Annotated in this window: 57 protein-coding genes and 1 tRNA gene (2 of these 58 only partly in view); 27 read left to right on the forward strand and 31 right to left on the reverse strand. The window is 68.4% G+C overall.

Translation table 11 applies throughout. The annotated features are described in order from the left end of the window. Window positions 1–119, reverse strand: partial view of a molybdenum cofactor guanylyltransferase gene (locus tag ACZ5RK_RS10280; RefSeq protein ID WP_464909086.1) — the 5' portion only. Its footprint begins 439 nt before the window's first position; 119 of the gene's 558 nt are visible here — the first part of the coding sequence; it begins with the start codon at window positions 117–119; its stop codon lies beyond the left edge, outside the window. Window positions 120–256: 137 nt separating this feature from the next. On the opposite strand from ACZ5RK_RS10280, the gene ACZ5RK_RS10285 reads away from it, so the two are divergent. Next, window positions 257–982: a sulfite exporter TauE/SafE family protein gene (locus ACZ5RK_RS10285; protein ID WP_464909087.1), complete on the forward strand. Its 726-nt coding sequence runs from the start codon at window positions 257–259 to the stop codon at window positions 980–982. On the opposite strand, the gene ACZ5RK_RS10290 is transcribed toward ACZ5RK_RS10285, so the two are convergent. The 6 genes from ACZ5RK_RS10290 to ACZ5RK_RS10315 all read right to left on the reverse strand — a co-directional run bounded on the left by ACZ5RK_RS10290 (window position 979) and on the right by ACZ5RK_RS10315 (window position 5506). Then, window positions 979–1893 carry an FAD-dependent oxidoreductase gene (locus ACZ5RK_RS10290; RefSeq protein WP_464909088.1) on the reverse strand — a complete coding sequence of 305 codons (915 nt, stop codon included), beginning with the start codon at window positions 1891–1893 and terminating at the stop codon, window positions 979–981. The two genes, ACZ5RK_RS10285 and ACZ5RK_RS10290, sit on opposite strands and share 4 nt — an antisense overlap. 4 nt (window positions 1894–1897) lie before the next feature. Beyond that, a complete protein-coding gene (locus ACZ5RK_RS10295; protein ID WP_464909089.1) occupies window positions 1898–2230 on the reverse strand; it encodes a hypothetical protein in 333 nt (110 codons plus the stop codon). A 9-nt stretch (window positions 2231–2239) separates the two neighbouring features. After that, window positions 2240–3562, reverse strand: coding sequence for a tRNA (N6-isopentenyl adenosine(37)-C2)-methylthiotransferase MiaB (gene miaB, locus ACZ5RK_RS10300; protein WP_464909090.1), 1323 nt, complete (start codon window positions 3560–3562; stop codon window positions 2240–2242). An 83-nt stretch (window positions 3563–3645) separates the two neighbouring features. After that, window positions 3646–3722, reverse strand: a tRNA-Met gene (locus tag ACZ5RK_RS10305). A 43-nt stretch (window positions 3723–3765) separates the two neighbouring features. Next, complete coding sequence (locus ACZ5RK_RS10310; RefSeq protein WP_054647327.1) at window positions 3766–4215, reverse strand: YbjN domain-containing protein; 450 nt, start codon at window positions 4213–4215, stop codon at window positions 3766–3768. A 178-nt stretch (window positions 4216–4393) separates the two neighbouring features. Then, window positions 4394–5506, reverse strand: a complete 1113-nt coding sequence (locus ACZ5RK_RS10315; RefSeq protein WP_464909091.1) for an NAD(P)/FAD-dependent oxidoreductase — start codon at window positions 5504–5506, stop codon at window positions 4394–4396. 74 nt (window positions 5507–5580) lie between these two features. Between ACZ5RK_RS10315 and ACZ5RK_RS10320 the strand changes: the two genes are divergently transcribed. Further along, window positions 5581–7071 (forward strand): NADP-dependent isocitrate dehydrogenase, encoded by a 1491-nt coding sequence (locus ACZ5RK_RS10320; RefSeq protein ID WP_464909092.1) that lies wholly within the window; start codon window positions 5581–5583, stop codon window positions 7069–7071. Between the two features lie 63 nt (window positions 7072–7134). On the opposite strand, the gene ACZ5RK_RS10325 is transcribed toward ACZ5RK_RS10320, so the two are convergent. Further along, window positions 7135–8922 carry a ribonuclease catalytic domain-containing protein gene (locus ACZ5RK_RS10325; RefSeq protein WP_464909093.1) on the reverse strand — a complete coding sequence of 596 codons (1788 nt, stop codon included), beginning with the start codon at window positions 8920–8922 and terminating at the stop codon, window positions 7135–7137. 35 nt (window positions 8923–8957) lie between these two features. Here ACZ5RK_RS10325 and ACZ5RK_RS10330 point away from each other — a divergent pair, with 35 nt between their 5' ends. Both ACZ5RK_RS10330 and truD read left to right on the forward strand, forming a co-directional pair. Then, complete coding sequence (locus ACZ5RK_RS10330) at window positions 8958–10670, forward strand: M3 family oligoendopeptidase (protein WP_464909094.1); 1713 nt, start codon at window positions 8958–8960, stop codon at window positions 10668–10670. 14 nt (window positions 10671–10684) lie between these two features. Next, window positions 10685–11743: a tRNA pseudouridine(13) synthase TruD gene (gene truD, locus ACZ5RK_RS10335; protein ID WP_464909095.1), complete on the forward strand. Its 1059-nt coding sequence runs from the start codon at window positions 10685–10687 to the stop codon at window positions 11741–11743. Here truD and ACZ5RK_RS10340 read toward each other — a convergent pair. From ACZ5RK_RS10340 to ACZ5RK_RS10350, 3 genes are read right to left on the reverse strand one after another with little or no spacing between them, the layout of a single operon-like run. Further along, window positions 11740–12180 carry a hypothetical protein gene (locus ACZ5RK_RS10340; protein WP_464909096.1) on the reverse strand — a complete coding sequence of 147 codons (441 nt, stop codon included), beginning with the start codon at window positions 12178–12180 and terminating at the stop codon, window positions 11740–11742. The two genes, truD and ACZ5RK_RS10340, sit on opposite strands and share 4 nt — an antisense overlap. 25 nt (window positions 12181–12205) lie before the next feature. Then, window positions 12206–12568: an alpha/beta fold hydrolase gene (locus tag ACZ5RK_RS10345; protein WP_464909097.1), complete on the reverse strand. Its 363-nt coding sequence runs from the start codon at window positions 12566–12568 to the stop codon at window positions 12206–12208. Next, a complete protein-coding gene (locus tag ACZ5RK_RS10350; protein WP_464909098.1) occupies window positions 12565–13197 on the reverse strand; it encodes an alpha/beta hydrolase in 633 nt (210 codons plus the stop codon). Before ACZ5RK_RS10350 ends, ACZ5RK_RS10345 begins: the two co-directional genes overlap by 4 nt. Window positions 13198–13218: 21 nt before the next feature. Here ACZ5RK_RS10350 and ACZ5RK_RS10355 point away from each other — a divergent pair, with 21 nt between their 5' ends. Further along, window positions 13219–13632 (forward strand): PaaI family thioesterase, encoded by a 414-nt coding sequence (locus tag ACZ5RK_RS10355; protein ID WP_464909099.1) that lies wholly within the window; start codon window positions 13219–13221, stop codon window positions 13630–13632. Here the strand turns inward: ACZ5RK_RS10355 and ACZ5RK_RS10360 are convergent. Next, window positions 13606–14568 carry a dipeptidase gene (locus tag ACZ5RK_RS10360; RefSeq protein ID WP_464909100.1) on the reverse strand — a complete coding sequence of 321 codons (963 nt, stop codon included), beginning with the start codon at window positions 14566–14568 and terminating at the stop codon, window positions 13606–13608. The two genes, ACZ5RK_RS10355 and ACZ5RK_RS10360, sit on opposite strands and share 27 nt — an antisense overlap. Window positions 14569–14582: 14 nt before the next feature. On the opposite strand from ACZ5RK_RS10360, the gene uvrC reads away from it, so the two are divergent. After that, window positions 14583–16370 carry an excinuclease ABC subunit UvrC gene (gene uvrC / locus ACZ5RK_RS10365; protein WP_464909101.1) on the forward strand — a complete coding sequence of 596 codons (1788 nt, stop codon included), beginning with the start codon at window positions 14583–14585 and terminating at the stop codon, window positions 16368–16370. Here the strand turns inward: uvrC and ACZ5RK_RS10370 are convergent. Continuing rightward, window positions 16342–16536 (reverse strand): RCC1-like domain-containing protein, encoded by a 195-nt coding sequence (locus tag ACZ5RK_RS10370; RefSeq protein ID WP_464909102.1) that lies wholly within the window; start codon window positions 16534–16536, stop codon window positions 16342–16344. The genes uvrC and ACZ5RK_RS10370 overlap by 29 nt on opposite strands. Window positions 16537–16592: 56 nt before the next feature. Here ACZ5RK_RS10370 and ACZ5RK_RS10375 point away from each other — a divergent pair, with 56 nt between their 5' ends. Then, window positions 16593–18371 carry an arginine--tRNA ligase gene (locus ACZ5RK_RS10375; protein WP_464909103.1) on the forward strand — a complete coding sequence of 593 codons (1779 nt, stop codon included), beginning with the start codon at window positions 16593–16595 and terminating at the stop codon, window positions 18369–18371. 9 nt (window positions 18372–18380) lie between these two features. Here ACZ5RK_RS10375 and ACZ5RK_RS10380 read toward each other — a convergent pair whose 3' ends face one another. Beyond that, window positions 18381–19217 carry an IS982 family transposase gene (locus ACZ5RK_RS10380; RefSeq protein ID WP_464909104.1) on the reverse strand — a complete coding sequence of 279 codons (837 nt, stop codon included), beginning with the start codon at window positions 19215–19217 and terminating at the stop codon, window positions 18381–18383. Between the two features lie 58 nt (window positions 19218–19275). Between ACZ5RK_RS10380 and ACZ5RK_RS10385 the strand changes: the two genes are divergently transcribed. From ACZ5RK_RS10385 to ACZ5RK_RS10400, 4 genes are read left to right on the forward strand one after another with little or no spacing between them, the layout of a single operon-like run. Then, the gene (locus ACZ5RK_RS10385) at window positions 19276–20322 is read left to right on the forward strand and encodes a S1C family serine protease (protein ID WP_464909105.1); all 1047 of its coding nucleotides are present in this window, start codon (window positions 19276–19278) and stop codon (window positions 20320–20322) included. A gap of 2 nt (window positions 20323–20324) precedes the next feature. Further along, on the forward strand, window positions 20325–20930 hold the full coding sequence (locus tag ACZ5RK_RS10390) for a deoxynucleoside kinase (protein ID WP_054647467.1): 606 nt from the start codon (window positions 20325–20327) through the stop codon (window positions 20928–20930). A gap of 1 nt (window position 20931) precedes the next feature. Beyond that, complete coding sequence (locus ACZ5RK_RS10395; RefSeq protein ID WP_464909106.1) at window positions 20932–21540, forward strand: deoxynucleoside kinase; 609 nt, start codon at window positions 20932–20934, stop codon at window positions 21538–21540. Beyond that, a complete protein-coding gene (locus ACZ5RK_RS10400) occupies window positions 21537–22994 on the forward strand; it encodes a Mur ligase family protein (RefSeq protein WP_464909107.1) in 1458 nt (485 codons plus the stop codon). The genes ACZ5RK_RS10395 and ACZ5RK_RS10400 overlap by 4 nt, the downstream gene beginning before the upstream one ends. Here the strand turns inward: ACZ5RK_RS10400 and trmFO are convergent. After that, entirely contained in the window at window positions 22948–24285 is a 1338-nt protein-coding gene (gene trmFO / locus ACZ5RK_RS10405; RefSeq protein ID WP_054647466.1) for a methylenetetrahydrofolate--tRNA-(uracil(54)-C(5))-methyltransferase (FADH(2)-oxidizing) TrmFO, read from the reverse strand. The two genes, ACZ5RK_RS10400 and trmFO, sit on opposite strands and share 47 nt — an antisense overlap. 55 nt (window positions 24286–24340) lie before the next feature. Between trmFO and ACZ5RK_RS10410 the strand changes: the two genes are divergently transcribed. The 3 genes from ACZ5RK_RS10410 to hisIE are packed head-to-tail and all read left to right on the forward strand — an operon-like array spanning window position 24341 to window position 26107. Further along, window positions 24341–24691, forward strand: a complete 351-nt coding sequence (locus ACZ5RK_RS10410) for a Uma2 family endonuclease (protein WP_464909108.1) — start codon at window positions 24341–24343, stop codon at window positions 24689–24691. Then, window positions 24688–25446 carry an imidazole glycerol phosphate synthase subunit HisF gene (hisF, locus tag ACZ5RK_RS10415; RefSeq protein WP_464909109.1) on the forward strand — a complete coding sequence of 253 codons (759 nt, stop codon included), beginning with the start codon at window positions 24688–24690 and terminating at the stop codon, window positions 25444–25446. The genes ACZ5RK_RS10410 and hisF overlap by 4 nt, the downstream gene beginning before the upstream one ends. 4 nt (window positions 25447–25450) lie before the next feature. Next, the gene (hisIE, locus tag ACZ5RK_RS10420) at window positions 25451–26107 is read left to right on the forward strand and encodes a bifunctional phosphoribosyl-AMP cyclohydrolase/phosphoribosyl-ATP diphosphatase HisIE (RefSeq protein ID WP_464909110.1); all 657 of its coding nucleotides are present in this window, start codon (window positions 25451–25453) and stop codon (window positions 26105–26107) included. On the opposite strand, the gene ACZ5RK_RS10425 is transcribed toward hisIE, so the two are convergent. Further along, window positions 26072–26233, reverse strand: coding sequence for a hypothetical protein (locus ACZ5RK_RS10425; protein ID WP_464909111.1), 162 nt, complete (start codon window positions 26231–26233; stop codon window positions 26072–26074). The two genes, hisIE and ACZ5RK_RS10425, sit on opposite strands and share 36 nt — an antisense overlap. Window positions 26234–26272: 39 nt before the next feature. Between ACZ5RK_RS10425 and glpX the strand changes: the two genes are divergently transcribed. From glpX to ACZ5RK_RS10440, 3 genes are read left to right on the forward strand one after another with little or no spacing between them, the layout of a single operon-like run. Beyond that, window positions 26273–27241, forward strand: a complete 969-nt coding sequence (gene glpX, locus ACZ5RK_RS10430) for a class II fructose-bisphosphatase (protein WP_464909112.1) — start codon at window positions 26273–26275, stop codon at window positions 27239–27241. 10 nt (window positions 27242–27251) lie between these two features. Further along, on the forward strand, window positions 27252–27731 hold the full coding sequence (locus ACZ5RK_RS10435) for a hypothetical protein (RefSeq protein ID WP_464909113.1): 480 nt from the start codon (window positions 27252–27254) through the stop codon (window positions 27729–27731). Beyond that, window positions 27728–28402 carry a DUF58 domain-containing protein gene (locus tag ACZ5RK_RS10440; RefSeq protein WP_054647011.1) on the forward strand — a complete coding sequence of 225 codons (675 nt, stop codon included), beginning with the start codon at window positions 27728–27730 and terminating at the stop codon, window positions 28400–28402. The genes ACZ5RK_RS10435 and ACZ5RK_RS10440 overlap by 4 nt, the downstream gene beginning before the upstream one ends. Here the strand turns inward: ACZ5RK_RS10440 and ACZ5RK_RS10445 are convergent. The 4 genes from ACZ5RK_RS10445 to ACZ5RK_RS10460 are packed head-to-tail and all read right to left on the reverse strand — an operon-like array spanning window position 28373 to window position 33974. Further along, entirely contained in the window at window positions 28373–30235 is a 1863-nt protein-coding gene (locus ACZ5RK_RS10445) for an aldehyde ferredoxin oxidoreductase family protein (RefSeq protein ID WP_464909114.1), read from the reverse strand. The two genes, ACZ5RK_RS10440 and ACZ5RK_RS10445, sit on opposite strands and share 30 nt — an antisense overlap. A 54-nt stretch (window positions 30236–30289) precedes the next feature. Next, window positions 30290–31543, reverse strand: coding sequence for an ABC transporter substrate-binding protein (locus ACZ5RK_RS10450; RefSeq protein WP_464909115.1), 1254 nt, complete (start codon window positions 31541–31543; stop codon window positions 30290–30292). A 54-nt stretch (window positions 31544–31597) separates the two neighbouring features. After that, complete coding sequence (locus ACZ5RK_RS10455) at window positions 31598–32731, reverse strand: carbohydrate ABC transporter permease (RefSeq protein WP_464910085.1); 1134 nt, start codon at window positions 32729–32731, stop codon at window positions 31598–31600. A 49-nt stretch (window positions 32732–32780) separates the two neighbouring features. Beyond that, entirely contained in the window at window positions 32781–33974 is a 1194-nt protein-coding gene (locus ACZ5RK_RS10460) for a carbohydrate ABC transporter permease (RefSeq protein WP_464909116.1), read from the reverse strand. A 27-nt stretch (window positions 33975–34001) separates the two neighbouring features. Here ACZ5RK_RS10460 and tsaB point away from each other — a divergent pair, with 27 nt between their 5' ends. Beyond that, entirely contained in the window at window positions 34002–34538 is a 537-nt protein-coding gene (gene tsaB, locus ACZ5RK_RS10465) for a tRNA (adenosine(37)-N6)-threonylcarbamoyltransferase complex dimerization subunit type 1 TsaB (RefSeq protein ID WP_464909117.1), read from the forward strand. Between the two features lie 89 nt (window positions 34539–34627). Here tsaB and ACZ5RK_RS10470 read toward each other — a convergent pair whose 3' ends face one another. Both ACZ5RK_RS10470 and ACZ5RK_RS10475 read right to left on the reverse strand, forming a co-directional pair. Further along, window positions 34628–35278: a flavodoxin family protein gene (locus ACZ5RK_RS10470; RefSeq protein ID WP_464909118.1), complete on the reverse strand. Its 651-nt coding sequence runs from the start codon at window positions 35276–35278 to the stop codon at window positions 34628–34630. 46 nt (window positions 35279–35324) lie between these two features. Further along, window positions 35325–36311: a lipocalin family protein gene (locus ACZ5RK_RS10475; protein WP_464909119.1), complete on the reverse strand. Its 987-nt coding sequence runs from the start codon at window positions 36309–36311 to the stop codon at window positions 35325–35327. Window positions 36312–36359: 48 nt separating this feature from the next. On the opposite strand from ACZ5RK_RS10475, the gene ACZ5RK_RS10480 reads away from it, so the two are divergent. The 4 genes from ACZ5RK_RS10480 (at window position 36360) to aspS (ending at window position 40070) form a co-directional block, all read left to right on the forward strand. Next, window positions 36360–37115, forward strand: coding sequence for a TatD family hydrolase (locus ACZ5RK_RS10480; protein ID WP_464909120.1), 756 nt, complete (start codon window positions 36360–36362; stop codon window positions 37113–37115). After that, window positions 37097–38410 (forward strand): phospholipase D-like domain-containing protein, encoded by a 1314-nt coding sequence (locus tag ACZ5RK_RS10485; RefSeq protein ID WP_464909121.1) that lies wholly within the window; start codon window positions 37097–37099, stop codon window positions 38408–38410. The genes ACZ5RK_RS10480 and ACZ5RK_RS10485 overlap by 19 nt, the downstream gene beginning before the upstream one ends. Next, on the forward strand, window positions 38397–38696 hold the full coding sequence (locus ACZ5RK_RS10490; protein WP_464909122.1) for a hypothetical protein: 300 nt from the start codon (window positions 38397–38399) through the stop codon (window positions 38694–38696). Before ACZ5RK_RS10485 ends, ACZ5RK_RS10490 begins: the two co-directional genes overlap by 14 nt. A 105-nt stretch (window positions 38697–38801) precedes the next feature. Then, on the forward strand, window positions 38802–40070 hold the full coding sequence (gene aspS, locus ACZ5RK_RS10495; protein ID WP_464909123.1) for an aspartate--tRNA(Asn) ligase: 1269 nt from the start codon (window positions 38802–38804) through the stop codon (window positions 40068–40070). A 43-nt stretch (window positions 40071–40113) separates the two neighbouring features. Here aspS and ACZ5RK_RS10500 read toward each other — a convergent pair whose 3' ends face one another. Genes ACZ5RK_RS10500 through sdhC form a run of 4 tightly spaced genes read right to left on the reverse strand, consistent with a single transcriptional unit; the run spans window position 40114 to window position 43306 of the window. Then, window positions 40114–40812 carry a succinate dehydrogenase iron-sulfur subunit gene (locus ACZ5RK_RS10500; protein ID WP_464909124.1) on the reverse strand — a complete coding sequence of 233 codons (699 nt, stop codon included), beginning with the start codon at window positions 40810–40812 and terminating at the stop codon, window positions 40114–40116. Window positions 40813–40820: 8 nt separating this feature from the next. Further along, complete coding sequence (gene sdhA, locus ACZ5RK_RS10505; protein WP_464909125.1) at window positions 40821–42554, reverse strand: succinate dehydrogenase flavoprotein subunit; 1734 nt, start codon at window positions 42552–42554, stop codon at window positions 40821–40823. A gap of 1 nt (window position 42555) precedes the next feature. Continuing rightward, on the reverse strand, window positions 42556–42951 hold the full coding sequence (locus tag ACZ5RK_RS10510; protein ID WP_054647013.1) for a succinate dehydrogenase hydrophobic membrane anchor subunit: 396 nt from the start codon (window positions 42949–42951) through the stop codon (window positions 42556–42558). Further along, entirely contained in the window at window positions 42941–43306 is a 366-nt protein-coding gene (sdhC, locus tag ACZ5RK_RS10515) for a succinate dehydrogenase, cytochrome b556 subunit (protein WP_448566269.1), read from the reverse strand. Before sdhC ends, ACZ5RK_RS10510 begins: the two co-directional genes overlap by 11 nt. Window positions 43307–43594: 288 nt before the next feature. Between sdhC and speD the strand changes: the two genes are divergently transcribed. The 4 genes from speD (at window position 43595) to ACZ5RK_RS10535 (ending at window position 47167) form a co-directional block, all read left to right on the forward strand. Then, window positions 43595–44032, forward strand: a complete 438-nt coding sequence (gene speD, locus ACZ5RK_RS10520; RefSeq protein WP_464909126.1) for an adenosylmethionine decarboxylase — start codon at window positions 43595–43597, stop codon at window positions 44030–44032. 118 nt (window positions 44033–44150) lie between these two features. Next, the gene (locus tag ACZ5RK_RS10525) at window positions 44151–45296 is read left to right on the forward strand and encodes an NEW3 domain-containing protein (RefSeq protein ID WP_464909127.1); all 1146 of its coding nucleotides are present in this window, start codon (window positions 44151–44153) and stop codon (window positions 45294–45296) included. 1 nt (window position 45297) lies between these two features. Beyond that, a complete protein-coding gene (locus ACZ5RK_RS10530) occupies window positions 45298–46221 on the forward strand; it encodes an ABC transporter ATP-binding protein (RefSeq protein ID WP_464909128.1) in 924 nt (307 codons plus the stop codon). Further along, window positions 46211–47167 carry an ABC transporter permease gene (locus ACZ5RK_RS10535; protein WP_464909129.1) on the forward strand — a complete coding sequence of 319 codons (957 nt, stop codon included), beginning with the start codon at window positions 46211–46213 and terminating at the stop codon, window positions 47165–47167. The genes ACZ5RK_RS10530 and ACZ5RK_RS10535 overlap by 11 nt, the downstream gene beginning before the upstream one ends. 118 nt (window positions 47168–47285) lie before the next feature. Here the strand turns inward: ACZ5RK_RS10535 and ACZ5RK_RS10540 are convergent, their stop codons facing one another. Then, window positions 47286–47663 (reverse strand): cupin domain-containing protein, encoded by a 378-nt coding sequence (locus ACZ5RK_RS10540; protein WP_054647465.1) that lies wholly within the window; start codon window positions 47661–47663, stop codon window positions 47286–47288. Further along, window positions 47651–48277, reverse strand: coding sequence for a phosphoribosyltransferase (locus ACZ5RK_RS10545; protein ID WP_464909130.1), 627 nt, complete (start codon window positions 48275–48277; stop codon window positions 47651–47653). The genes ACZ5RK_RS10540 and ACZ5RK_RS10545 overlap by 13 nt, the downstream gene beginning before the upstream one ends. Window positions 48278–48365: 88 nt before the next feature. Between ACZ5RK_RS10545 and ACZ5RK_RS10550 the strand changes: the two genes are divergently transcribed. Further along, window positions 48366–50045, forward strand: a complete 1680-nt coding sequence (locus ACZ5RK_RS10550; protein ID WP_464909131.1) for a long-chain-fatty-acid--CoA ligase — start codon at window positions 48366–48368, stop codon at window positions 50043–50045. Here the strand turns inward: ACZ5RK_RS10550 and ACZ5RK_RS10555 are convergent. The 3 genes in view from ACZ5RK_RS10555 to ACZ5RK_RS10565 are tightly spaced (at most 56 nt apart) and all read right to left on the reverse strand, a layout consistent with a single transcriptional unit that may run on beyond the window. Then, window positions 50042–51100: a cysteine desulfurase family protein gene (locus tag ACZ5RK_RS10555; RefSeq protein ID WP_464910086.1), complete on the reverse strand. Its 1059-nt coding sequence runs from the start codon at window positions 51098–51100 to the stop codon at window positions 50042–50044. The two genes, ACZ5RK_RS10550 and ACZ5RK_RS10555, sit on opposite strands and share 4 nt — an antisense overlap. A gap of 56 nt (window positions 51101–51156) precedes the next feature. Next, entirely contained in the window at window positions 51157–51600 is a 444-nt protein-coding gene (locus ACZ5RK_RS10560) for an RrF2 family transcriptional regulator (RefSeq protein WP_464909132.1), read from the reverse strand. A 15-nt stretch (window positions 51601–51615) separates the two neighbouring features. Next, a protein-coding gene (locus ACZ5RK_RS10565; protein WP_464909133.1) for a metal ABC transporter permease crosses the window boundary here: on the reverse strand, window positions 51616–51990 show its end. 432 nt of this gene lie beyond the right edge of the window; 375 of the gene's 807 nt are visible here — the last part of the coding sequence; the start codon falls outside the window, past its right edge; it ends in the stop codon at window positions 51616–51618.

The raw sequence follows: 51990 nt of genomic DNA on the forward strand, positions 1-51990 counted from the left end.
GCCCCGGAGAGGCTTTCCAAGACCCTCGCCAAAAGGGGCTTTCCCTCGTAGACGAAAAGGGCCTTGTCCTCCCCGAAGCGCCTCGAGGCCCCTCCTGCCAGCACCGCCCCCGCGTACACCCCTTAGCTTATCCCCTTCCCCAGAAAGAGCGGTGGTAGAGTTTCGGAGGGGTGAGAAGCATGACCAAAGGGGCCATTCACATCCTTCGCGGCCACGAGGCCAGTCTGAACACCGAGGGCCACCTGGAGGACAGGTCATGAACCCCGTGGTGGTGGGAGGGCTCTTTCTGTTGGCGGTGGTTTCGGGGATGCTGGGCTTGGGCGTGGCCTTCGCCGCCGTGCCCTTCCTCGGCCTCTTTCTCCCCGACCTGGTGCACCAGGTGCAGCCCTTGTCCCTCCTTCTCAACGGCATCACGGCCTTTTTCTCCGTGGTGGGCTTCGCCCAAAGCGGCCTGGTGGACTGGCGCAAGGCCCTGCTCCTGGCCTTGGCCACCACCTTGCCCGCCCCCCTGGGTTCCTGGCTGGCCCAGGAGGTGGAAGCCCGCTTCATCTGGTGGATCTACCTGGCCGCCGTAGCCTACCTGGCCTACAACCTCTTCCGCCCAGTGCGAGGCGGAACCCCCAAGGAGCGCTTCGGCCTGGCCCTGGCCCTGGCCGTGCCCATCTCGGTGCTGGCGGGCTTCCTGGGGGTGGGCCCCGGCTTTCTCCTCATGCCCACCCTGATCCTCACCGGCCAAGACCCCAAGAGAGCCGCGGCCATCAACGCCGTGGCGGTGACGCCCCCTTCCTTCTCCGCCCTCTTCCCCCACCTGTCCACCGCCCGCCTGGACCCGGGCCTCACCCTAGCCCTGGTGCTGGCGGGGGCCCTGGGGAGCTACCTGGGCTCCCGCATCACCAGCCTCTTCGTCCCCCCGGGCCGCCTCAAGCAGCTCTTCGGCCTCCTCATCGTTCTGGTCACCCTCTACAAGGTAGCCCAGCTCTAAAGCCCTAGGGCGATCCTCTCCGCAAGAAGAGGGGCGTAGAGGAAACCCGTGGAGCCAAGCCCCGTGAGGGCGAACCCGCCCTCCACCGGGAAGAGGTAGCCCAGGCCAGGGCCCCCATCCTGGCCCCGCCAGGACGGGGTGGGATGGGGTCCCAGGCGAAAGCGCACCCCACGCCAAGCGGAGGCCACCCGGGGACGGTAACCCACCAGGGCTTCGGCCCCTCGGAGAAGCCATTCCACCTCCCCCTCGGTGGGAGGAGGCAGGCGGGGGTTTTCCTCGTGGGGCAGGTAGCTTCCTCCAAGGGCGGCCCCCGCCAGGTAGACCCGGTAGCTTAAGGCCCGGGGAAAGTAGTCCAAAAGGGTGAGGACCAGGCCGGGGGTGTGCCTCCCCTGAAGGCCGAGAAGGTGGGCCCCCCGGCCTCCCCCGGCGTAGACCAACACCTCCCCCCGCACCCTTTCCCCACCTGCGAGGCGAAGGTAAGGGGGCTCCCACCCCAACACCCGCCCCCAGAGGAGAGGAAGCCCGTGGGCGAGGCGCGCCAAAAGGGGTCTGGGCTCCAGCCAAAAGGCTTCCTCCAAAAGCACCCCCTCCCCCTCAAAGCGGTGCCTGAGGCCGGAAAGCCTCCCCGCCACCTTGGGGCGCTCGGCCTCGGGCACCGGGCGGAAGACCCCGAGGTGCAGCTCGGCGAAGCGGCCGTAGAAGGCGAGGGCCCGCTCCAGGGCCTCCTCCCCTTTCTCCGCCAGGGTGAAGCGCCTGCCCCTCAAGGGGTTCACCAGGGCCACGGGGGGACGGCTCGCCTCCCCCAGGGCCTCGGCCACCACCAGGACCTTGCGCCCCTTCTCATAAAGGAGGCGGGCCAGGGTGAGCCCCGCCACCCCGGCCCCCAGAACCACCACCTCCGCCTCCCGCATGGGTCTAAAAGCGGTACCCCTCCCCCTCCTTCCGGCAAAGGCCTCGCTCCCGGAGGCCCTCCAAGAGCTCCCGGGCCTTTTCCTCCGGCAGGAAAGGGGCAAGGTCCCGGGGAAGCAGGTACCCTCCCCGCCGCCAAGCTTCCTTCATGGCCAGGCGCTCCAGGGCGGGCCTCGAGGGTCCCCGCCGGAGCACCCCTTCCTGCCAGCGGGCCACCCCGCCGTAGAGGAGGCCTGCGAGGCCCAGGGCCAAAACCAGGCCCACCCCGGTGAAGCGGAATCCGGCGAAGACCAGGAGGAAAAGGGCCAAGGCCACCAGGAGGGGGAGAAGGGGGCGCACCCTCACCCCCTAGGCCAGGGGAAGGGGAATGGGAAGAGGCGCCTCAGCCCCCACCACCTCCCCGAAAAGCAGGTGGGGCGTGGCCTGCTTGACCTCCACCCGGTAGAGGCCGGGCACGGGGGCCTGGGAAGCGGGGAGGAGCACGGGGTGGTTCCCCCGGTCGTGCCCCTGTACATACCCCTCCTCCTTGGCCGCCCCCCGCACCAGGACCTCCACGGTCTTCCCCACCCACTCCAGGTTCCTGCGGTAGCTCCACTCCTTCTGCTTCTCAATGAGGCGCTTCAGCCTTTCCACCTTCACCTCCCGGGGCAGGTCCTGGAAGTGCCTGTAAGCGGGGGTGCCGGGGCGGGGGGAGTAGATGAACATGTAGGCCTGGTCATACCCCACCTCGTCGTAAAGGGAGAGGGTCTCCTGGAAGTCCTCCTCCGTCTCTCCGGGAAAGCCCACGATGATGTCGGTGGAAAGCACGGCATCGGGGAGCACCTCCCGTATCCTCCGGATCCTTTCCAGATAGTGGGCCCGGCGGTACTCCCGGGCCATGCGCCTCAGGACCCGGTCCGAGCCGGACTGGACGGGCAGGTGGATGTAGCGGGTGATGGCCGGGGTCTCGGCGATGGCCTCTATGATGTCGTCGGTGAAGTTCACCGGGTGGCTGGTGAGGAAGCGCACCCTGGGAATGCCCATCCGGCCCACCATGCGGAGGAGCTCGGCGAAGCTGGGAAAGCCCGGCTGGTCCTTGCCGTAGGAGTTCACGTTCTGGCCTAAGAGGGTGACCTCCACCACCCCCGCCTGCTTGAGAAGCTCCATCTCCTTGAGGATGAGGTCGGGGTGGCGGGAGACCTCGGGGCCGCGGGTGGTGGGGACGATGCAGTAGGTGCAGTGGTGGTTGCACCCCCGGATGATGGTCACATGGGCGGAGAGCGCCCCCTTGGGGGGCGGGGGGATGTAGTCCAGGACGTCCTCCCGGAAGGTGAGGTCAAAGAACCTCTCGTTGGCCTTCAAGGCCTCAGGCAAGGAGGTGAGGGCCCCGGGGCCCAGGAGGATGTCCACCCCGAACTTCTTGGCCATCTGCTGCCCCTCGTCCAGCTGGGCCAGGCAGCCCATCATGCCGATGAGGAGGCCCCGCCTCTCCTTCTCCTTCCGGAGCTGGCCCAGAAGGGAGCGCACCTTCTCCACGGGCTTGCCCCGCACGGCGCAGGTGTTCACCAGGACGAAGTCCGCCTCCTCCACCGAGTCCACCAGCTCCCACCCAAGGCTCACCAGCTCACTTTGCACCAGGTGGGAGTCGTACTCGTTCATCTGGCACCCGTAGGTGATGATGTGCGCGCGCATACGCCTCCAGAGGCCACCGGGGGGATCCCGGGCCCGTTTCCTTAGTGTAGCAAGAAAAACCCCGCCTCGAGGGCGGGGTTTCCTGGTGGCGGCGGTGGGACTCGAACCCACGACACCACGATTATGAGTCGTGTGCTCTGACCACCTGAGCTACGCCGCCCGGCGCCAGGCAACCCCCATCATAGGGGAGGGAAGGCCCAGGGTCAAGGCTCAAAGCCGATGAAGTCCATGAACTCGGGAAGGATCTCCTCGGCGAAAAGGGCCAGAAAGGCCTCCACCGCCCCCAGGCTCACCCCGCCCGTGAGGTCCAGGTCGGACTCCACCCAGGCCGTACCCTCCTCGTCCAGGAAAACCCGGCTGAAACGGTGGTCCCGGTTCCACTGGTTGAGGAGGGAAAGGGCCGGGGGTTCCTCCAAGGTGAAGCCTGCGCTTAGGGTGAGCACCCCGCAACGCTCCTCCCGGCAGAAATCCAGGCTGAGCCAGACCTTCTTCAGCTTTGCCATCTCCAGGCGGTACACTCCGGTGTCCGTGCGCTCGTAGGCCACCTTGGCCCCTCGGAGCACCCCTTCCAGCACCCCCGGGGTCAGGTCCTTCACCACCCCCTGAGCCAAGGCCAGACCCAGCACCACCCCCACCACAAGGAATACCCGCACGGCGATCTCCTTCCCGTCCCGAGGGACCGACCTGAGTATACCCCTGCGGGGAGGGGGGCCCCCAGCCCTTCCCCAAATGCCCTTTCTCCCTGTTCCCTTCGCTCTAAGGCTCCAGGAAGCCTGCCTAGGAACCTTTTGCCGGGGCCCCCAGGCTGGCTTGCGCCAGCATGGGGTGGTATCAGACGATGCCCCGCTCCTTGAGAAGCCTCCCCCCCTGGAAGCGCCGGAGGCGGAAGGGCGTGAGGTCCAGGCTCTGGGCCCTCCCGTGGACCACCTCCTCCGCCATGAGGCGGCCCACCATGGCCGCCTGCTGCACCCCGTGCCCCGAGAAACCCGCCGCCACCAGAAGCCCCTCCTCCACGAAGCCCAGGATGGGGTTGTGGTCGGGGGTCATCTCGTAGTAGCCCCACCAGCTCGCCCTTGGGTCCAGGGAAAGCCCCTCCAGGAAGGGGAAGCGGGCGAGGCCCGCCTCGAGGGTGGGAGAGAGCCACCCCCAGTCCACCCCCTCCCGGAAGCCCGGGGGCTCTTTGGGGTTGGAGCGGCCGAGGAGGAGGCGGGGGCCTTCGGAGCGCAGGTAGAAGCCCGTGGCGAGGTCTATGGTGAGGGGGAAGGCGTGGGGAAAGGGCGCGGGGGCGGTGGCGAAGACCATGCGGCGCACCGGGTAGATGGGGATCTCCAAACCCAGGGCCCGGGCCACCTCCCCCGTCCAGGCCCCGGTAGAGAGGAGGAGGTAGGGGGCCTCGTACCGCCCCTTAGCCGTCTCCACACGCCAAAGCCCCCCCTCCCGCCGGGCGGAGAGGAAGGCTTCCGAAAAGCGCACCTCCGTCCCCAGGCGCCTCGCCTCCCTGAGGTAATAGGCCGTGGCCCCGTGGGGGTCTATGACGCCGTCCATGGGGCCAAAGGTGGCGTAGGCCAGGCCCTCTTCCCTGAAGGGCACCTTCTTCTGGGCTTCCCCCAGAGAAAGCTTTTCCACGGGGACCCCCAAGGCCTTCTGCACCTTAAGGGCCTCTTCTTGAGCCTCGGCTAGGCCCTCGGGCACCAGGAAGAGGTAGCCCGTGGGGCGGTAGGCGGCCTCGGGGATCTCCCGGTACTCCAGGATGGAGTGGTAGGAGAGGAGGACGTTCAAGGGCTCGGAGAACTGCACCCGCACCCCCGCGGCGCTTTTCCCGGTGGAGCCTTGGGCGAAGGTGGCCTCCTTCTCCAGGAGGAGGACCTCAAGCCCCCTCTCCGCCAGGCGGTAGGCCGAGGCCGCCCCCACGATCCCCGCCCCCACCACGACCACCCGGGCCACGCCCCGAGTCTACAGGGCCTCAAGCCCCGTGGTGTAGTGTAAGGGGGGGCGATTCCGCCCCCGGAGGTGAACCCATGCCCCTGATCACCACGGAAACCGGCAAGAAGGTGCACGTCCTCGAGGACGGGCGCAAGCTCATCACCGTCATCCCCGGGGACGGCATCGGACCCGAGTGCGTGGAGGCCACCCTCAAGGTCCTCGAGGCGGCCAAGGCCCCCCTGGCCTACGAGGTGCGAGAGGCGGGGGCGAGCGTCTTCCGGCGGGGCATCGCCTCGGGCGTTCCCCAGGAGACCATTGAGTCCATCCGCAAGACCCGGGTGGCCCTGAAGGGTCCCCTGGAAACCCCGGTGGGCTACGGGGAGAAGAGCGCCAACGTTACCCTAAGGAAGCTCTTTGAGACCTACGCCAACGTCCGCCCCGTGCGGGAGTTCCCCAACGTCCCCACCCCCTATGCGGGCCGGGGCATTGACCTCGTGGTGGTGCGGGAGAACGTGGAGGACCTCTACGCCGGGATTGAGCATATGCAGACCCCGAGCGTGGCCCAGACCCTCAAACTCATCTCCTGGAAGGGCTCGGAGAAAATCGCCCGCTTCGCCTTTGAGCTGGCCCGGGCCGAGGGGCGGAAGAAGGTCCACTGCGCCACCAAGTCCAACATCATGAAGCTCGCCGAGGGGACCCTGAAGCGGGCCTTTGAGAAGGTGGCCCAGGAGTACCCCGAGATAGAGGCGGCCCACATCATCGTGGATAACGCCGCCCACCAGCTAGTGAAAAGGCCCGAGCAGTTTGAGGTGATCGTCACCACCAACATGAACGGGGACATCCTCTCCGACCTCACCTCGGGGCTCATCGGGGGCCTGGGCTTCGCCCCCTCGGCCAACATCGGCAACGAGGTGGCCATCTTTGAGGCCGTCCACGGTTCCGCCCCCAAGTACGCCGGGAAGAACGTCATCAACCCCACCGCGGTCCTCCTCTCGGCGGTGATGATGCTCCGCTACCTGGAGGAGTTCGCCACGGCGGACCTCATAGAGAACGCCCTCCTCTACACCCTCGAGGAGGGCCGGGTCCTCACAGGGGACGTGGTGGGCTACGACCGAGGGGCCAAGACCACGGAGTACACCGAGGCCATCATCCAGAACCTGGGCAATACCCCAAGGAAGACCCAGGTGCGGAGCTACAAGCCATTCCGCCTGCCCCAGGTGGACGGGGCCATCGCCCCCATCGTCCCCCGGAGCCGCCGGGTCGTGGGGGTGGACGTCTTCGTGGAAAGCGACCTCCTGCCCGAGGCCCTGGGAAAGGCCCTGGAGGCCCTCGCCGCGGGTACCCCCTTCCGGCTCAAGATGATCTCCAACCGGGGCACCCAGGTCTACCCCCCCACCGGCGGGCTCACGGACCTGGTGGACCACTACCGCTGCCGCTTCCTCTACACGGGGGAGGGGGAAGCCAGGGACCCGGAGATTCTGGACCTCGTAAGCCGGGTGGCGAGCCGCTTCCGCTGGATGCACCTGGAAAAGCTCCAGGAGTTTGACGGCGAACCCGGCTTCACCAAGGCCCAAGGGGAAGACTAAGGCCACCCCGTGCCGGCCTGGGCCGGCACGGGGCCCGGCATGACCCCCACCCCGATGCGGCGCCTAGACCAGGGCGAAGCGGGCCTCGAGGGCAGGCAGGTTCGCCTCCAGGAAGCGGAGGCGGGCCTCGGCGTTCAGGGGGAGGGCCTTGGGCAGGGCCACCTGGGCAGTGAGGCCGAGTTCGGGGAGGAGGAAGACCCCCTGCCCGCCCCGCCTTTCCACCAGGACGCCAGGCCCCTCATATCCCTCCTCCATCAGGTAGAGGAGGGTCCAGTGGAGCTTGCTCTTCCTCTCCGCCTCCCGCACCAGGTCGGCCACCGCCTCCGCCGCCCCCACCCTTTCTAGGACCTCGGCCTGGGAAAGGGGCCTTTCCCCCTTAAGCCAGGCCCGGAGCTGCTGGTGGGCCACCAGGTCCAGGTACCGCCTTAGGGGGCTCGTCACCTGGGCGTAGAGGGGGAGGCCGAGGCCCTTGTGGGGGGCGGGGACCGCCTTGAGCTGGGCCCGCCTCAGGGCCTTCCTCTGCTCCCACATGGCGGCGAGGCCCTCCCCCTCCACCCGCCTCGTGGGGGCTTCCTGGGTGGCGAAGGGGAAGGGGAGGCCTTCCCTAAGGGCCAGGTGGGCGGCGGCGTAGCCCGCAAGGAGCATGGCCTCCCGCACCCAGACCCGGCTTTCGTAAGGGGGCAAGGGGGTGATCCGGATCGCTTCCCCCTCCACCCGCACCTTCACCTCGGGGAGGCCGATCTCCAGGGCGCCCTGGGCGAGGCGCCGCGCCCGGAAGGCCTCCGCCAGTTCCCTAAGGGGCCTTAGGGCCTCCACCCCCAGGGCCTCCCGGTAGGTGAGGCGCCTTACCCGCACCCAGGAGGGGTAAAGCCTCTCCTCCAGAAGCTCCCCCTCCTCCGCAACCCAAAGCTCAAAGGTGAGGGCCGGGGAGACCTCTCCTAGGCCCAGGCCCAGAACCTCGGTGACGGCCGAAGGAAGCATGGGCACCGTCCCCTCGGGGAGGTAGAGGTTCGCCCCACGGCGCAGGGCCTCCTGGTCCAAGGGGCTTTCCGGGGGCACCAGGGCCGCCACGTTGGCCACGTGGACGAAAAGCCGGAAACCCCCCTCCACCCGCTCGGCGTAGAGGGCGTCGTCCGGGTCCTGGCTCCCCTCGTCGTCTATGGCGAAGGCAGGGAGGTGGGTGAGGTCGGTCCGCTCCTCCTCGGGCAGGGGGGGGACGGGGAGGTCTGGGGGAAGCAGGGGGAGGCCAAGCCGCCTCGGATGGGGGTTTTGCCTCTTCCAAAGGCCGAGCCTGAGGAGGAAGGCGTGGGCGGCCTCGGGGGTTTCGGGATGGCCCAGGGCTTTGAGCACCGGGCTCTCCCTCCTCTCCCCGTAGGCCAGGGCCTCCACCTCGGCGAGGAGGGGGCGGTCCTCCAGGGTGGGGCTTCCCTTCCTTAAGCGCTCCAGGGCTTCCTGGAAGGCCCTTTCCCGCTCCGCCCGCCGCCTCTTCTCCTCCTCCAGGGCCACAAGCTCCGCCCGGGTGCGGGCCCGCACCCTCTCCCCTTCCAGGAGGAAGCGCTCCCCCTTCTGGGCCAGAAGGTAGGCCCCGTAGGCGGCCTCGGGGGTGTAGGCCCCGTAGACCAGCTCGGCAAGCTCCCTGAGGCTCACCGTCTGCCCCTCCAGAAGCTCCCAGGCGGCCTCCTCCTCCCCTTCGGGCACCTTTAGCTCCAAGGAGGCGGGCCCTGGGTGGAGGAGGAGGACGTCCTTGGGACGCACCCTCTGCCTCTCGCCCCCGGGAAGCTCCAGCTCCAGGCGGCCCCCCTTCTCCTCGGCCAAGGCGGGCTTGCCTTTGTAGATGACGAGCGCGGCCACGCCCCTCAGAATACCGCCCGGGTATAGTGGAGCCCGTGGAGTGGGACCTTTCGGACCTCTACGCCTCGCCGGAGGACCCCAGGCTTTGGGAGGACCTCGAGGCCGCCCTGGCCCTCGCCCAAGGGCTTGACCCCAAGGACCTCCAGGACCCTGGGAAGGCACCCTCCCTCCTGGAGGCCTACGAGCAGGCCTTGGAGAGGGCCTACAAGCCCCTGAACTACGCCAGCCTCTACTTCGCCACCCGCACCCAGGACCCCGGGGCCAAGGCTCTCCTGGACCGGGTGCGGAGCCGATTCACCGAGGTGAAAAACCGCCTGGTGCCCCTGGAGGTGGCCCTGCGGAGGCTTCCCGAGGAGGCCTTCTTGCGCCTCCTCGCCCACCCAGGCCTCGCCGACCTCCGCCACTTCCTCAAAAGGCAAAGGGCCTACGCCCTCCACACCCTCTCGGAGAAGGAGGAGGAGCTTCTTAACCTCAAGGCCCTGGTGGGCAGGAGCGCCTGGAGCCAGTTCTACACGGAGTACACGGGCCGCTTCCGCTTCCGGGTGGGGGAAAGGGAACTCACGGAGATGGAGGTCCGGGCCCTCCGCCGCGACCCCAGCCCAGAGGTGCGCCGGGAGGCCCACCGGGCGCTTTACGGAAAGCTCCTGGAGGAGGCCCCCACCCTGAGCGCCGTCTTCAACGCCGTTTACCTGGACTACATCCAGGATCTCCGGCTTCGGGGCTTCTCCCACCCCCTGGAGCCCGTGGCCCTCCGGGACGAGGTGGAGGTGCGGGACATAGAAGCCCTCCTCGCGGCCACGGAGGGCTTCTACCCCCTGGTGGAACGCTACTACCTCTGGAAGGCCAGGAGGCTCGGCCAGGAGAAGACCCCAAGCGAAGACCTCCTCGCTCCCCTCGGGGAGAAACCCAAGGTGCCCTTTGAGGAGGCGAAGGCCCTGGTCCTGGAAGCCTTCCGCCGCTTCTCCCCCGAGGTGGAGAGGATCGCGCGGAAGTTCTTTGAAGGGCGCTGGATGGACGTCTACCCGAGGCCCGGGAAACGGGGCGGGGCCTTCTGTGCAGGGGGGCTTCCCTCCACCCACCCCTACGTCCTCCTCAACCACACCGACGACCTGGACAGCGCCCACACCCTGGCCCACGAGCTCGGCCACGGGGTCCACTTCTACCTGGCCCGCCGCCAGCGCCTTCTCAACTTCGGGGCCTCCACCCCCCTGGCCGAGACAGCCAGCGTCTTCGCCGAGATCCTCCTGGACGACCTCCTCCTTGAGAAGCTTTCCGGGGAGGAGAAGACCCTCCTCTTGGCCGAGCGGCTGGAAGACGCCATAAGCACCCTCTTCCGCCAGGTGATGTACGCCTTCTTTGAAAGGAGGAGCCTCGAGGCCCGAAAAGAAGCCGCCCTCCCTCCCGAGGCCTTCCACACCCTCTGGCAGGAGGAGCAAAGGAGGCTCTACGGGGAGGCGGTGGCCTGGACGGAGCTGGACCGGGCGGCCTGGGCGGGCATCCCCCACTTCGTCCACTACCGCTTCTACACCTATAGCTACGCCCTGGGCTACCTGGTGGTCCTGGCCCTCTACGGCCGCTACCGGGAGGAGGGGAAGGCCTTCGTGCCCCGGTACCTCCGGGTCCTGGAGGCCGGGGAGAGCCGAAGCCCCAAGGAGATCCTGTCCGAGGCCGGGGTGGAGCTTGGCTCCGAGGCCTTCTTCCGCTATGGCTTCGGGGTCTTGGAGTCTTGGCTTAAGGCCCTTCCCTAGGCCAAAATAGGGGGATGGACCTCGTTTACCGGCCCCAGCGCTACCCCTTCCTCACGGAGGACCTCCCCGGCGTGGGCGGGGAGATTCGGGCGGAGCCTAAGGACTTCCAGGTGGAGGAAGTCCCCGCCTACCTCCCCAAGGGGGAGGGGGAGCACCTCTACCTCCTCTTGGAGAAGGAGGGCCTCACCACCCGGGAGGTCTTTGAGTTTCTGCGGGACGAGGTGGGGGTGCCCGAGAAGGAGATCGGGGTGGCGGGCCTAAAGGACAAAAAGGCCCGCGCCCGGCAGTGGTTCTCCATCCCCAGGCGGCACGAGGACGCCCTCTGCCTCTTGGAGAACCTCCGGGGGGTGAGGCTTCTTGCGGCCGACCTCCACACCAACAAGCTCAGGACCGGCCACCTCAAGGGCAACCGCTTCCGCATCCTGATCCGCAACCCCAAGGGGGGCCCTGCCGAGGCCGAGGCCATTCTGGAGCGCCTCGCAGAAAAGGGCATCCCCAACTACTACGGCCCCCAGCGCTTCGGCCTGGGCGGCCTCAACCCGGTCCGGGGCTACGAGCTGGTCAAGAGGGGCAAAGGCCGGGGAAGCCCCTGGCTCAAGCGCTTCCTCATCGGGAGCCTTCAGAGCCTCCTCTTCAACGACTGGGTGGCCCTGAGGCTGGAGAGGAACCTCTACGACCGGGTCATCCCCGGGGACTGGGCCAAGAAGCACGCCACCGGGGGGGAGTTCCTGGTGGAGGACCCCAAGGAGGCGGAAAGGGCCCTCCGCCTGGAGATCAGCGCCACCGGGCCCCTCTTCGGCAAGAAGTACCCCGAGGCCCAAGGGGAAGCCCGGGCCCTGGAGGACCAGGTCCTCGCCCGCTACGGCCTCAAGCGGGAAGACTTCCGGGCCAGGCGGGGCGCCCGCAGGCCCATCCGGGTCCCCCTCCAGGAGTGGAGGCTCGAGGAAAGCCCGGAGGGGCTTTGGCTGAGCTTCTTCCTCCCCAAGGGGAGCTACGCCACAAGCCTCCTCCGGGAGGTGATGAAAAAGGAAGTGGATGCCCCGGAGGGCGAGGAAGGGGAGGACGGTCCCTAGAAGCGGAACCCGACCTTGAGCTGGGCCGCAAGCTTGCCCGCCGCAAGGCCCAGGTCCCCGCCCGCGAAAACCGGGGCGTTCAAGGACGGGGCCAGATCGTATTCGGCGTCCGCCCGGAAGTAGAGGGCCAGGTTGCTGAAGCCAAACCCGGGGATGACCACCCCCAGCCCGGCCCCCGCCTTAAGCCCCTCGGCCACGGGGTAGAGGTAGCGGAAGAGGAAGGCGCCGTTGGCGTCGCCGTTCACATCGTAGGCCACGCCCAGGGCCGGGCGCACCTCCCCCACCGGGGGCTGGAAGAGGAGGCAGTGCCAGGAAGCCTCCAGACCAAAGCCCTGGGTGCCGCCCACCAGCGCCAGGGAGGGCTTCAGGTTATCCAGGGAAACCTGCGCCGAAGCCAAGCCTAGGGCCGCTACCAGCGAGACGAGAACCTTTCTCATAGCCTAACCTCCCAGGTGCAGGGTATCACGAGCCAAAGGCCTTTCGCAATCCCATGGGCAAGTCCTCCGCTAAAAAGACCCCATACCCCCTCTCCGCCAGGACCGCCCCCACCGCCTCCCCCACCCCTCGCACCAGGAGGGGCGGCGAGCCCAGGTTCAGCATCACCAAAAAGCCCGCCACGTACTCGGCCATCTCCTCCGGGGTCATGGAAGGCCCTCCGGTGCGGCCAAAGCCGGGGAGGTCCAGGAGGTAAAAGGCGTACCCGGGCGGCAGGTCCTCAGGCCAACGGGAGGCCTCCTCCGCCAGGAGGACCACCGCCGGGCCCTTCCCCACGCGGTCAAAGACCAGGTTCAGGCCGTAGAGGTGGAGGTAACCCGTGCGCCTCATAAGGCAAGCCCCCCCGGCAAGGGCCTAAACCCCTCCCCCAGGAGGAAGCCCGCCACCAGGTCCAGGACCTCCCCCTGGGCCTCCCAGGGCACCAGGTGTCCGGCCTCGTCCACCACGAAGCGGAGGGCCTCCCCCTTGGCGAGGTCCGCCATCTTGGCCCCGTGAAGGGGCGGGGTGAAGGCGTCCAGGGCCCCTTGGACCACCAGCACCCGGGCCTTTGTGCCCCGGAGCCACCGCCTCTCGTCGGTGAGGGCTTCCAAGGCTTCCAGCCAGGCCCGAAGCCTCCCCTGGCTCAAGCCCTCTTTCCAGGCCTCGTAGACTTCCTCGCTCCCCACGCTGAGGGGGCCGAAGAAGAGGGCCCGGCCCACCCGGGCGAAGCCCTCCACCCCGCCCCGCTCCAGGCCGAAGCGCAAGGCGCCAAGCCGCGCCGCAAGGAGCGCGTCCCGAAAGAGGACCGGGGAGAGGAGGACGAGGCTTCTCGCCCCCTCCCGGAAGGCCACCTTTAGCGCGTCCAAGGCCCCTTCGGCGAAGGCCACGAGGTGGAGCCCCTCCTCCGAGGAGAGGTCCGAGAGGAAGTCCAGCCCCGCCGGGGGGGCAAGGAGGCCGGGAAAGAGCCGGATCTCGCCCACGGCCCCTTTATACTCCAGGGCATGGAGTTCCAGGCTCTCTTGGAGCGGGAAACCCTGGACAAGACCCTGGGGGTCCGCTACCTCAAGGCGGAGAAGGACGAGGTGGTGGCGGAGCTTGTGGTGACGCCCAGGGTCCACCAGCCCTTCGGCTTCCTCCACGGGGGAGCCACGGTGGCCCTGGCGGAGAGCGTGGCGAGCGTGGGGGGGTTTTTAAACTGCCCCCCGGGGCACGCCGCCTTCGGGCTGGAGATCAACTGCAACCACATCCGCAAGAAGCAGGCGGGCACGATCCGCGCCGTGGGCCGGCCCCTCCACGTGGGCCGCACCACCCAGGTCTGGGAGGTGAAGGTCCACGACGAGGAGGGGAAGCTGGTGGCGGCAAGCCGCTGCACCCTGGCCGTGGTGCCCCTAGAACCAGCTAAGGAGCCAGCGTAGCCAGTTTTCCCCCAGGAAGGCCTCGTCTCCAAGCCGCCAGAGGTCCCGGTGCCGGTCCAGGCCCAGGGGCACGGCCTCGAGGCCGAACCCCCCGTCCCAGTCCGTGCCCAAACCCACGCCCTTAGGCCCCAGGAGGGCCTCGGCGTGGCGCTTCTGGCGGAGGAAGGCCTCCAGGGGAAGCCGCTCCATCCCCCTCTTCCAGTTCGCGTCCAAAAAAGCGTTGAAGGGCACGAGGCCCAAAACCCCCTCCCGCTCCGCCAGGGCCCGCAAGGCCTCCTCAGGGAGGTGGCGGGGGGTAGGGGTGAGGGCCCGGAGGTTGGCGTGGGTGGCGCACACCGGCCCCGGGTAAGCCCCCAGGGCCTGGAAAAGGGCCTCGTCGGCCAGGTGGGAAAGGTCCAGGGCCACCCCCAGGGCCTCCATCTCCTTAAGGAGGGCCCGCCCCCTCTCCGTGAGGGGCCCGGGCTCGGCGTTTCCCCCGGCGTAGGGGTTTTTCGTGGCCCAGGTGAGGGAGAGGAGCCTCAGGCCCCGCTGGCGCAAGGGGGGAAGGGCCTGAGGGTCCGGAAGGGCATGGGCCCCTTCCAGGAGGAGGACGAGGCCCAGGACGCCGTCTTGGGGAAAGCGCCTCAGGTGGGCCTCGAGGTCTTCCCTCTCCCGGAGGACCCGCACCAGGCCCCCTCCCTCCCAGAGCTCGTAAAGGGCGAGCTGGGCGTAGACCTCCTCCTCCCAGTCCTCCCGCTCCCCTTCCCGGGGGTCCACGAAGAGGGTGGCGAAGACGAGGGCCACACGGGCCTCCTTAAGGCTTTCCAGGGTGACCAGGGGGGTATCGGGGTGGGGGTCCTGGGCGCGGAGGGCCTCTAGGGGGAGGGTGAGGTCCCGGCCTAAGGCCCTGGCGTTCCAGGCCAGGTCCAGATGGGCGTCCACCAGGAAGGGAGGCACGGGAAAAGTCTACAATGGGGAGCGTGCGGGCCCGAGACCTCCCTCCCCTCCCCGAGGCCCCCGGGGTTTACCTCTGGAAGCGGGGGGAGGAGGTGCTCTACGTGGGCAAGGCCAAGAGCCTCCGCGCCCGGGTGAAAAGCTACTTCCACGCCGAGGGCAAGGCGGGGCGCATCGCCGAGGAGGCCACGGCCCTGGACTTCATCGCCACCCGGGACGAGGTGGAGGCCCTCCTCCTGGAGGCCAACCTCATCAAGGCCCACCGCCCTCCCTACAACGTCCTCCTCAAGGACGACAAGCACTACCCCTTCCTCAAGCTCACCAACGAGCCCTTCCCCACCCTTTTGGTGGTGCGGCGGGTGGAGGAGGACGGGGCCAAGTACTACGGGCCCTTCCCCGAGGCGGGGGCCTTAAGGCGCATCAAAACCCTCATTGACCGCCTCTTCCCCCTGAGGAAGAACTCGGGCTACCCCATGAAACGAAGGCGCTACCCCTGCCTGAACCACAGCATGGGCCGCTGCCTCGCCCCTTGCGTGGGGAAGGCCGACCCCGAGGCCTACCGCGAGGTGGTGCGCCAGGTGGAGGCGGTCCTGGAGGGCCGGGTGGAGGGGCTTCTCGCCGAGCTGGCGGAGAAGATGCGGGAGGCGGCAAGGAGGCTCGAGTTTGAGCGGGCGGCGGAGATCCGCGACCAGATGGAGGCCCTAAGGGCCTTCTTCTCCACCGCCCAGCAGGCCTTTGACCCGGAGATGGGGGACCTGGACTTCCTGGGGATGGCCCGCTCGGGGGCCCTGGCCGTGGTCCAGCTCTACCAGGTGCGCTCCGGGCGCATTCTCGGCCGCATCAGCCGGGTGGTGGAGAAGGAGGAGGCCACGGAGGAGGAGATCCTCTGGGCCTTCCTGCGGGACCACTACCTCGAGGCCTCCCCCCTCCCTCCCCTGGTCCTCCTCCCCTTCCCCCTGGAGGACCTGGGAGGCCTCGCCGAGCTCCTGAGGCGCCGCGCCGGGCGGAAGGTGGAGCTTAGGGTGCCCAAGAAGGGGGAAAAGGTGAGGCTTTTGGAGCTGGCCGAGAAGAACGCCCGCCTCGCCTTGGAGGCGGAGCTCAAGCTCTTGGAGAAGCGGGGGGACCACCCGGGCCTCCGGGCCCTCCAGGACCTCCTGGGGCTCGCCACCCGCCCTTGGCGCATAGAGGGCTACGACGTGAGCCACCTCCAGGGCCAGGCCCGGGTCTTCTCCCTGGTGGTCTTCGAGGGGGGAAGGCCCAAGAAGGCGGAATACCGCAGGATGCGCCTCAGAACGGGGAACGACGACTACGCCGCCATGGAGGAGGGGGTCTTTCGGCGCTACACGGGAAGCCTCAAGGAGATGCCCCTCCCCGACCTCCTCCTCATTGACGGGGGCCTGGGCCAGGTGCGGGCGGCGGAGAGGGCCCTGGAAAGGGCCGGGCTCAGGCTCCCCCTGGTGGGCCTGGCCAAGGGGGAGGAGATCTTGGTCACCCCGGAAGGCCGCGAGCTCCGCCTCCCCCTCACCCACCCCGCTCTCCAGCTCCTCATCCACCTCCGGGACGAGGCCCACCGAAACGGCCTCCACTACCACCGGAAACGGCGCGAGGCGGAGGCCCTGAAGGTCCTTGCGGGCATCCCCGGCATCGGGGAGAAGCGGAGGCGCCTCCTCCTGGAGCGCTACGGGGGGCTTAGGGCCTTGAGGGAAGCCCCCCTGGAGGAGCTCGCCAGGCTTCCAGGGATGAGCCTGAAGGCGGCCCGGGCCCTCAAGGAGGCCCTTAGGGAAACCGCACCCGAACCGGCCTGAGCCTCCCCTCCCGGGTGCCGTCTCCCAGCTGGCCGTCGTACCCCCAGCCCCAGGCCCAAAGCGCCCCCCCTACCACCGCGGCGCTATGCCCCTGGCCTCCCCCAAGAAGCCCCTGGCCCAGGGCGAGGCCCAAACCCAGAGCGAACCCCAGCAAGCGCCTCCCCATACCCCAAGCTTAACCGGGGCGCCCTAAGCGCCGCTTAAGGGTATGATGGCCCCTTGATGGTGCGCCGCGCCCTGGAAGAGGCCGTTCGCGAGGCCCTAAAGGAGATGGGCCTGGACCTCCCCCTGCGGGTGGCCAAGGCCCCCAAGGACAAACCCGGAGACTACGGGGTGCCCCTCTTCGCCCTGGCCAAGGAGCTCAAAAAGCCCCCCCAGGCCATCGCCGAGGAGCTCAAGGGCCGCCTGCGCCTCCCCCCCTTCGTGGAGGAAGCCATCCCCGTGGGAGGGTACCTGAACTTCCGCCTCTCCACGGAGGCCCTCCTGGAGGAGGCCCTAAAGGAAAGGAAGCCCTTCCCCAAGCGGGAAGGGCTGGTCCTGGTGGAGCACACCTCGGTGAACCCCAACAAGGAGCTCCACGTGGGCCACCTGCGGAACATCGCCCTGGGGGACGCCCTGGCCCGCATCCTGGCCTACGCCGGGCGGGAGGTCCTGGTCCTCAACTACATTGACGACACCGGCCGCCAGGCCGCCGAGACCCTCTTCGCCCTCCGGCACTACGGCCTCACCTGGGACGGGAAGGAGAAGTACGACCACTTCGCCGGCCGGGCCTACGTGCGCCTGCACCAGGACCCCGAGTACGAGAAGCTTCAGCCCGCCATTGCGGAGGTCCTCCACGCCCTGGAAAGAGGGGAACTCAGGGAGGAGGTGAACCGCATCCTCCTCGCCCAGATGGCCACCATGCAGGCCCTTTCGGCCCACTACGACCTCTTGGTGTGGGAGTCCGACATCGTGCGGGCGGGGCTTCTGGAAAAGGCTCTGAAGCTCCTGGAGGCAAGCCCCCACGTCTTCCGCCCCACGGAAGGGAAGTACGCCGGGGCCTTGGTCATGGACGCCAGCCCCTTCATCCCCGGCCTCGAGGACCCCTACTTCGTCCTGGTGCGCTCCGGGGGGGCGGCCACCTACTACGCCAAGGACATCGCCTTCCAGTTCTGGAAGATGGGCCTTCTGGAGGGCCTCCGCTTCCGCCCCTACGAGAACCCCTACTACCCGGGCCTTCGCACCAGCGCCCCCGAAGGGGAGCCCTACACCCCCAGGGCGCAGGAGACCATCAACGTCATAGACGTGCGCCAGAGCCACCCCCAGGCCCTGGTGCGGGCCGCCTTGGCCCTGGTGGGGCGCCGGGAGCTCGCCGAGGGCGCCTTCCACCTGGCCTACGAGACCGTCCTCCTGGAGGGCAAGCAGATGTCCGGGAGGAAGGGCCTCGCCGTGAGCGTGGACGAGGTCCTGGAGGAGGCCAGGAAACGGGCCTTGGCCATCATCGAAGAGAAAAACCCGAGCCATCCCAACAAGGAAGAGGCCGCAGGGATGGTGGCCCTGGGGGCCATCCGCTTCGCCATGGTGAGGACCGAGCCCAAAAAGCAGATAGACTTCCGCTACCAGGAGGCCCTCTCCTTTGAGGGGGACACGGGGCCTTACATCCAGTACGCCCACGCCCGGGCAAGCAGCATCCTGCGCAAGGCGGGGGGCTGGGGAAGCCCGGACCTGGACCAGGCCACCCCCTACGAGCGGGAGCTGGCCCTGGCCCTCTTGGACTTCGAGGAGGCGGTCCTGGAGGCCGCCCTGGAAAAAGCCCCCCACATCCTGGCCCAGTACCTCCTGGACCTGGCGGGAAGCTGGAACGCCTACTATAACGCCAAGGAGGGGGACCGGCCCGCCACCCCGGTCCTCACCGCCCCCAAGGGCCTGCGGGAGCTCCGCCTGGAACTGGTGCGAAGCCTCCAGGAAACCCTCAGGACCGGCCTCGGCCTCCTCGGCATCCCCGCCCCCGAGGTAATGTAACCCAAGTTGCTACCCAGCCATCTTCTGGGTCAGGAGACTGATGTTATGGGCCAGGACGAAGGTGAGGACCTTGATGACAAAGCCCTCCTGGGTCACGGCGTGGATGCGCCTGGGAAACATGGCGTGAAGCATCCCCCCCACCGTCTCCACCACCCTCCGCCCCACGATGGCCAGGTACTGCATCCAAGGGAGATACCGCCGACTGTTCCTCCTGCGGATGACCATGGGAACAACCCCCTGCGCCTCCCGAAGAAGGTCCTCGTACAGATGGCTCTCGTACCCCCGGTCCAGGTAGAGCTCCGCCCCCTCGGGAAGGTCCAGGGGAAGGAGGAGAAGGGAGGCGAGGTCATGAAGGCTTCCCGGGGTCAGGTTCACCTCGTGGATGAACTTCCCGTCGTCCACCAGGAGGTGGAGCTTGAGGCCGTGGAAGTAGACCCGCTTGCTGGGGATGAAGCCGCGGTAGGCTCTGTCCGGGAAGAGGCGGGAGCGGGGGGCGCGGATGTTCTCGCAGGCGGGGAGGGGGAAGGTGTCCAGAGCGTAGGCCTGGGCCTGGTAGAGGTTCTTCCAGACCTGGGCCAGGAGGTGGAGGAGGGGGAGAAGGAGGGGATAGAGGGCGTGGAGCCTGCGGTTGAAGCGGCTTGGGGAGGGGACGTGGGTGAAAAGGCCGAGGTCTTTGGCGAAGGCCAGGGCCTTGTTGTGCTTGCCACCGAACTCCAGAGCAGCAAGGAGGGCGAGGGTGAGGATGGCGGAGGCGGGCGTTTTGGCTTGGGGGTGATCTGTGTGGCCCAGGGCTTGCAGGGCATCGTCTATAATGCAAAAGGCCGCTATGGTACGTGACAGGAGCATAGCGGCCACTAGTTTTTCAGGTCCAGGGGTAGGTAGCAACTTGGGTTAATGTAAGGCTATGCCCGTTCTCCCCCTTGCCTTCCTCCTTCTGGCCTTGGCCTTGGGCCAGCGCCTGGTCTCCCCCGAGGAGGTGGCCCGGAGCCAGATCATCAAGAAGGCCCTCCCCGCCGTGGTGCGGATCCAGGGCACCCCCCTCAGCGCCGGGGAAGGGGACGTGGTGGGCACCGGCTTCTTCGTGAGCCCCATCCGCATCGTGACCAACTACCACGTGGTGCAGGACCTGACCGACCTCACCGTGCGCCTTTACGACGGGCGCACCTTCCCCGCCGAGCGCTTCGCCGTGGACCCGGGGATTGACCTGGCCCTCCTCACGGTAAAGGGGGTGCAGGCCCCGGGGGTGCTGGCCTTCAGCAAGGCCCCCACCGCGAGCCTTCCCCTGGGGATGGGGGTGGTGGTGGTGGGCTTCCCCTACGGCCAGGGCCCCTTGGCCTCCTACGGCATCCTCTCGGGGATAGGCCCCCTGGAGGTCCCCACCCCCGACCCCTCCATCGGGGCCGAGGTGGGGGAGTACCTCTTCACCGACGCCCCCCTCACCGTGGGCAACTCGGGTAGCCCCCTCCTGAGCCTCCAGGGGGAGGTGGTGGGGGTGATGGCCGATGTGGTGGGCGGGCCCTCGGGGGTGGGGGGGATCGGAGCGGCCATCCCCGCCGAGCTCGCCGCCCAAAGCGTCCAGGACCTGGAGCGCTTCGGCATCCCCCAGCGGGGCTGGCTCGGGGCGAGCCTCATCAGCCTGGAAGAGCTCCCCCCCGTCCTCCTCCGGGCCGTGGGCCTCACCACCGCCCAAGGGGCCATGGTGGACCGGGTGGAGCCGGGAAGCCCCGCCGCCCGGGCCGGGCTCAGGGGGGCGAGCCGGGACGCCCAAGGGAGGCTTGTGGCCCTGGGAGACGTGATCCTGGCGGTGAACGGCACCCCCGTCAAGGACAAGGTGGACGTGGTGCGCCGCATCGCCCGCTACCGCCCCGGGGACCGGGTGCGCCTCACCCTCTGGCGGGAGGGGCGAAGGCTGGAGGCCACCCTCACCCTCATGGCCCGGCCCAGGAGGTGACCGTGTACATCGCCATTGAAGGACCCATCGGCGTGGGCAAGACCACCCTGGCCCGCCTCCTCTCGGAAGCCCTGGGAGCCGAGCCCCTCTTGGAGGTGGTGGAGGAGAACCCCTTCCTGCCCCTCTTCTACCAGGACCGGAAGCGCTACGCCTTCAAAACCCAGGTCTTCTTCCTCCTTTCCCGCTTCCGCCAGCTCTCCCGCCTACGGGAAAGGCCCCTCTTCGGCGGGGTGGTGGCCGACTACCTCTTTGACAAGGACGCCATCTTCGCAAGCCTCACCCTGGAGGGCCCCGAGTGGGACCTCTACCTGGAGCTTTACCGGGAGCTCTCCCCCAGGCTCCCCCCGCCCGACCTCACCCTCTACCTCAGGGCCCCGGTGCCCGTGCTCCTGGAGCGCATCGCCAGGCGGGGAAGGCCCTTTGAAAAGGGGATGGACCCCGCCTACCTCGAGGCCCTCTCCGCGGCCTACGAGCGCCACTTCGCCCGCTATCCCCACCCCCTCCTGGTCCTCGAGGCGGACCGGCTGGACTTTAGCCCCCAAGGCCCCCACCGGGAAGAGGTGGTGGCCCTGGTGCGGGCCCGGCTTCTAAAGACCCCGGGCGTCTAGCATGTACGTGGCCATCGCCGGCAACATCGGTAGCGGCAAGAGCACCCTCACGGCCCTCCTGGCCGAGGCCTTCGGCTTTAGGCCCGTCTACGAGGCGGTGAGCGAGAACCCCTACCTGGAAGACTTCTACCGGGACATGCGGGCCTACGCCTTCCCCTCCCAGGTCTTCTTCCTGGCAAGAAGGGTGCGCCAGCACCTCCTGGAGGTCAACGGCCAAGGCCGGGTGGTCCAGGACCGCACCCTCTACGAGGACGCCTTCGTCTTCGCACAACACCTCTACCGGGAAGGCCTCCTCTCCCCCCGGGACTGGCGGACCTATTTGGAGCTCTTCCACGGTGTGGCCCCCGCCCTGCGCAAGCCGGACCTCCTCATCTACCTCAGGGCGGGCCTCCCCACCTTGAGGAAGCGCATCGCCAAGCGGGGCCGCCCCTTTGAGCAGACCCTACCCGACCGCTACCTCCTGGGCCTGAACGCCCTCTACGAGGAGCTTTTGGCCTCCTGGGACCTCTCCCCCCTCTACGTGGTGGAGGCCGACGGGATAGACTTCGTGGAGCGGGAGGAGGACCGCGAGGCCCTCCTCGCCGCCCTAAGGCCCCTCCTCCTGCCATGACCCTGGAAGAGCTCTTCGCCCCCTACGGCCTCCCCGCCCCGCCCCTGCCCGTGCGGGGCCTCACCCTGGACTCCCGGGAGGTGGAGGAGGGCTTTGTCTTCGTGGCCAGTCCCGGGGTGCCCCTGCCCCACCGGAAACCCCTGGACGGCCACGACTTCATCCCCGAGGCCCTAAGGCGGGGGGCCATCGCCGTGGTGGGGGAGAAGGACCTCTCCCTCCCCGTGCCCTACCTCAGGGTGGCAGAAAGCCGCCAAGCCCTGGCGGAGCTCGCCCGGCGCTTTTACGGGGAGCCCGACCGGGACCTCTCCCTCTTCGGGGTCACGGGCTCCAAGGGGAAGACCACCACGGCCTTCCTCCTCCACCACCTCCTGGGGGAGGCCGCCCTCCTCTCCACCGTCGGCCTGGCCTTGGGGGAAAAGCGGCGCCCTCCCATAGGCCACTTCACCACCCCCGAGGCCCCCAGGGTCTACGCCTTCTTGCGGGAGGCGGCGGACCGGGGCCTCGGCCAGGCGGTGCTGGAGGTTTCCAGCCACGCCCTGGCCCTTAAAAGGGTGGAGGGCCTCTTCTACCGCATCGGGGTCTTCGTGAGCTTCTACCCCGACGACCACCTGGACCTCCACGGCACCCCGGAGGCCTACTTCCAGGCCAAGGCCCTGTTGGTGGAGCGCTCCGAGCTCGCCGTCTTGAGCACCGGGCTTCCCCACCTGGACTGGCTACGCCGAAGGCCCCACCTCCTCTTCGGCCCCGGGGGGGAGGTGTGGGCGGAAGGCGTGCGGGAGACGCCCGCGGGCCTCGCCTTCACCCTCCACACCCCATGGGGGAAGGGCGAGGCCTTCCTGCCCATGCTGGGGGCCTACAACCTGGAAAACGCCCTGGCCGCCTCCACGGCCGCCCTGGCCTTCGGCCTTCCCCTGGAGAGGGTGTTCTCCCGCCTCGCCACCTTTCCCGGCGTGCCGGGGCGGATGGAGGTGGTGTGGGAGAGGCCCTTCCGCGTGGTCATAGACTTCGCCCACACGGGGAAAAGCCTCGAGGCGGCCCTCTTGACCCTGAGGCGCACCACCCAGGGGAGGCTTCTTTTGGTGGTGGGGGCGGCGGGGGAAAGGGACCCGAGGAGGCGGGAGGACATCGGCCGGGTGGCGGCCAGGCTCGCCGACAAGGCCTTCTTCACCGAGGAGGACCACCGCACCGAGCCCCTGGAGGCCATCCTGGAGGCCATGGCGAGGGCGGCGAGGCGGGAGGGCGGGGTCTTTGAGATTGTCCCGGACCGGGAGGAGGCCATCCTCCGGGCCATCCTCGAGGCGGAGGAGGGGGACACGGTGCTCCTCGCTGGCAAGGGGCACGAGACCACCCTGGAACGGGGCCGGGAGGCCCTCCCTTGGGACGAAAGGGCCGTGGCCCTTTCCGCCCTCAGGAAACGCTTTCCGGAAGCCGGGCCCCGGGAAGGGGAGGCCTGAGGGCGGAAAGCCACCCGGAGAAGGCCTCAAGCCCCCTCCGGTACATGGCCTGCCGCTTTTCCTTCTTGCCCAGGCGCCCTTCCACCGGGGGCACCAGGCCCCAGTTGGCGTACATGGGCTGGAAGCCCTCCGGGTTCGCCGTGGCCAGGTAGCGCGCAAGCCCTCCCAGCAGGCTTTCCTCCGGGGGGACCACAGGGGGAAGCCCCAAGGCCCTCCGTCCGGCGTTGAGCCCCGCCAAGAAGCCGGTGGCGGCGCTCTCCAAATACCCCTCCACCCCGGCCAGGACCCCGGCGGCATAGAGCCCCTCCGCCTCCCTGAACTCCAAGGTCTCCCCAAGGAGCCTCGGGGCGTTCAAGTAGGTGTTCCGGTGCATCACCCCGTAGCGGACGATCTCGGCGTTCTCCAGCCCCGGGATCATCTGGATGAGGCGCTTCTGCTCGGGCCACCTGAGCCCGGTCTGGAAGCCCACCAGGCTCCACATCCGCCCCGCCTTGTCCTCCTGGCGGAGCTGGACCACGGCGAAGGGCTCCTCTCCCGTGCGGGGGTCCTTTAGCCCCACGGGCTTCATGGGGCCAAAGAGCAGGGTCTGGTAGCCCCTCCGGGCGAGCTCCTCCACGGGGACGCAGGCCTCAAAGAACTCCAGCCTCTCCCAGGGGTGGGGGGTGTGGCGCTGGGCCTCGAGGAGGGCCTGGTGGAAGCGCCGGTACTCCTCCTCGGTCAGGGGGCAGTTGAGGTAGTCGGCGCTCTGGCCGTAGCGCCCCGCGCGGAAGCACTTCGTGAGGTCTATGCTCTCGTAGAGGACGATGGGGCTTGCGGCGTCGTAGTAGGCGAGGAAGTGGTCCCCGAAACGGCGCTTCAGGGCCTCGGCCAGGGCCTCGGAGGTCAAAGGCCCGGTGGCGAGCACCGTGACCCCCGGGGGGATCTCCGCCACCTCCTCCCGCACCACCTCCAGGAGGGGGTGGCCCGCAAGCCTTTCCGTGATGTACCCGCTGAACTCCTCCCGGTCCACGGCCAAGGCCCCCCCGGCGGGGACCCTCGCCCGGTGGGCCGCCTCCATCACCAGGCTTCCCGCAAGGCGCATCTCCGCCTGGAGGAGGCCCTTGGCCTGGGCCTCCCCTTCCCCGCCCAGGGAGTTGGAGCAGACCATCTCGGCGAAGCGGTCCGTGCCGTGAGCCGGGGTCATCCGCTTGGGGCGCATCTCAAAAAGGCGCACGGGGACGCGCAAGCGCAAAAGGGTCCAGGCGGCCTCGCTCCCCGCGAGGCCCGCCCCCACCACGTTCACCCGTTCCATCCTTTAGATGGTAGCACCGGAAGGGCCTTGGGAAAAGTGGGCTATAATGGCCCCCGTGGTGCGGCACCGGTTCCGGGTGGAGGAGGTGGAAGCCCTAAAGGCCCTCTATCCTGAACTCCGCCTGGAACTCCTAGACGGCGAGGTCTACGAGATGGCTCCCCCTTCCAGTGAACCCGCAGGGCTATTGGACTGGCTCCTCCATGCGCTCGCCCCCAAGGTGGCGGGGCGCGCCCAACTCCGGGTCCTCTACGCCCAACCGGGCCTCCCCGAGGTCTGGCTCCTCACCCGGGAGGGCCTCGAGGTTCACCGGGACCCCGAGGGGGGCCGCTTCCTTGTGGCTAGAGGCGAAACCATCGCCTCCCTCCTCCTGCCCCAGGCCGAGCTCCTCTTCCGGCCCCCCCTATGAGCCTGGCCAAGCGCATCGTCCCCTGCCTGGACGTCCACGCGGGCCGCGTGGTCAAGGGGGTGAACTTCGTGAACCTCAAGGACGCCGGGGACCCCGTGGAGGCCGCCCGGGCCTACGACGAGGCGGGGGCGGACGAGCTCGTCTTTTTGGACATCTCCGCCACCCACGAAGAAAGGGCCATCCTCCTGGACGTGGTGGCGAGGGTGGCCGAGAGCGTCTTCATCCCCCTCACCGTGGGCGGGGGGGTGCGCTCCCTGGAGGACGCCCGTAGGCTCCTCCTGGCAGGGGCCGACAAGGTGAGCGTGAACTCCGCCGCCGTGAAGCGGCCCGAGCTCCTCTCGGAGCTTGCCGACCACTTCGGGAACCAGGCGGTGGTCCTGGCCATAGACGCCAAGTGGCGGGGGGAGTTCCCCGAGGTCCACGTGGCGGGGGGGCGTGTGCCCACGGGGCTCCACGCCGTGGAGTGGGCGGTGAGGGGGGTGGAGCTGGGCGCCGGGGAGATCCTCCTCACCAGCATGGACCGGGACGGGACCAAGGAGGGGTACGACCTAGAGCTCACCCGGATGGTGGCCGAGGCCGTGGGGGTGCCGGTGATCGCCAGCGGCGGGGCCGGGCGGATGGAGCACTTTCTGGAAGCTTTTCAGACAGGGGCCGAGGCGGCCTTGGCGGCCAGCGTCTTCCACTTCGGGGAGATCTCCATCCCCGCCCTCAAAGAGTTCCTTGCGGAAAGGGGCCTCCCCGTGCGGCTAGACTAGGGGCATGGACCTTTCGGCGGTTCGCTTTGACGAGAGGGGCCTCGTCCCCGTGGTGGTGCAGGACGCCCGCACCGGGGAGGTCCTCACCCTGGCCTACGCCAACCGGGAGGCCCTGGAGGAAACCCTAAGGACCAGGAGAAGCACCTTTTACAGCCGTAGCCGCCAGAGCCTCTGGCGCAAGGGGGAGACCTCGGGGCACGCCCAGGAGGTGGTGGAGGTCCTCCTGGACTGCGACGGGGACGCCGTGGTCTACCGGGTCCTCCCCCACGGCCCCGCCTGCCACACCGGGGAGAGGACCTGCTTCCACCGGGCCCTCCTTGAAGGGGAAAAGGACCTGGGCTTCGTGGTGGGCCAGGTCTACGCCACCCTGGAGGAGCGCCTAAGGACCCTCCCCGAGGGAAGCTACGTGGCCAAGCTCCACCGGGCGGGCCTGGACCGGGTCCTGAAGAAGGTCGGGGAGGAGGCGGGAGAGGTCATCATCGCGGCCAAAAACAGAAACCCCGAGGAGCTCCGCCACGAGGCCGCCGACCTCCTCTTCCACCTGCTCCTCACCCTGGCGGAGCTCGGCCTCACCCCGGAGGACCTGGCGAAGACCCTCTGGGAAAGGCACAAGCCCAAGGGAAGCCTAGCCCCGGCGGACGAGCCAGAGCCTCCCGCCTAGCCGCACCTCTTCCAAGAAGCGGTGGAACAACCCCAGGAGCCAGGAGAGAAGGCCCCTTCCCCTGGGAGCCTCGAGGTTCGCCGCCTCTCGGTAGCGCCTGGGCCCGTCCTCCACGAAGCCGCCCATGGCCTCATGATAGCGCCCCCGCCCCTTATGATGGAAGCCATGGAAATGGAGCGCCAGCTGGTCCTCGAGGTGGTGCGGGTCACGGAGCAGGCCGCCCTGGCGGCAAGCCGCCTGGCGGGCAAGGGGGACAAGGAGGCCGTGGACGAGGCGGGCACCCAGGCCATGCGCCGGGTCCTCAACGAGCTTCCCATCCGGGGCACGGTGGTCATCGGCGAGGGGGAGATGGACGAGGCCCCCATGCTCTACATCGGGGAGGTCCTGGGCCGGGGAGGCCTGGAGGTGGACATCGCCGTGGACCCGGTGGAGGGCACCACCACCGCCGCCAAGGGCCTGCCCAACGCCGTGACCGTCATCGCCTTGAGCGAGAGGGGCGGCCTCTTCCACGCCCCCGACATGTACATGGAAAAGCTCATCGTCCCCCCGCCCGCCGCGGGCCTCGTGGACCTCACCTGGCCGGTATCCGCCAACCTCAAGGCCCTGGCCCTCGCCCTCCAGCGCTCGGTGGAGGACCTGGTGGTGGTGGTCCTGGACCGCCCCCGGCACGAGAGGCTCATCCGGGAGATCCGGGAAGCGGGGGCCAGGGTCAAGCTCATCTCCGACGGGGACGTGATCGCCGCCCTGGCCGCGGCCATCCGCGGCACGGGGGTCCACGCGGTGATGGGCATCGGCGGGGCCCCGGAAGGGGTCTTGGCGGCCGCCGCCCTGAAGTGCCTGGGCGGGGAGATCCAGGCCCGCTTCACGCCGCAAAACGAGGAGGAACGGGCGCGCCTAAAGGCCATGGGTGGGGACGAGCACCGCATCTACAAGACCGAGGACCTGGCCCCCGGGAAGGAGATCGTCTTCGCCGCCACCGGCATCACCGACGGGGACATCCTCCAGGGGGTGCGGTTTTTCGGCGGGGGGGCCAGGACCCACTCCATCGTCATGGGGCACGCCACCCGGGTGGTGCGCTTTATAGATTCCATACATCTTTTTGAGACGGGCGCGCGGGTGACCATCCGGGTATAAACTGAAGGACGTGCCCCGGGTCTACAGCGAAGCCGAGGCGGAGAGGCTCGCCCTGGAGTTCTTTGGGGGAGACGACCTGCGGGCCAGCGTCTTCCTCAGGCGCTACGCCCTGCGGGACGAGGAGGGGAGGCTCCTCGAGGCCACCCCCCCCGAGATGTGGCGGAGGCTCGTCCGGCTGGCGGAGCACCCCCTTCTCAAGCGCTACCGGGAGGCCACGGGCGGAGGCCTCCCCCGCTGGCCCACCGCCCACACGGTAGACCCCTTCCAGAGGGTCCGCCTCCAGGCCCTCCTGCAGCGCCACGTGGACCAGAGCATCTCCTCCACGGTGAACCTGCCCCGGGAAACCCCCAAGGAAGTGGTGGAAAGGCTTTTCCTCCTGGCCTGGAAGGAGGGGTGCAAGGGGATCACCGTCTTCCGGGAGGGAAGTCGGGAGGAGGTGGTGGAGCCCCTGCCCCCCCTTGGGGTCTGCACCTTCTGCCAGACGGCATGACCCGCTACCGCATCGCCACGAGGCCCTACCTCCCCTACCCCGGGGAGCGCCTGGCCCGGAGGAAAGGCCTGGGAGGGGAGTTTTACGAGCTCAGGCCCTACGCGGAAGGGGACGAGGTGCGCCGGGTCCACTGGCGGGCCTACGCCAAGACGGGAAGGCTCTACACCCGCCTGGAAACCGCCCCCGAGAGGGCCCGCTTCCGGATCTACCTGGACGAAAGCCCCAGCATGCGCCTCCACGGGAAGCTCCCCTACGCCGAGAAGGTGGCCGCCCTTCTCTTAAGAACCGCCCGCCAGGAAGACCCCCTGGCCCTCCTGGAGCGGGGAAGCCCCAAGGACCTCCGCCCCGGGCGGGGGGTCTTGGTCCTCCTCACGGACGGCCTGGACCCCCTGCCCTGGTCCCGGGTGCTCCCCAGGCGGTTGGTCCTGGTCCAGGTCCTCTCCCCCCTGGAGCTGGACCCGCCCCTGGAGGAAGCCCTGCTGGAGGACGTGGAAACCGGGGAAACCCTCCCCGTGGGCAAGGAGGCGGTAGGGGCCTACAAGGAGGCCCTGGCCGGCCACCTCCGGGCTCTCCGCCTCCTCGCCCTCCTACGGGGGAGGTACGCCCTCCTCCGGGTGGGGGAAGCCCCCCTTCCCGCCCTCCTACGCCAGGGCGTTCTGGAACTCCTCTAGGTCTAAGGCCCGAAGCCTTTCCGGGTCCACGCCCCCTTCCCAGCCCGCAAGCCGTCGGTAGGTCCTGACCCCTTCCCGGAAGGCCTCCGGGTCCAGGTGGGCCTCGAGGTTCCCCTTGCGGAAAGGCTGGAAGAAGCGCTGAGGAAGACGGTCCTCCTCGGGAGGAACCCCTTCCCGCAGGTTGAAAAGCCGGGTGAGCTGCAGGGTCCTCTCCCCCACCCTAAGCATCTCCTCCGGGCTAAAGCGCCAGCCCGTGGCGGCGTAGAGGGCCTCCTGCCACTCCTCCGGGGTCCAGGGGACGAAGTCGCAGAGGACCAGGCTGTTGACGAAGCCCCGCTCCCGGGTCTTGGTCCAAAGCATCCGGATCTTGGCCTCGGAGAGGTCCTCAATGGTCAAGGGGACGAAGTCCTCCCCGTAGAAGCGGAGTTCCTTCAGGGCCTTTCCCTCCTTGGCGAAGGCGGTGTCGTGGAGGTTGTGGTTGTGGTCGGCCCCGGTGGGACTCACGGCATAGCCCACCCCCAGGGCCCGCTTGTACCGGGGGTCGTGCATGGGCACCTCCTGGCCCTTCACGTGCATGGCAAGCTCCGGGTGGCCGATGGCCTCGGCGAGGCGGCGCGCCCCTTGGGCGAGAAGCTCCCCAAGCCTTCCCTCCCTCCGGGCCAGCTTCTCTATGGCGGCGATGAGGGCGTCCCCGTTCCCGAAGCGAAGCCCCAGGCCCTCGTCGTCCAGGTAACCCTTCTCCACCGCCTCCATGGCGCAGGCGATGGTCACCCCCACCCCGATCACGTCCAGCCCGTACTGGTTGCAGAGGGTGTTGGCCTTGGTCACGGCGTAGGGGTCGGTCACCCCGCAGGTGGAGCCCAAGGCCCCCAGGCCCTCGTACTCCGGCCCCCCGTACTCCGGACGCACGTCGTACCTGCCCGTGCCCTCAATCTTCACCACCTGCTTGCAGCGGATGACGCAGGCGTAGCAGGTGTCCCGCCCGATGCGGATGCCCAGGGCGTCCAGGCTGGTGCCGTCCAAGGCCTCGGCGCCCTCCAGGAAGCCATCCAGGAAGTTGTGGCTGGGAAGGACCCCCCGGAGGTTGAAAGGCTTCACCGTGCCCACGGTACCCATGGTGATGAGGCCCGCCGCCCGGTCCATGCGCTCCTTGGCCATGCGCCGGGCCAGGTCCTTGAGGAGGGCGGGGTCGTGGTAGGCGGGGAGGGTCTCCTTCCCCGCCCGGGCGGAAACCGCCTTGAGCCTCTTGGCCCCCATCACCGCCCCCAAGCCCCCCCTTCCGGCGAAGTGGGCCAGGTCGTGGATGACGTTGGCGGTGAGGACCCGGTTCTCCCCGGCAAGGCCGATCTGGGCGATGCGGGCGTTCCCCCCGTGGGCCTCCTTGATGAGGGCCTCCACCTCCAAAGGATCCTTCCCCCAGAGGTGGACCGCAGGGTGGACGGCCACCTCCCCCCCCTCCACGTGGAGGTAGACGGGGTGTTCCGCCCGCCCCAGGACCACCAGGGCGTCCAGGCCGGCGTTTTTGAGCTCCGCCCCAAAGAAGCCGCCGCCCTCCGCATCCCCGTACCCCCCCGTGAGGGGGCTCTTGGCGGCCACGGTGTTCCGGCCCGAGCCGGAGATGGGGGTGCCCGTGAGGACCCCGGGGGCGAAGACGAGGGCGTTCTCCGGGCCCAGGGGGTCGGCCCCTTTGGGCACGTGCCGGAGGAGGAGGTAGGCGGCCAGAGCCCGCCCCCCCAGGTACCGCCGCCAGAAGGCCTCGCCAAAGCTTTCGTACCACACCCGCCCCGTGGAAAGGTCCACGAAGGCCACGCGGTCGTGATATCCCTTGGGCATGTCTAAAGTTTACCCCCGCCCGGGGGCCAGGCCCTCAGGCGGGGTTCGGCGAGCTCAGCGGGTCTTACCGGAGAGGAGGTCCTCCGCCAGCTTCTGGGCCTTGTCCAAGGCCGCCTTGGGATCGGCCTTGTTGAGGATGGCCTCCTTGACGGCCTGGCCCAGGATGTCAAAGCGGATCTGCTCCCACTCCGCCAGGGCAGGCTCAAACTTGGCGTAGCGGCTCTGGCGCACGATGGTGGCGTAGTCGGGGTTCTCGGCCACGTAGGCCTGGTAGACGGGGTCCTTCTGGGCCGCCTCGGTCACGGGCACGTACCCAGTAGCCGTGGCGAAGACCGCCTGGGCCCTGGGGGAGAGGACGAACTGGAGGAAGTCCTTGGCCACCGCCTGCTCCTCCTTGGGAGCCTGGCGGAAGACCACCAGGTTGGTCCCCTGGACAAGGCCATAGCCCGGCTGGCCCTTGGACCGGCCCGGCAGGGTAGCCACCCCCAGGTCAAACTTGGCCCCTTGGCGGTAGTAGGTGTAGCCGGCGGAGGTGTCCACGCTGAAGGCGTAGGGGCCCGAGCCCAGGTTCTGGTTGATGTAGCCCGAGGTGATGGCCTTGGCCCAGCCTTCCTTGACCCCGTTCTGCAGGAGGGTGAGGGCCTCCACCGCCTCCTTGGAGTTCAGGACCAGCTTGCCGTCTTTCAGGTAGCTTCCCCCCAGGTTGAAGAAGAAGTAGGCGAAGGTGGAGGCGTCGGGCTGGAACCAGTAGACGGGACCGCCCTCGGCCTGGGAGAGCCGCTTGGCGGTGGCCACGAATTCCTCCAGGGTGGCGGGCACCTTGGCCCCGTGCTTCCTCAAGAGGTCCTTGTTGTAGTAGAGGACCTGGATGCTCTTGTTGAAGGGCACCCCGTAGACCACTCCCCCGAAGCGCACCGCGTTTAAGAAGGCGAGGTTCACCCCCTGGAGCCTGACCCCCAGGGATTCCACGGGCAGGAGGGCTTTGGCCTCGAGGTAGAGGGCGATGTTGTTCTCGTAGGCCTGGGCCATGGCCGGGACCTTCCCGGCGGCGAAGGCCGCCTTGATCTTGGTGGAAAGGTCGCGGTAGCTCCCCTGGGGCACGGGGCGCACGCACCGCCCCTGCTGGCCCCTGTTAAACTCCGCCACCAGGTTTTCCAAGGCCACCTTGGGAGCGCCTCCGGTGAAACCGGTCCACAGCTCGGCCACCACCTTGGCCTTGGCGCACTGCTCCTTGATCACCTCCTCCGGCTTGGCCGTCTGGGCCAGGGCCAATCCCAAAAGCACCACCAGCAACAGCCCTTTCCTCATACCCACGCACCTCCGGACCGAGTATACCTTCCCCCGGTCAGGGCCCCGTCAGCCTCACTTGAGCCCCGAACGGGCAATGCCCTGGATGAACTGCCTTTGGGCCACGAAGTAGCCCAGGACCACAGGCAGGATGACGAAGGTGCTGGCGGCCATCAGGGCCCCGTAGTCGGAGCCCGCCTCGGAGACGAAGGCCTGGAGGCCCAGCTGCACCGTGCGCATCTCCGGGCTTTGGGTGACGATGAGGGGCCAAAGCAGGGCGTTGTAGGCCCCGAGGAAGGTGAAGATGCCATAGGAGACGAGCCCGGGAACGCTCAAGGGCAGGGCGATGCGGAAAAGCTGGGTCAGGTACCCCGCCCCGTCTATGCGGGCGGCGTTGAAGAGGTCCTGGGGAAGGGAGAGGTAAAACTGCCGGAGGAGGAAGATGCCGAAGGCCGAGGCCAGCCAGGGCACGATGAGGGCGTAGTAGGTGTCCAGCCAGCCCAGCCGAGCGAGGAGGACGTAGTTGGGGATGAGGAGCACCTCCCCCGGCACCATCATGGTGGCCAGGATGAGGACGAAGACCCCCTCCTTCCCCGGGAAAGGGATGCGGGCCAGGGCGAAGGCCGCCAGGGCCGCCAGGAAAAGGCCCACCGCCACCTGGGTAAAAGCGGTGAAGAAGCTTACGAAGAAGTAGCGGCCCCAGGGCGCCGCCTGCCAGGCCTCGAGGTAGTTGTGGAACACGTACCCCAAGGCCCCCGGCACCGCGTTCACCCATTCCAGCCGCCAGAACTCCCCCTGGGAACGGAGGGCATCCGGCGGCAAGGGGGGGTCCAGGGGCGCCCCCTTGGGCCAGAGGACCACCAGGGGCACCCGGCGGAAGGGGACCTCCCCCGTGTTGGTGAGGCGCACCCACCACCCCCCCTCCCCACGGACCACCTCCACCCTGGTCCCGTCCGCCACCGGATCAAAGAAGGCCCCCGGGGAGCGGGGCACCAGGGCCTTAGGAGGAAGGCCCCCGGGGCCCGGGAAGAAAAGCTCCACGCTTTTCCCGGGACCGAGGCCGCCCAAGAGGGGGTTATCCCCCAACCTCGCCGCCTTGAGCCAGTTCTCCGGCTTCATCCGCTCCGGCACCCAGACGGGGGCCGCCTGCAGGGCTTCCTGGGGGCTTTTAAGGCTTGTGGCCAGCATCCAGTAGAAGGGAAAGGCCATGACCAGCCCCCCCGAAAGGAGGAGGAGGTGGACGAGGAGGGCGAAGGCCCTAGATCTCATAGTTCACCCGCCTCTCCAGCACCCGCCGTTGCAGCAGGGTGAGCCCCAGGATGATGAGGAAGGTCACCATGGCGATGGCGCTGGCGTAGGAGAAGTCCGAGTCGCGGAAGCCCTTGTTGTAGAGGTAGAAGGCCAGGGTCAGGGTGTCCTGCAACACCCCCCCCGTGGGGGTGAGGACGTAGACCTGGGTGAAGACCTGGAAGGCCCCGATGAGCCCCAGGGTGAAGAGGAAGAAGGTGGTGGGGGAAAGGAGGGGCCAGGTGATATAGCGGTGCTGCTGGAAGAAGCTCGCCCCGTCCAGCTCGGCGGCCTCGTAGTACTCCTTGGGAATGGCCTGGAGCCCCGCCAAAAGGATCACCACCTGGTAGCCCAGGAAGTGCCAGAGGCTCATGGCCATCACCGCCACGAAGGCCAGGCTCGGGCCCGCCCAAAAACCTTGGACCTCCACGCCCAAGGGGCGGAGGAGAAGGGCGAAGACCCCGGTGGAGGTGTTGAGCCAGTCCAGACCCGGGGTGGAGAGGAGCCAGTTGAGGAAGCCGAATTCCGGGTGGTAGATCCAACGCCACACCGCCGCCGCCGCCGTGAGGGCGGTGATGTAGGGCAGGAAGAAGAGGGTGCGATAAAGCCCCTGGAAGGCCACCCCGGTATTCAGCAGGATGGCTATCCCCGTGGCCAGCAAAAGCCCCGTGGGCACGGTGAAGACCACGTACCAGAAGGTGTTGCCCAAGGCCCGCCAAAAGAGGGGGTCCTCCAGGAGGATGCGGTAGTTCTGAAGGCCCACAAAGGCCGCCGGGCGCAGGAAGTTTACCCGGTCAAAGAGGCTTAGGTAAAAGGCGTAAAAGGTGGGAAACACGTGCCACACCAGCAAGAGGGCCAGGGCTGGCCAGACCAGGGCCCAGCCGTAAAGGTCCCCTTGGGCCCTCTCGGGCAGGTGGCGGCCCCGCAGAAGGGCCACCAAGAGGGGGGCCAGGAAGGGGGCGGGGGGAAACCACGGGGCCAGAAGGCCGAGCCCCAGGAGGAGGTGGGCCCCACCGAAGCGGAGCCCATAGAGGGCCAAGGCCCCATAAAGGCCAAGGCCCAAACCCACCCCCCATCCGGGAACAAAGCCCAGGCGCTCCCCGTACACCCCCAGGGCGAGGAGCGCCCCCAAGGAAAGGAGCAGGTGATAAGGAAAAGCCCGCATCCCCTGGGAAGTATATAGGATGGAGGCGTGTGGACCCTGACCATGGACACCGCCACCCCCTACCTTTCCCTGGGCCTTTTCCGGGGGGAGGAAGGCCTGGGCCGGGTGGTGCGGGTGGAAAGGCGGCACGAGGAGGTTCTCTTTGGCCTCCTGGACGAGCTACTGACCCAGGTGGGGGCGAGTCGGGAGGAGATCGGCGCCCTGGTGCTGGGGGAAGGCCCCGGCTCCTACACGGGCCTGCGCATCGCCCTGGCAGCGGGGCTCGGCCTGGCCCAGGCCCTGGGGGCCCAGGTCTACGGGGTGAACTCCCTCCTCGCCGCCTGCTGGCCCTTTTTGGAGGAAGGCCGGCTCCTCACCCCCCTCTTCACCGCCAGGAACCGGCTCTACTACGGGGCCACCTACGGGAAGGAAGGGGGGAGGCCCCTCGAGGCCATGCCCCCAAGGAAGCTCAGGGCGGAAGAGCTCCCCCGGGAGGGCCTCCTCCTAGACCCACCCCCGGACCCCCGGGTCCTCTACGAGCTCCTGCCCTTCGCCCGGGAGGGCCTGGAACCCCTCTACCTCTGATACCCTTTCTCCCCCTTTCCTTCGCCCTGCTGGCTCGGGGAAGCCTGCCTAGGGGCCTTTATGCTGGCCCAAGCCAGCATGGGGTGGCATTAATCCGCCGCCACCCCGGGCAGGGGGGAGAGGTAGCGGTAGCTGGGAAGGGGCTCCTGGAAGGAGATCCCCTCGAGCCTCTCGGCCAGGAGCACCAGGTTCTCCCCGGCGATGCGGGCGTCCTCCAGGAGCTCCGGGTTCTCCTTGAGGCTTCTCGTCCCCTTGCGGTGGGCGTAAACCAGGCCCAAGGGAGCCAGGACAAAGCCCATGTAGGAGAGGGGCAGAAGCATCTGGGAAAGGGCCTGGCTCGCCCCCTCCTCCTCGGCCACCGCCAGGAGGGCCATGGGCTTCCCCAGGTTCAAAAGGCCCTGGTTCTCCATGGAGGTCATGCGTTCCAGAAGGGCCTTCATCCGGGCGGAGGCGCTAAACCAGTAGACCGGAGTGGCGAAGACCACGGCGTCGGCGGAAAGGATCCGTTCCGCCACCCTGCCGAACCCGTCCCAAGGCCCCTGCACGCAGGTCTCGGGGCCGCAGGAGGTGGGGTCTTGGGAGTAGTTCCCCGCGCAGAAGGGAAAGGGGTGCTTCACCAGGTCCAGGCGCTCGGTGAGGGCCCCCTTGCGCCTGGCCGCCTCCAGGACCTCGTCCAAAAGCTCCGCCGTAAACCCGTCCGTCCGTGCCGATGCGTTGACGCCGAGCACGCGTAGGCTCATAAATATCACCCAGACACTAAACCGCCTTTAGTATAGCATGCGCAATCTAGGGGCGGAAGGCCCCGGCCACAAACTCCCCCATCCCCCGGGCCCGCACGGGGTATCCCCGGAAGACCCCTGCCCCCAGCACCGGGCCCTCCCAGTAGGCCACCCGGGTGGTCCGGGAAAGGACCTCCCCTTCCCGGAAAAGGGGCCTTAGGGCGAGGGAAAGCCCAGGGCCTTCCAGGCGCCAGGCCAGGGTGTAGGTGCGGCCCGAGGGGCTCGTCCAGGCCCCTTCGGGGAGGAAGGCGAGCTCTAGGGCCTCCACCCGCCCCCAAGGGTCCACCCGGCTACCCAGGACCTGCACCACCTTCCCCTCGCGGTCCTTCACCTGGTAGGCCATGAGCTCCGAGCCGTCGGAGAGGTGGAGGCCGAACCAGTCCCAGGTGGCCGAGACCCCGGAAAGCTGCTCCCCCCACTGGTGGTCCAGCCAGGACTCCCCCTGGACCCCCTCCCCCAGCACCTGCCCGAAGGTCCCGGCCCGGGTGTAGGACTGGTAGTACATGCGCCCCGTCTCCTCCGTGCCCGAGTAGCCCGGGGGGTGGACCACGGGGGGCTTAAGGGGCAGAAAGAGGAGGTCCACCCCGGGGGCCTGGAGGCGGAACCCCTCCCCCTCCCGGAAGAAGCGCCAACCCGCAAGCTCCAGCCTAGGTCCCGCCTCCGCCCGCCCCCTCGGGGCGAAGAGGTCCTGGTCGGAGACCTCCAGGAAGCGCCTTTCCCCGGTGCGGAGGTCGGTGAGGGCCAGGTGGGCGGCGTGGAAAGCCCCAAAGAGGCTTCCCGGAAGGCCCAGGATGCGGTAGGAAGGGGGGGCGTAGGCCTTGAAGAAGGCGAAGTGGAAGGCGTAGGGCTCCGCCCAGCCCGAGGCGTACCACCACTCCAGGGGGGCGGGCCTGGGGTCCCAGTCCTCGGGGTCGGGAAGCCGCCCGGGGTCCACCCCCAGGAGGGCGGGGGCGCAGGCGGCGAGGAGGAGGGCGAGGGGCCAAAGGCGCCTCACGGCCTCATGTTACCCATGTCCCCAAGGGCCCCATTGTAGATTGGGCCCATGACCGACACCCATGCCCACCTGGACTTCCTGGAGCCCGAGGAGCTCGCCGAGGTAAGGGCCCACCTCCCAGGGCTTCGGGCCGTCCTCACCCTGGGGGTGGACCCAAGCCGCTGGGAAAAGACCCTAAGCCTCGCCCAGGAAAATGTCTACGCCGCCCTTGGCCTCCACCCCACCAGCGCCCACCTCCTCTCCCCGGAGGTGGAGGAAGCCCTCCGCCACTACGCCCGCCACGAAAGGGTGCGGGCCATCGGGGAGACGGGGCTGGACTACCACTGGACCCCGGAGACCAGGGCCGCCCAGCTCCGGGCCCTGGACTTCCAGGCGGCCCTGGCGGAGGAGCTCGGCCTCCCCCTGGTCCTCCACGTGCGAAGCCGGGACGGGAAGGCGGAGGAGGACCTCGCGGGGTGGCTCCTTCTCCACCGGCCCAAGCGGGCGGTCCTCCACGCCTTCTCCGGCCACCCCGCCCTGGAGGCGGCGGGCCTGGAGGTGGGGGCCTACTTCAGCTTCGCCGGCCCCCTCACCTACAAGAAAAACCTCGCCCTCCGCGAGGCCGCGGCCCGGCTCCCCGAGGAAAGGCTTCTGGTGGAGACCGACACCCCCTTCCTTCCCCCAGAACCCTTCCGGGGAAAGCGGAACCGCCCCCACTACGTGCGCTACACCCTTGAGAAGCTCGCCGAGGCGCGAGGGGTGGACTTCGCCGAGATGGAGGCCCGCACCGACGGAAACGCCCAGGTATGCTTTGGGTGGACATGAGGCGCCTTTGGGTCTTCCTCTGGTTTTTGGGCCTGGGCCTGGCGGCGCCCCGCCTGGTGGTGGAGCCCGAGGACGGGGTGAGGCCCCTCCTGGACCTCATCGCCTCCGCCCGGGAGGAAATCCTGGTCAAGATGTACCTCTGGACCCCAAGCCGCATGGACGTGGTGGAGGCCCTGGGCGAGGCGGCGAAGCGGGGGGTGAGGGTGAGGGTCCTCCTGGAACGGGAGCCCTCGGGGGGCCGGGTGGACCTCACCGTGTACCAGGCCCTGAAGGAGCGGGGGGTGGAGGTCAGGCTCACCACGCCCTTCCGCTTCGTCTTCGTGCACGAAAAGAGCCTGGTGGTGGACCGCAAGCTGGCCTGGGTGGGGACCATGAACCTCACGGGAAGCTCCTTCGGTGCCAACCGGGAGTACGCCCTCCTCCTGGACGACCCCAAACAGGTGGCCGAGATCGCCCGGGTCTTTGAAGCCGACTGGGGAGGGGAAAGGCTGGACCTCTCCCGGGCGCTCCTCGTCTGGTCCCCGAGCCGCGTCCTTGGTGGGGTCAAGGAGGGGAACGCCCGGGAGGTGCTCCTCGGCCTCATCCGGGGAGCCAAAAAGGAGCTCTTCCTGGAGCACCAGGCCATGGCCGACCCCGAGGTGGTGGAGGCCCTGAAGGAGGCCCTGAGCCGGGGGGTGCAGGTCAGGATCCTGGGAAGCCCCCAGGAGCCGGGGGACACCTACTTCCTGGAGGGGGCCCTGGCCCTGAGGGCCGCCGGGGCCTTGGTGCGCTTTCTGCCCGACCCTTACGTCCACGCCAAGGTCCTGGTGCGGGATAAGGAAGAAGCCCTTCTGGGGAGCCACAACCTGAGCGCCAACTCCCTGAACGCCAACCGGGAGCTCTCGGTGCGCTTCACCGCCCAAGAGGCACCCGAGGCCTTCCAAAGGCTCCTTTCCGTGATGGAAGGGGACTGGCAGAGGGCCCTCCCGGAAAACCCCTTCGCCCTCCCCCCGGTAGAAGGGGTGATCCCCTGGCAGGAGGCCCCTCGCTACTTCGGCCGCATGGCCACGGTGGAAGGGGTGATCCAGGCGGTGGAGGACCGGGGTTCGGTGGCCTTTTTGCGGTTCGGCCCCGGGGAGAGCGACCTTAGGCTCGTGGTCTTCCCCAGAAGCTACGGCCTCTTCGCCCAGCCTTTCCCCCAGAGCTACCTGGGCAAGAAGGTGCGGGCCAGGGGGCGGATCGTCCTCTACGCCGGGTATTACGAGATCGTTCTGGAGGGCCCGGAAGCCCTCGAGGTGCTGGATGGAGGCCCTTAAGGCCCTGGGCTACGAGGTGAGCCCCATAGAAGGGGGCTTCTACGGGGAAAAGCGCCGGGGCGGGGTGGTCTACCAGGTCTTCTACTCGGAGGAGGGCGACCTGCGCCTGAGGCGGAAACGCCTCCTCCGGGAGGAGGCCCACCCCCTGGTCCTGGCGGGGGTGGAGGGGGAGTGGGCGGCCCGCTTAGAGGTGGAGGAGAACTTCTTCGCCGTGGCCCGTCCCGAAGACCTCCCCCCCCTGGTCCTGGCCTTTGAGCGGCTTGACCTCGAGGGCCCAAACCCCTAAACTTAAGCCCAACATGCGCCCGCGCCGCGACAACGGCTAGCGGGGGGCAGGAGGAAGCCCCCCCGGTCCCCTTGGGCCGGGGGGGCTAAGGCTTAAGGAGGAAAGATGCGGGTACTGGTCAAGGACTTGCGGGCACACGTGGGCGAGGAGGTGGAGCTTCTGGGCTTCCTCCACTGGCGGAGGGATTTGGGAAGGGTCCAGTTCCTCCTCCTTCGGGACCGAAGCGGGGTGGTGCAGGTGGTGACGGGGGGGCAACGGCTACCCCTCCCCGAATCCTCCCTGCGGGTGCGGGGGGTGGTGGTGCGAAGCGAGAAGGCCCCGGGGGGCCTCGAGGTCCAGGCCAAGGAGGTGGAGGTCCTCTCCCCGGCCCTCGAGCCCACCCCGGTGGAGATCCCCAAAGAAGAGTGGCGGGCGAACCCCGACACCCTCCTGGAGTACCGTTACGTCACCCTAAGGGGGGAGAAGGCCCGCGCCCCCCTCAAGGTCCAGGCCGCCCTGGTGCGGGGCTTCCGCCGCTATTTAGACCGGCAGGACTTCACCGAGATCTTCACCCCCAAGGTGGTCCGGGCGGGAGCCGAGGGGGGAAGCGGACTTTTCGGGGTGGACTACTTCGAAAAAAGGGCCTACCTCGCCCAGTCCCCCCAGCTTTACAAGCAGATCATGGTGGGGGTCTTTGAACGGGTCTACGAGGTGGCCCCGGTGTGGCGCATGGAGGAGCACCACACGAGCCGCCACCTGAACGAGTACCTCTCCCTGGACGTGGAGATGGGCTTCATCGCGGACGAGGAGGACCTGATGCGGCTGGAGGAAGCCCTCCTCGCCGAGATGCTGGAGGAGGCCCTGAACACGGCCGGGAACGAGATCCGCCTCCTGGGGGCCACGTGGCCCTCCTTCCCCCAGGACATCCCCCGCCTCACCCACGCCGAGGCCAAAAGGATCCTCAAAGAGGAGCTCGGCTACCCCGTGGGCCAGGACCTCTCCGAGGAGGCGGAGCGCCTCCTCGGAGAGTACGCCAAGGAACGCTGGGGCTCGGACTGGCTCTTCGTCACCCGCTACCCCCGTTCCGTCCGCCCCTTTTACACCTACCCCGAGGAGGACGGCACCACGAGGAGCTTTGACCTGCTCTTCCGCGGCCTGGAGATCACCTCGGGGGGCCAGCGCATCCACCGCTACGAGGAGCTCTTGGAAAGCCTAAAGGCCAAGGGCATGGACCCCGAGGCCTTCCAAGGGTACCTGGAGGTCTTCAAGTACGGCATGCCCCCCCACGGGGGGTTCGCCATCGGGGCCGAGCGCCTCACCCAGAAGCTTTTGGGCCTCCCCAACGTGCGCTACGCCCGCGCCTTCCCCCGGGACCGGCACCGGCTCACGCCTTAAAGCAAAGCGCCCCGGGCTTCCCGGGGCGCGCCCCTTAGCGCCTTTAGAAGCGGTCCATGAGGATCGCCCGCTTGACCTCCTCAATCAGCTGGGTCACGGGGATGTCCCGGGGGCAGGCCTCGGTGCAGTTGTAGGCGGTGCGGCACCGCCACACCCCGCTCCCCGAGCCCAGGGCCTTGAAGCGCTCCCGCTTTCCGCGGTCGCGGGAGTCAAAGATGAAGCGGTGGGCCTGGACGATGGCCGCAGGTCCCAGATAGGTGCCGTTCACCCAGAAGACGGGGCAGCTGGTGGTGCAGCTGGCGCAGAGGATGCACTTGGTGCCGTGGTCAAAGCGCTCCCTCTCCTCGGGGGACTGGAGGCGCTCCCGCTGGGGCGGGGGCTCGTCGTTGATGAGGAAGGGCTTCACCGCCCGGTAGGCGGCGAAAAAGGGCTCCATGTCCACGATGAGGTCCTTCTCCACCGGCAGGCCCCGGATGGGCTCCACGGTGATGAGGCTCCCCAGTTCCTTCACCAGGGTCTTGCAGGCCAGGCGGTTTTTCCCGTTGATGAGCATGGCGTCGGAGCCGCAGATGCCGTGGCCGCAGCTTCTGCGGAAGGCCAGGGTGCCGTCCTGGTCCCACTTCACCTTGTGCAAGAGGTCCAGGACCCGGTCCCAGGGCTCGGCCTCCACCTGGTAGGTCTCCCAGCGGGGCCTCGAGTCCTTCTGGGGATCAAAGCGGAGGATCTTCAGGGTAACCTGCATCCTGCCTCCTAGTAGGTGCGGGCCTTGGGCTCAAAGCGGCCCAGGACCACGGGCTTGTAACGGAAGGCCACCTTGCCGTCTTCCACCTTGTAGGCCAGGGTGTGCTTGAGCCAGTTCTGGTCGTCCCGCTCGGGGTAGTCCTCCCGGGCGTGGGCCCCCCGGGACTCGGTGCGGTTGAGGGCCGAGTGCACCAAGGCCTCGGAGACCTCGAGGAGGTACCCAAGCTCCAGGGCCTCCACCAGCTCGGTGTTGTAGGCGTCCCCCTTGTCGTCAATGGAGATCCGCTTGTAGCGGTCCATGAGCTCCTTCAAGACCTCCACCTGCTTCTTGAGGAGGTCCCCGGTGCGGAAGACCGAGGCGTGGTCCATCATGCTCTGTTGCAGCTCGGCCCGAAGGACCGCCACCTTCTCCTTGCCGGTGGAGTTCTTGATGCGCTCTATGCGCTCGCGGCTCTCCCCCAGGTGCTCCTCGGTGAGCTCGTGGTAGTCGGCGTCCTTGGCGAAGCGGGCGGCGTGGATTCCGGCGCGGCGGCCGAAGACCACGAGGTCCCCCAAGGAGTTGGTGCCCAGGCGGTTCGCCCCGTGGAGGCTCACGCAGGCCGCCTCCCCGGCGGCGTAGAGGCCGGGGACCACGGTGTTCTTCTCGTCCCGGATCACCTGGCCCCAGAGGGTGGTGGGGATCCCCCCCATGGCGTAGTGGGCGGTGGGCATCACCGGCACGGGCTCTTTGAGGGGGTCCACCCCCAGGTAGATGCGGCTGAACTCGGTGATGTCGGGAAGCTTCTTCTCAATGACCTCGGGGGGCAGGTGGGTGAGGTCCAAGAGGACGTGGTCCTTCTTGGGGCCCACGCCCCTTCCCTCCCGCACCTCCAGGTACATGGCCCGGGAGACCATGTCCCTGGGGGCCAGGTCCTTGATGGTGGGGGCGTAGCGCTCCATGAAGCGCTCGCCCAGGGCGTTCCTCAGGATCCCTCCCTCGCCCCGGGCCCCCTCGGTGAGGAGGATGCCCAAGGGGTAAAGCCCCGTGGGGTGGAACTGGTAAAACTCCATGTCCTCCAGGGGAAGCCCCTTGCGGTAGAGGATGGCCTGCAGGTCCCCGGTGAGGGTGTAGGCGTTGGAGGTCACCTTGTAGATGCGGCCAAAGCCCCCCGAGGCGATGACGATGGCCTTGGCCTCAAAGAGGTGGAGTTCCCCGGTGGCCAGCTCCAAGGCCACGAGGCCCTTGGCCACGCCGTCCTCAATGATGACGTCCGTGACGTGGAACTCGTTGTAGAAGGTGATGCCCGCCTTGACGCACTGCTGGTAGAGGGTCTGGAGGATCATGTGCCCGGTGCGGTCGGCGGCGTGGGCCGCCCGGTGCACCGGGGCCTTGCCCCAGTCCTTGGTGTGCCCCCCGAAGCGGCGCTGGGCGATCTTGCCGCTTGGGAGGCGGTCAAAGGGGAGGCCCATGTGCTCCAGCTCAATCACCGCCTCAATGACCTCCTTGGCGAAGACCTCGGCGGCGTCCTGGTCCGTGAGGTAATCCCCCCCCTTGACCGTGTCAAACATGTGCCATTCCCAGTGATCCTCCTCCACGTTGCCTAGGGCGGCCCCTATCCCGCCCTGGGCCGCCCCCGTGTGGCTTCGCGTGGGGTAGAGTTTGGAGACCACCGCCACGTCCGCACCCTCTCTGGCCGCATACAAGGCGGTGGCGAGGCCCGCCCCGCCCGCGCCCACCACGATGACCTCGTGCCTGTGCGCCATATCACTTCACCCCGAAGTCGTGGTTCAAAAGGGAAAGGCTTCCCAGGAGGAACAAAAAGGCGATGAGGCTGTAGAGCACCGCCTTGGTCCAGAAGCGCTTCGCGGGGTCCCGCACCCAGTCGTCCAGCACGTAGCGAAGCCCGTTGGCCCCGTGCAAGAGGCCCAGGGCCAGGATCAGGAGATCGTAGAGCTTCCAGGTGGTCTGGGAAAGTCTCTTGGCCACGTAGTCGTAGTTGATGGAGTTGAGGTCGGTAAGAACGGCGTTCATCCACATGTGGCCGATGAGGAGGAAGACCAGCACCACCCCGCTGATGCGCATGAAAACCCACCAGTAGAGCTCCAGGTTGGTGCTGGCCTCGAGCCTCGCCTCCTGGTACCGCTTGGACTTAATCGCCATGGCCGCCTCCCAGGATCCCGCCCCCGATCTTGATCAGGAAGGGCAGGTAGAAGACCACGAAGAGGACCCAGACCCCATACCAGAGCTGCCTCTGGTAGCGCACGCCCCAGGAGGTGAAGTCCATGAGGATGATCCTGAGGCCGTTAAACCCGTGGTAGAGCACCCCGGCGATGAGGAGGAGGAGCCCCACCTGAAACACGGGCTGGTGGTAGAACTTCATGAGGGCGTTGGACACCTCGGGGCCCCACATGGCGCTGCTGATGTTGGCCACGTGGAGCATGAGGAAGACCACGATGCCCAGGCCCGATATCCGGTGCAGGTAAAACGCCCACTGCCCTTCTCTTCCCCGGTACATGGCACCTCCTTGCCGGGGCTATCATACACCTTTCCCCTGGGAAAGGGCGTTGTCCGGCCCACCCTCGAGGTCCTTATACCCCCCTCCTGTACCCCATGCCCGAGCTGGACAAGGCTTTCCCCCAAGCCCCCCCACCCTGCCCCTGGGGAGGACACCCCGGGAAGCCCCCCGGGGGGGCGGAAAGGGTTTTCCTTTCCCAGGACGAGGTATTGACAGGGGGGGGAGGGGGGGGCATAATGGGGGGCGTGCCGCAGGGGATACCCCGGGGGGCACGGGAAGGAGGTGGTCATGGTGGAACTCTTTGGATTCGGCCCTCACCTGATGGTGGATGGCTATGACGCCAACCCCGAGAGGCTCCGGGACGCCGAGCTGGTGCGTCGGGTTCTGGACGAGCTCCCCGAGGAGATGGAGATGACCAAGGTGCTCCCCCCCTTCGTCTACAGCTACGGCCCCGGGGGCGAGGACGGGGTGACGGGGGTGGTGATCATCGCCGAAAGCCACATCGCCATCCACACCTTCCCCAAGAAGCGCTTCCTCTCCATAGACATCTTCTCCTGCAAGGCCTTTGACATGGCCAAGGCCCTGCGGAAGCTGGCCGAGGTCTTTGAGATCGGCCGCTACGAGACCTACATGATCCAGCGGGGCAAGGAGTTCCCCAAGGACCCGGAGCTGGCCCGGGCCATCGTCCTGGGGGAGCGGGAGTACCTGGAGGCCCGGGTGGGCTAGGCGCCCCCGGGCCAACGGGCGGGTCCTTTGCCCAGGATATTTCCTCTTCCCCGGGCGCGCCCCGGGTTTTCATTTTGGGCTCACGGTTTCTGCCTAACTTTGGTAACGGAGGCTTGGTATGACGCGCAAATTGCTGACGCTGGTGTGGCTGGCGCTGGGCGTGGCCCTGGCGCAGGGCTTCCGCGGCCTCTCCCTGGGCACTCCCTACCCGGAGATGGGGGTGCAACCCGGGGAGAGCGTGAGCCTCACCCTGACCCTCAAGAACTTCGGCCTGCCCCCCGGGGTGGTCCGCCTCTCCCTGGCCCAGGTGGCCCCGGGCTGGCAGGCGAGCCTCATCGGGGGCGGGCGGCTGGTGCGGGCGGTCTACCTGGCCCCCGACGGGGAGGCCACCCTCACCCTGCGCCTGCAGCCGCCCAAGGAGGTGAAGCCCGGCACCTACCGCTTCCTGGTGCGGGCCGAGGGCCTAGGGCAGACGGCAAGCCTTCCCATCGCCCTGGTGGTGGGCCAGGGGCTTCCCCAGAGGCTTAGCCTCGAGGCCGAGCTCCCCATCCTCAAGGGCCCCCCCACCAGCTCCTTCCGCTACCGGGTGACCCTGAAGAACGAGTCCGACCGCGACCTCTTGGTCTCCCTGGAGTACGAGGCCCCCAAGGGCTTCCAGGTCACCTTCACCCCCGCCTTCTCCAGCCAGCAGGTGACGAGCCTGCCCGTCAAGGCCGGGGAGAGCAAGGACCTGGACGTGGAGGTCTCCCTGCCCAAGGACACCAAGGCCGACACCTACGCCGTCACCCTCCGGGCCCTGGCCGGGGAGGCCAAGGCGGAGCTGGGGCTCACCCTGGAGGTCACGGGCCGGCCCGAGGTACGCCTCAGCACCAAGGAGGGACGCCTCTCCGGCCAGGTGGTGGCGGGGCGGGAGAACCCGGTGAAGCTCCTGGTGAAAAACGAGGGGAGCGCCCCCGCCAAGAACCTCTCCTTCAGCGCCATGGAGCCCTCCGGCTGGGAGGTGAAGTTCGAGCCCGACAAGATAGAGGCCCTGGACCCCGGCCAAGAGAAGGAGGTCACCGCCCGCATCAAGCCCTCCGCCAAGGCGGTGACCGGGGACTACATGGTCACCCTCTCCCTCTCCGGGGACGACGGGGTTTCCGAAAGCCTGGACTACCGGGCCACGGTGGTGCGCTCCACCCTCTGGGGTCTGGTGGGGGTGGGGCTCATGGCGGTGGCCCTCCTGGTCCTGGGCTTCGCCGTGAACCGCTTCGGCCGGAGGTAGCATGGCGGTCATAGAGACCCGGGGCCTCGGCAAGCGCTACGGGCGCGTGGTGGCGGTGGAGGACCTGAACCTGGAGGTGGAGGAGGGGGAGGTCTTCGGGCTTCTGGGCCCCAACGGCTCGGGCAAGACCACCACCATCCTCATGCTCCTGGGCCTCACCGAGCCCAGCTCGGGGGAGGCTCGGGTGCTGGGCCTGGACCCCATGCGGGAGCCCCTCAAGGTTAAGGCCCGGGTGGGCTACCTCCCCGACCAGGTGGGGTTTTACGGGGAGCTTTCCGCCTGGGAAAACCTGCGCTACACCACCCGGCTCCTCGGGCTTGCCGAGGGGGAGGCCCGGGCCCGTATAGAGGAGGTCCTGAAGCGCATGGGGCTTTGGGAGGTGCGGGACCGGAAGGTGGCGGCCTTCAGCCGGGGTATGCGCCAGCGCCTGGGCCTGGCGGAGGTCCTCCTCAAGAGGCCCAAGGTGGCCATCCTGGACGAGCCCACCCTGGGCCTGGACCCCGAGGCCGCCCGGGAGTTTCTGGACCTCATCAAGGGCCTCAAGGCCGAGGGCATCACCCTCCTCCTCTCCAGCCACCTCCTCCACCAGGTGCAGGAGATCTGCGACCGGGTGGGCCTCTTCCACAAGGGCCGCCTGGCCCTCGTGGGGAGGGTGGAGGAACTGGCCGCCCGGGTGCTGGGGGGCGGGTACGAGGTGTGGGTGGAGGCGGGCCCGGGCCTCGAGGACCCCTTCCGCGAGGTGCCGGGGGTAAGCCGGGTGGAGGCGGAGGGAGGCCGCTACCGCGTCCTCGCCACCCAGGACGTGCGCCCCCAGCTGGCCAGGATCGCCGTGGAAAGGGGCGCCCTCTACGGCCTCTCCCTAAGGCGGCCCAGCCTGGACGAGATCTACGCCCATTACTTCAAGGAGGTGGGCCATGCGGCGTGAGGGTTCCCCCTGGACGGGCCTTTGGGCGGTCTTCTTCAAGGAGATGGCCGACCACCTCTCCGGCCTCAGGATGCGCATCCTCGAGGCCCTCATCCTCCTCTCGGCCCTGAGCGCCGTCTACACCGGCACCCAGACCCTGCGGCAGACCGTGGGGGAGGACCCTTACCTCTACCTCAAGCTCCTCTCCACCGCCCAGGACCCCCTGCCCTCCTTCGTGGGCTTCCTCTCCTTTTTCGTCCCCCTGGCGGCCATCGCCCTGGCCTTTGACGCCGTGAACGGGGAGTACGCCCGGGGCACCCTTTCCCGCATCCTCTCCCAGCCCATCTACCGGGACGCCCTGCTCTTCGGGAAGTTTTTGGCGGGCCTCGGCACCCTGAGCGTCCTCCTCCTGGCCCTCCTCCTCCTAGTGCTGGGCCTGGGGCTCTTCACCCTGGGGGTCCCCCCGGGCGGGGAGGAGGTGGCCCGCATCTTCTTCTTCTTCCTGGCCACCCTGGCCTACGCCGGGGTCTGGCTGGCCTTGGGCCTCCTCTTCTCCGTCCTCTTCCGCCAACCCGCCACCGCCGCCTTGGCCGCCCTAGGGGTCTGGCTCTTCTTCGCCGTCTTCTTCCCCATCCTCACCGACCTCATGGCCAACGCCCTCCTCCTCCGGGCCGACCCCTTTGACCCGGAAAGCCAGCTCCGCCAGGCCACCCTGGCCCTCTGGATCTCCCGCCTCTCCCCCAACACCCTCTTCGCCGAGGCCCTCACCGCCATCCTGAACCCGGCGGTGCGCTCCCTGGGGCCCATCCTCATCACCCAGCTGGAAGGGGCCGTCCTCGGCACCCCCTTGCCCTTGGGGCAGAGCCTCCTCCTCATCTGGCCCCAGCTCACGGGCCTCTCCGCCCTGGCGGTGCTCCTCTTCACCCTGGCCTACGTGGCCTTCCAGCGGCAGGAGGTGCGGGCCTAATGTCACCCCATGCTGGCGCAAGGCTCCTGGAGGGCTTCCCCGGGCTGGCAGGGCGAAGGAACCTGGAAGCAAGGGTATACCCCATCCCGGCCCGGGCCGGGATGGGGTTAAAACGGTTTCATTCCAGCCACTCCGTGGCGTAGGCGCTGGTTTTGGGGATGACGCAGAGGAACTCCACGGGTTCTTCCCCCTCGTTGACGTAGGCGTGGGGGGTTTCCGGCGGAATGTACACGGTTTGACCCGCGGAAACCTCCCGCACCTCGTCCCCCAGCACCACCCGCATGCGCCCCGAAAGCACGTACTGCTCGTGTTCAATGGTGGGGTGCTTGTGCTTGGGAATGCGCCCCCCGGGAAGCAGGGTGAACTTGCGCAGGATGAAGTGGGGAGCCCCGTCCTCGGGGCCGATGAGCACCTGGATGAAGGCCTTCTCCCCCCGTTCCACGGGACGGGCCTCCACGTGGGCCGCCTGCTTGACCACGGGCTTCATGGGGCCCATTGTAGCAAAAGGGCCTCCACGTCCTCTTCGGTGACCTCACCGAAGTCCAGGTAATAGGCCCCCACGGCGGCGAAATCCCCGGGGGCCGAGAGGGCCACCACCTCCGCCTGCTCCTTTAGCCTTTCCAGGGCCTCGGGGCTTCCCACGGGCACGGCCACCACCACCCGCTTGGGACCCTCCTGGAGAACCACGGAGAGCGCCGCCTCCATACTGGCCCCCGTGGCCACGCCGTCGTCCACCAGGACCACCTCCCGGTCCCTCAGGGACACCTTGGGCCGGACCTTGCGGTAGCGCTCCGCCCGCTTGCGGATCACATCCCTTTGCCGCGCCGCCTCCCGCTCCAGGTAACTCCGGTCGGCGTAGTGCAGGGCATAGGGTCTGAGGACCAGCTCCCCCTTCTCCCCCACCGCCCCCAGGGCGAACTCCGGGTTTCCCGGCGCTCCCACCTTGCGCACCAAAACCACGTCCAGCTCCCCGCCCAGGCGCCTGGCTACCTCGTCGGCCACCACCACCCCTCCCCGGGGAATCCCCAGGACCACGGGCCTCTCCAGGCCCAAGGGCTTCAGGGCCTCCACCAAAAGGGCCCCCGCGTGCCTGCGGTCGCGAAAGCGCATAGGAAACCTCCCTTCCCATGCTACACCGCCATATGGTCTTGCACTCGGTATAAAGCTTTTGGTAGGGTGAAGGGCAAGGAGGGGAAGAATGCAGGTAAGCGCGAAACCCTGGCTGGCCCATTACGACCCCGGCGTCCCCGCCGAAGTGGAGGTGCCCCCCATCCCCCTCTGGCGCTTCCTGGAGGAAAGCGCCCGCCGCTTTCCCGAAAACCCCGCCCTGGAGTTCCTGGGGAAGACCGTGAGTTACCGGGAGCTATGGGACCTCGCCCGCCGCTTCGCCCAGGGGCTCAAGGACCTGGGGGTGAGGCCCGGGGACCGGGTGGCCATCATGCTCCCCAACTCCCCCCAGTTCGTCATCGCCTTCTACGGCACCCTCCTGGCTGGAGGGGTGGGGGTGAACGTCAACCCCCTTTACACCCCCAGGGAGCTCAGGCACCAGCTTTCGGACGCGGGGGCCGAGACCCTGGTCCTCCTGGACCACCTCCTCCCCCGTTTCCTGGAGGTGGAGAGGGAAACCCCGGTGAAGCGGGTGGTGGTCACGGGCATCCAGGACTTCCTCCCCTTCCCCAAAAACCTCCTCTACCCCCTGAAGGCCAAAAGGGATAAGCTCCCCTTGGGCTTCCCCAAGCGGGAGGGCTTTCACGCCCTCGCCCACCTCCTAAAGCGCTCCCCCGCCGAACCCTACCCCCAAGACCCGGAGGACCTGGCCCTGCTGCAGTACACCGGGGGCACCACGGGGATCTCCAAGGGGGCCATGCTCACCCACAGGAACCTGGTGGCCAACGTGCTCCAGATCGACGCCTGGGACCCCACCTCCCGGGAGCTTCTGGGCAAGGGGGTGATGCTGGGGGCCCTGCCCTTCTTCCACGTCTACGGCATGACCGTGGCCATGAACTACGGCCTCTTCTCCGGCTACAAGATCGTCCTCCTCCCCAGGCCCGAGATCCACGCCATCGTGGAGGCCATCGAGAAGCACGGGGTCACCCACTTCCCGGGGGTGCCCACCCTCTACGTGGCCTTCAACCACTTCCCGGGGATTGAAAAGCGCAGGGTGAAAAGCATCCGCATCTGCCTCTCGGGAGCCGCTCCCCTGCCGGTGGAGGTGGCCAAGCGCTTTGAGGAGATCACCGGGGCCAGGCTCATTGAGGGCTATGGCCTTTCCGAGGCCAGCCCCGTGACCCACTCCAACCCGGTGCTGGGGGAGGTGCGCAAGGGCTCCATCGGCATGCCCCTTCCCGGCGTGGAGGCCAAGGTGGTGGACGAGGAAGGAAAGGAACTCCCCCCGGGCGAGGTGGGCGAGCTCGTGGTCAAAGGCCCCAACGTCATGAAAGGCTACTGGAACCGCCCCGAGGAAACCGCAAAGGCCCTCAAAGAAAACTGGCTCTTCACCGGCGACCTGGCCCGCATGGACCAGGACGGCTACTTCTACATCGTGGACCGCAAAAAAGACATGATCATCGCCGGCGGCTACAACATCTACCCCAGGGAGGTAGAAGAAGTCCTCTACCAGCACGAAGCCGTCCAGGAAGCCGCCGTGGTGGGCGTCCCAGACCCCTACCGCGGGGAAACCGTGGCCGCCTTCCTCGTCCTCAAACCCGAGTACCGGGAAAAGGTCAGCGAAAAGGACATAGAGCGCTTCTGCCGGGAAAACCTCGCCGCCTACAAGGTCCCCCGCATCATAGAGTTCCGCGAAAGCCTCCCCAAGTCCGGGGTGGGCAAGATCCTCAGGCGGGAGCTCCGGGACGAGTTCACCCGGCGGGGCACCTAGCGGGCCCGGGCCACCGCCTCCCGGAAGGCCTCCACCGCCCGGTCCACCTCCGCCTCCGTGGTGAAGCGGCCCAGGGAGAAGCGCAGGGAGGCCTTGGCCTCCTTGGGGGAGCGGCCGATGGCGAGAAGCACGTGGGAGGGCTCGAGGCTCCCCGCCGAGCAGGCCGACCCCGAGGAGACGGCCACCCCCAAAAGGTCCATGGCCAGAAGCAGGGCCTCCCCATCGGCCCCCCTCACCGTGACGTTCACCAGCTTGGGAAGCCTCCTCTCGGGGTGGCCGTTCAGCTCCACCCCCTCCACGGCGAGGAGGCCGGCCTCCAGGCGCCTGCGCAAGGCGAGGAGCCGGGAGGCCTCCTCGGGAAGAAGCCGCAAGGCCTTCTCCAGGGCCACCGCCAGGCCGTGGGCCAGGACGGGGCTCTGGGTCCCTCCCCGCCTTCCCCCCTCCTGCTTGCCCGGCACCAAGGGAAAAAGCTCCACCCCCTGGCGCACCACGAGCGCTCCGATGCCCTTGGGCCCGTAGAACTTGTGGGCGCTCAGGGAAAGGAGGTCCGCCCCCACCTCCCCCACGGAAAAGGGCACCTGGCCCATGGCCTGCACGGCGTCCGTGTGGAAGAGGGCCCCGTGGGCGTGGACCACCTGGGCGATCTCCCCCACGGGGTAAAGGGTGCCGAGCTCGTTGTTGGCGGCCATGACGCTCACCAAAAAGGTGTCCTTCCGCAGGGCCTCCCGCACCTGTTCCGGGTAGACGAGGCCGTGGCGGTCGGGCCTAAGCCGGGTCACGGAAAAGCCCAGGCGCTCCAGGAGCTTCAAGGCCCCCAGGACGGCGGAGTGCTCCACCTCGGTGCTCACCACGTGGCCTTGACCCCGGGCCAAGGCCACCCCCAGGAGGGCCAGGGCGTCGGCCTCGGAGCCCGAGGCGGTGAAAACCACCTCCCGGGGCTTCACCCCCAGGAGGGCGGCCACCTTTTCCCGGGCCCCTTCCAGGATCTTCCGGGCCTCCTGGCCGAAGCGGTGGATGCTGGAGGGGTTGCCGAAGATCCCCTCCACTTCCCCCATGGCTTCCCGCACCTCGGGGTCCAGGGGTGTGGTGGCGGCGTAGTCCAGGTAAACCCTCAACTGGCCTCCAGGTGGATGAGGCGCTTGGCCTCCAGAAGCCTCCGCTCCTCGATGAGGTCCTCGAGGGTGGTGCCCCCCAGGACCTGGCGCATGGCCAGGTCCACCCGCTTCCAAAGAAGCTCCGTGGAGCACTGGCCCACCCTGGCGCAGGACTCGGGGTCCTCAATGCAGGAAACCGGGGCCAGGCTGCCCTCCAGGGCCTCCACCACCTCCAGGGCGGTCACCCGCTCGGGGGGGCGGGCCAGGCGGTACCCGCCCCTGGCCCCCCGCACGGAGCGGATAAAGCCCGCCCGGCGGAGCTGGGCGGCGATCTGCTCCAGGTAGTGCTGGCTGATGCCCTGGGCCTCGGCCACCTCCTTCAGGGGCACGGCCTCGGGGGCGCGGAGGCCGATCTCCACCAGGGCGCGAAGCCCGTACTGGGCCTTCGTGGACACCCACATGGCCCCATTATACCCCTATTTCCCACCCGAAAATCCGGTTTTTAGCAGGGCCAGGCCGAAGAGGAGGGCCTGGAAGAGGACCACGCTGGCCCCGCTGGGCCAGTCCAGGAGGAGGGAGAGGAAAAGCCCCCCCAGGGTGGAAAGGAGGGCCAGGAGGAGGGAAAGGAGGGTCATCTGGGCGAAGGTGCGGGAAAGAAGCCTGGCCGCCGCCCCCGGGATGACCAGGAAGGCCGCCACCAGGAGGATCCCCACCACCTTCACCGCCAGCACCAGGCTCACCGCCAAGAACCCCGAAAGGAGGTAGTCGTGGAACACCACGGGCACCCGGTCGGAAAAGGCCAGCTCCCGGTCCAAGGTGGCGTAGGCCAAGGGCCCCCAGAGGGGCAGGAG

This window comes from Thermus kawarayensis JCM 12314, from assembly GCF_055393575.1.

Excerpts from the sequence above, each read along its gene's own strand:
- ACZ5RK_RS10285 (WP_464909087.1), top strand. The coding sequence starts at position 257 with ATGAACCCCGTGGTGGTGGGAGGGCTCTTTCTGTTGGCGGTGGTTTCG.
- ACZ5RK_RS10290 (WP_464909088.1), bottom strand. The coding sequence starts at position 1,893 with ATGCGGGAGGCGGAGGTGGTGGTTCTGGGGGCCGGGGTGGCGGGGCTC.
- miaB (WP_464909090.1), bottom strand. The coding sequence starts at position 3,562 with ATGCGCGCGCACATCATCACCTACGGGTGCCAGATGAACGAGTACGAC.
- ACZ5RK_RS10320 (WP_464909092.1), top strand. The coding sequence starts at position 5,581 with ATGCCCCTGATCACCACGGAAACCGGCAAGAAGGTGCACGTCCTCGAG.
- truD (WP_464909095.1), top strand. The coding sequence starts at position 10,685 with ATGGACCTCGTTTACCGGCCCCAGCGCTACCCCTTCCTCACGGAGGAC.
- ACZ5RK_RS10340 (WP_464909096.1), bottom strand. The coding sequence starts at position 12,180 with ATGAGAAAGGTTCTCGTCTCGCTGGTAGCGGCCCTAGGCTTGGCTTCG.
- ACZ5RK_RS10345 (WP_464909097.1), bottom strand. The coding sequence starts at position 12,568 with ATGAGGCGCACGGGTTACCTCCACCTCTACGGCCTGAACCTGGTCTTT.
- ACZ5RK_RS10355 (WP_464909099.1), top strand. The coding sequence starts at position 13,219 with ATGGAGTTCCAGGCTCTCTTGGAGCGGGAAACCCTGGACAAGACCCTG.
- uvrC (WP_464909101.1), top strand. The coding sequence starts at position 14,583 with ATGGGGAGCGTGCGGGCCCGAGACCTCCCTCCCCTCCCCGAGGCCCCC.
- ACZ5RK_RS10370 (WP_464909102.1), bottom strand. The coding sequence starts at position 16,536 with ATGGGGAGGCGCTTGCTGGGGTTCGCTCTGGGTTTGGGCCTCGCCCTG.
- ACZ5RK_RS10375 (WP_464909103.1), top strand. The coding sequence starts at position 16,593 with ATGGTGCGCCGCGCCCTGGAAGAGGCCGTTCGCGAGGCCCTAAAGGAG.
- ACZ5RK_RS10380 (WP_464909104.1), bottom strand. The coding sequence starts at position 19,217 with ATGCTCCTGTCACGTACCATAGCGGCCTTTTGCATTATAGACGATGCC.
- ACZ5RK_RS10385 (WP_464909105.1), top strand. The coding sequence starts at position 19,276 with ATGCCCGTTCTCCCCCTTGCCTTCCTCCTTCTGGCCTTGGCCTTGGGC.
- ACZ5RK_RS10395 (WP_464909106.1), top strand. The coding sequence starts at position 20,932 with ATGTACGTGGCCATCGCCGGCAACATCGGTAGCGGCAAGAGCACCCTC.
- ACZ5RK_RS10400 (WP_464909107.1), top strand. The coding sequence starts at position 21,537 with ATGACCCTGGAAGAGCTCTTCGCCCCCTACGGCCTCCCCGCCCCGCCC.
- trmFO (WP_054647466.1), bottom strand. The coding sequence starts at position 24,285 with ATGGAACGGGTGAACGTGGTGGGGGCGGGCCTCGCGGGGAGCGAGGCC.
- hisF (WP_464909109.1), top strand. The coding sequence starts at position 24,688 with ATGAGCCTGGCCAAGCGCATCGTCCCCTGCCTGGACGTCCACGCGGGC.
- hisIE (WP_464909110.1), top strand. The coding sequence starts at position 25,451 with ATGGACCTTTCGGCGGTTCGCTTTGACGAGAGGGGCCTCGTCCCCGTG.
- ACZ5RK_RS10425 (WP_464909111.1), bottom strand. The coding sequence starts at position 26,233 with ATGGGCGGCTTCGTGGAGGACGGGCCCAGGCGCTACCGAGAGGCGGCG.
- glpX (WP_464909112.1), top strand. The coding sequence starts at position 26,273 with ATGGAAATGGAGCGCCAGCTGGTCCTCGAGGTGGTGCGGGTCACGGAG.
- ACZ5RK_RS10440 (WP_054647011.1), top strand. The coding sequence starts at position 27,728 with ATGACCCGCTACCGCATCGCCACGAGGCCCTACCTCCCCTACCCCGGG.
- ACZ5RK_RS10445 (WP_464909114.1), bottom strand. The coding sequence starts at position 30,235 with ATGCCCAAGGGATATCACGACCGCGTGGCCTTCGTGGACCTTTCCACG.
- ACZ5RK_RS10450 (WP_464909115.1), bottom strand. The coding sequence starts at position 31,543 with ATGAGGAAAGGGCTGTTGCTGGTGGTGCTTTTGGGATTGGCCCTGGCC.
- ACZ5RK_RS10455 (WP_464910085.1), bottom strand. The coding sequence starts at position 32,731 with ATGGCCTTTCCCTTCTACTGGATGCTGGCCACAAGCCTTAAAAGCCCC.
- ACZ5RK_RS10460 (WP_464909116.1), bottom strand. The coding sequence starts at position 33,974 with ATGCGGGCTTTTCCTTATCACCTGCTCCTTTCCTTGGGGGCGCTCCTC.
- ACZ5RK_RS10470 (WP_464909118.1), bottom strand. The coding sequence starts at position 35,278 with ATGAGCCTACGCGTGCTCGGCGTCAACGCATCGGCACGGACGGACGGG.
- ACZ5RK_RS10480 (WP_464909120.1), top strand. The coding sequence starts at position 36,360 with ATGACCGACACCCATGCCCACCTGGACTTCCTGGAGCCCGAGGAGCTC.
- ACZ5RK_RS10485 (WP_464909121.1), top strand. The coding sequence starts at position 37,097 with ATGCTTTGGGTGGACATGAGGCGCCTTTGGGTCTTCCTCTGGTTTTTG.
- ACZ5RK_RS10490 (WP_464909122.1), top strand. The coding sequence starts at position 38,397 with ATGGAGGCCCTTAAGGCCCTGGGCTACGAGGTGAGCCCCATAGAAGGG.
- aspS (WP_464909123.1), top strand. The coding sequence starts at position 38,802 with ATGCGGGTACTGGTCAAGGACTTGCGGGCACACGTGGGCGAGGAGGTG.
- ACZ5RK_RS10500 (WP_464909124.1), bottom strand. The coding sequence starts at position 40,812 with ATGCAGGTTACCCTGAAGATCCTCCGCTTTGATCCCCAGAAGGACTCG.
- sdhA (WP_464909125.1), bottom strand. The coding sequence starts at position 42,554 with ATGGCGCACAGGCACGAGGTCATCGTGGTGGGCGCGGGCGGGGCGGGC.
- ACZ5RK_RS10510 (WP_054647013.1), bottom strand. The coding sequence starts at position 42,951 with ATGGCGATTAAGTCCAAGCGGTACCAGGAGGCGAGGCTCGAGGCCAGC.
- sdhC (WP_448566269.1), bottom strand. The coding sequence starts at position 43,306 with ATGTACCGGGGAAGAGAAGGGCAGTGGGCGTTTTACCTGCACCGGATA.
- speD (WP_464909126.1), top strand. The coding sequence starts at position 43,595 with ATGGTGGAACTCTTTGGATTCGGCCCTCACCTGATGGTGGATGGCTAT.
- ACZ5RK_RS10525 (WP_464909127.1), top strand. The coding sequence starts at position 44,151 with ATGACGCGCAAATTGCTGACGCTGGTGTGGCTGGCGCTGGGCGTGGCC.
- ACZ5RK_RS10530 (WP_464909128.1), top strand. The coding sequence starts at position 45,298 with ATGGCGGTCATAGAGACCCGGGGCCTCGGCAAGCGCTACGGGCGCGTG.
- ACZ5RK_RS10535 (WP_464909129.1), top strand. The coding sequence starts at position 46,211 with ATGCGGCGTGAGGGTTCCCCCTGGACGGGCCTTTGGGCGGTCTTCTTC.
- ACZ5RK_RS10540 (WP_054647465.1), bottom strand. The coding sequence starts at position 47,663 with ATGGGCCCCATGAAGCCCGTGGTCAAGCAGGCGGCCCACGTGGAGGCC.
- ACZ5RK_RS10545 (WP_464909130.1), bottom strand. The coding sequence starts at position 48,277 with ATGCGCTTTCGCGACCGCAGGCACGCGGGGGCCCTTTTGGTGGAGGCC.
- ACZ5RK_RS10550 (WP_464909131.1), top strand. The coding sequence starts at position 48,366 with ATGCAGGTAAGCGCGAAACCCTGGCTGGCCCATTACGACCCCGGCGTC.
- ACZ5RK_RS10555 (WP_464910086.1), bottom strand. The coding sequence starts at position 51,100 with ATGGGGGAAGTGGAGGGGATCTTCGGCAACCCCTCCAGCATCCACCGC.
- ACZ5RK_RS10560 (WP_464909132.1), bottom strand. The coding sequence starts at position 51,600 with ATGTGGGTGTCCACGAAGGCCCAGTACGGGCTTCGCGCCCTGGTGGAG.